The sequence below is a fragment of the Streptomyces sp. NPDC048434 genome (assembly GCF_043200375.1).
GTDB lineage: Bacteria > Actinomycetota > Actinomycetes > Streptomycetales > Streptomycetaceae > Streptomyces.
Window position 1 is genome coordinate 56,893 of the sequence record NZ_JBICXQ010000022.1, and the last position, 56,367, is coordinate 113,259.

General features: G+C 70.3%; 51 protein-coding genes (2 of these 51 cut by a window edge). 23 read left to right on the top strand and 28 right to left on the bottom strand.

Annotated elements, in window-relative coordinates:
• The 3 genes in view from ACGFWI_RS24985 to hutU are tightly spaced (at most 19 nt apart) and all read right to left on the bottom strand, a layout consistent with a single transcriptional unit that may run on beyond the window.
• Positions 1-1,121, bottom strand: partial view of a formimidoylglutamate deiminase gene (locus tag ACGFWI_RS24985; protein ID WP_393908241.1) — the 5' portion only. Its footprint begins 235 nt before the window's first position; 1,121 of the gene's 1,356 nt are visible here — the first part of the coding sequence; the start codon lies at positions 1,119-1,121; the stop codon falls past the left edge of the window.
• Positions 1,112-2,428, bottom strand: a complete 1,317-nt coding sequence (locus tag ACGFWI_RS24990; RefSeq protein WP_393908242.1) for an allantoate amidohydrolase — start codon at positions 2,426-2,428, stop codon at positions 1,112-1,114. Before ACGFWI_RS24990 ends, ACGFWI_RS24985 begins: the two co-directional genes overlap by 10 nt.
• Before the next feature lie 19 nt (positions 2,429-2,447).
• The gene (hutU, locus tag ACGFWI_RS24995) at positions 2,448-4,118 is read right to left on the bottom strand and encodes a urocanate hydratase (RefSeq protein ID WP_393908243.1); all 1,671 of its coding nucleotides are present in this window, start codon (positions 4,116-4,118) and stop codon (positions 2,448-2,450) included.
• A 219-nt stretch (positions 4,119-4,337) separates the two neighbouring features.
• Between hutU and ACGFWI_RS25000 the strand changes: the two genes are divergently transcribed.
• The 5 genes from ACGFWI_RS25000 to ACGFWI_RS25020 all read left to right on the top strand — a co-directional run bounded on the left by ACGFWI_RS25000 (position 4,338) and on the right by ACGFWI_RS25020 (position 8,908).
• Positions 4,338-4,844, top strand: a complete 507-nt coding sequence (locus ACGFWI_RS25000) for a hypothetical protein (protein ID WP_393908244.1) — start codon at positions 4,338-4,340, stop codon at positions 4,842-4,844.
• Positions 4,841-5,206: a transcriptional regulator gene (locus ACGFWI_RS25005; protein ID WP_393908245.1), complete on the top strand. Its 366-nt coding sequence runs from the start codon at positions 4,841-4,843 to the stop codon at positions 5,204-5,206. The genes ACGFWI_RS25000 and ACGFWI_RS25005 overlap by 4 nt, the downstream gene beginning before the upstream one ends.
• A gap of 101 nt (positions 5,207-5,307) precedes the next feature.
• Positions 5,308-6,192 (top strand): ABC transporter ATP-binding protein, encoded by an 885-nt coding sequence (locus tag ACGFWI_RS25010; RefSeq protein WP_393908336.1) that lies wholly within the window; start codon positions 5,308-5,310, stop codon positions 6,190-6,192.
• A gap of 17 nt (positions 6,193-6,209) precedes the next feature.
• Positions 6,210-7,202: an ABC transporter permease gene (locus ACGFWI_RS25015; RefSeq protein WP_393908246.1), complete on the top strand. Its 993-nt coding sequence runs from the start codon at positions 6,210-6,212 to the stop codon at positions 7,200-7,202.
• A 371-nt stretch (positions 7,203-7,573) separates the two neighbouring features.
• A complete protein-coding gene (locus ACGFWI_RS25020) occupies positions 7,574-8,908 on the top strand; it encodes a diaminopimelate decarboxylase (protein WP_393908247.1) in 1,335 nt (444 codons plus the stop codon).
• Between the two features lie 391 nt (positions 8,909-9,299).
• Here the strand turns inward: ACGFWI_RS25020 and ACGFWI_RS25025 are convergent, their stop codons facing one another.
• Positions 9,300-10,322: a MurR/RpiR family transcriptional regulator gene (locus ACGFWI_RS25025; RefSeq protein ID WP_393908248.1), complete on the bottom strand. Its 1,023-nt coding sequence runs from the start codon at positions 10,320-10,322 to the stop codon at positions 9,300-9,302.
• Between the two features lie 356 nt (positions 10,323-10,678).
• Positions 10,679-12,163, bottom strand: coding sequence for an aromatic amino acid ammonia-lyase (locus ACGFWI_RS25030; RefSeq protein ID WP_393908249.1), 1,485 nt, complete (start codon positions 12,161-12,163; stop codon positions 10,679-10,681).
• Between the two features lie 185 nt (positions 12,164-12,348).
• Here ACGFWI_RS25030 and ACGFWI_RS25035 point away from each other — a divergent pair, with 185 nt between their 5' ends.
• The 5 genes from ACGFWI_RS25035 (at position 12,349) to ACGFWI_RS25055 (ending at position 16,258) form a co-directional block, all read left to right on the top strand.
• On the top strand, positions 12,349-13,536 hold the full coding sequence (locus tag ACGFWI_RS25035; protein WP_393908250.1) for an ABC transporter ATP-binding protein: 1,188 nt from the start codon (positions 12,349-12,351) through the stop codon (positions 13,534-13,536).
• On the top strand, positions 13,533-14,207 hold the full coding sequence (locus ACGFWI_RS25040; RefSeq protein WP_393908251.1) for an ABC transporter permease: 675 nt from the start codon (positions 13,533-13,535) through the stop codon (positions 14,205-14,207). The genes ACGFWI_RS25035 and ACGFWI_RS25040 overlap by 4 nt, the downstream gene beginning before the upstream one ends.
• Positions 14,208-14,214: 7 nt before the next feature.
• Positions 14,215-14,886: an ABC transporter permease gene (locus ACGFWI_RS25045; protein ID WP_393908252.1), complete on the top strand. Its 672-nt coding sequence runs from the start codon at positions 14,215-14,217 to the stop codon at positions 14,884-14,886.
• A 47-nt stretch (positions 14,887-14,933) separates the two neighbouring features.
• Entirely contained in the window at positions 14,934-15,860 is a 927-nt protein-coding gene (locus ACGFWI_RS25050; protein ID WP_393908253.1) for an ABC transporter substrate-binding protein, read from the top strand.
• Between the two features lie 74 nt (positions 15,861-15,934).
• Positions 15,935-16,258, top strand: coding sequence for an STAS domain-containing protein (locus ACGFWI_RS25055; RefSeq protein ID WP_393908254.1), 324 nt, complete (start codon positions 15,935-15,937; stop codon positions 16,256-16,258).
• On the opposite strand, the gene ACGFWI_RS25060 is transcribed toward ACGFWI_RS25055, so the two are convergent.
• From ACGFWI_RS25060 to ACGFWI_RS25075, 4 genes are all read right to left on the bottom strand, one after another.
• Complete coding sequence (locus ACGFWI_RS25060; protein WP_393908255.1) at positions 16,188-17,288, bottom strand: sigma-70 family RNA polymerase sigma factor; 1,101 nt, start codon at positions 17,286-17,288, stop codon at positions 16,188-16,190. The two genes, ACGFWI_RS25055 and ACGFWI_RS25060, sit on opposite strands and share 71 nt — an antisense overlap.
• Before the next feature lie 177 nt (positions 17,289-17,465).
• Complete coding sequence (locus tag ACGFWI_RS25065; RefSeq protein ID WP_393908256.1) at positions 17,466-17,627, bottom strand: hypothetical protein; 162 nt, start codon at positions 17,625-17,627, stop codon at positions 17,466-17,468.
• 13 nt (positions 17,628-17,640) lie between these two features.
• The gene (locus tag ACGFWI_RS25070) at positions 17,641-18,138 is read right to left on the bottom strand and encodes a hypothetical protein (RefSeq protein WP_393908257.1); all 498 of its coding nucleotides are present in this window, start codon (positions 18,136-18,138) and stop codon (positions 17,641-17,643) included.
• A 234-nt stretch (positions 18,139-18,372) separates the two neighbouring features.
• Positions 18,373-19,410, bottom strand: a complete 1,038-nt coding sequence (locus ACGFWI_RS25075) for a LacI family DNA-binding transcriptional regulator (RefSeq protein ID WP_393908258.1) — start codon at positions 19,408-19,410, stop codon at positions 18,373-18,375.
• Between the two features lie 231 nt (positions 19,411-19,641).
• On the opposite strand from ACGFWI_RS25075, the gene ACGFWI_RS25080 reads away from it, so the two are divergent.
• From ACGFWI_RS25080 to ACGFWI_RS25095, 4 genes are all read left to right on the top strand, one after another.
• Positions 19,642-20,559 carry an amidohydrolase gene (locus ACGFWI_RS25080; RefSeq protein WP_393908259.1) on the top strand — a complete coding sequence of 306 codons (918 nt, stop codon included), beginning with the start codon at positions 19,642-19,644 and terminating at the stop codon, positions 20,557-20,559.
• Positions 20,556-21,113 (top strand): cysteine dioxygenase, encoded by a 558-nt coding sequence (locus ACGFWI_RS25085; RefSeq protein ID WP_393908260.1) that lies wholly within the window; start codon positions 20,556-20,558, stop codon positions 21,111-21,113. Before ACGFWI_RS25080 ends, ACGFWI_RS25085 begins: the two co-directional genes overlap by 4 nt.
• Positions 21,114-21,278: 165 nt before the next feature.
• Positions 21,279-22,691, top strand: a complete 1,413-nt coding sequence (locus tag ACGFWI_RS25090) for a purine-cytosine permease family protein (protein WP_393908261.1) — start codon at positions 21,279-21,281, stop codon at positions 22,689-22,691.
• Positions 22,692-22,732: 41 nt separating this feature from the next.
• Positions 22,733-23,146 carry a hypothetical protein gene (locus tag ACGFWI_RS25095; protein WP_393908262.1) on the top strand — a complete coding sequence of 138 codons (414 nt, stop codon included), beginning with the start codon at positions 22,733-22,735 and terminating at the stop codon, positions 23,144-23,146.
• Between the two features lie 352 nt (positions 23,147-23,498).
• Here the strand turns inward: ACGFWI_RS25095 and ACGFWI_RS25100 are convergent, their stop codons facing one another.
• A complete protein-coding gene (locus ACGFWI_RS25100) occupies positions 23,499-24,887 on the bottom strand; it encodes a cystathionine beta-synthase (protein ID WP_393908263.1) in 1,389 nt (462 codons plus the stop codon).
• Positions 24,888-25,084: 197 nt separating this feature from the next.
• Between ACGFWI_RS25100 and ACGFWI_RS25105 the strand changes: the two genes are divergently transcribed.
• From ACGFWI_RS25105 to ACGFWI_RS25115, 3 genes are all read left to right on the top strand, one after another.
• The gene (locus ACGFWI_RS25105) at positions 25,085-26,098 is read left to right on the top strand and encodes an SGNH/GDSL hydrolase family protein (protein ID WP_393908264.1); all 1,014 of its coding nucleotides are present in this window, start codon (positions 25,085-25,087) and stop codon (positions 26,096-26,098) included.
• Between the two features lie 204 nt (positions 26,099-26,302).
• Positions 26,303-27,523 carry an acetyl-CoA C-acetyltransferase gene (locus tag ACGFWI_RS25110; RefSeq protein WP_393908265.1) on the top strand — a complete coding sequence of 407 codons (1,221 nt, stop codon included), beginning with the start codon at positions 26,303-26,305 and terminating at the stop codon, positions 27,521-27,523.
• Between the two features lie 874 nt (positions 27,524-28,397).
• On the top strand, positions 28,398-29,354 hold the full coding sequence (locus tag ACGFWI_RS25115) for a hypothetical protein (RefSeq protein ID WP_393908266.1): 957 nt from the start codon (positions 28,398-28,400) through the stop codon (positions 29,352-29,354).
• Between the two features lie 19 nt (positions 29,355-29,373).
• Here the strand turns inward: ACGFWI_RS25115 and ACGFWI_RS25120 are convergent, their stop codons facing one another.
• Entirely contained in the window at positions 29,374-29,733 is a 360-nt protein-coding gene (locus tag ACGFWI_RS25120) for a hypothetical protein (RefSeq protein ID WP_393908267.1), read from the bottom strand.
• Positions 29,734-29,831: 98 nt separating this feature from the next.
• Between ACGFWI_RS25120 and ACGFWI_RS25125 the strand changes: the two genes are divergently transcribed.
• Positions 29,832-30,059, top strand: coding sequence for a DUF4287 domain-containing protein (locus ACGFWI_RS25125; protein ID WP_030088455.1), 228 nt, complete (start codon positions 29,832-29,834; stop codon positions 30,057-30,059).
• Positions 30,060-30,196: 137 nt separating this feature from the next.
• On the opposite strand, the gene ACGFWI_RS25130 is transcribed toward ACGFWI_RS25125, so the two are convergent.
• Positions 30,197-31,057, bottom strand: a complete 861-nt coding sequence (locus ACGFWI_RS25130; protein ID WP_393908268.1) for a Bax inhibitor-1/YccA family protein — start codon at positions 31,055-31,057, stop codon at positions 30,197-30,199.
• 659 nt (positions 31,058-31,716) lie between these two features.
• Between ACGFWI_RS25130 and ACGFWI_RS25135 the strand changes: the two genes are divergently transcribed.
• Entirely contained in the window at positions 31,717-34,563 is a 2,847-nt protein-coding gene (locus ACGFWI_RS25135; RefSeq protein WP_393908337.1) for a CDP-glycerol glycerophosphotransferase family protein, read from the top strand.
• Positions 34,563-35,732 carry a glycosyltransferase gene (locus tag ACGFWI_RS25140; RefSeq protein WP_393908269.1) on the top strand — a complete coding sequence of 390 codons (1,170 nt, stop codon included), beginning with the start codon at positions 34,563-34,565 and terminating at the stop codon, positions 35,730-35,732. Before ACGFWI_RS25135 ends, ACGFWI_RS25140 begins: the two co-directional genes overlap by 1 nt.
• Positions 35,733-35,985: 253 nt before the next feature.
• On the opposite strand, the gene ACGFWI_RS25145 is transcribed toward ACGFWI_RS25140, so the two are convergent.
• The 8 genes from ACGFWI_RS25145 to ACGFWI_RS25180 form a co-directional block, all read right to left on the bottom strand.
• Positions 35,986-37,200, bottom strand: coding sequence for a beta-ketoacyl-[acyl-carrier-protein] synthase family protein (locus ACGFWI_RS25145; RefSeq protein WP_393908270.1), 1,215 nt, complete (start codon positions 37,198-37,200; stop codon positions 35,986-35,988).
• A gap of 239 nt (positions 37,201-37,439) precedes the next feature.
• On the bottom strand, positions 37,440-37,610 hold the full coding sequence (locus ACGFWI_RS25150) for a hypothetical protein (RefSeq protein ID WP_393908271.1): 171 nt from the start codon (positions 37,608-37,610) through the stop codon (positions 37,440-37,442).
• A gap of 163 nt (positions 37,611-37,773) precedes the next feature.
• A complete protein-coding gene (locus ACGFWI_RS25155; RefSeq protein ID WP_393908272.1) occupies positions 37,774-40,044 on the bottom strand; it encodes an MMPL family transporter in 2,271 nt (756 codons plus the stop codon).
• A 118-nt stretch (positions 40,045-40,162) separates the two neighbouring features.
• Complete coding sequence (locus ACGFWI_RS25160) at positions 40,163-40,711, bottom strand: ester cyclase (RefSeq protein WP_393908273.1); 549 nt, start codon at positions 40,709-40,711, stop codon at positions 40,163-40,165.
• A gap of 5 nt (positions 40,712-40,716) precedes the next feature.
• Complete coding sequence (locus tag ACGFWI_RS25165; RefSeq protein ID WP_393908274.1) at positions 40,717-41,484, bottom strand: hypothetical protein; 768 nt, start codon at positions 41,482-41,484, stop codon at positions 40,717-40,719.
• A gap of 13 nt (positions 41,485-41,497) precedes the next feature.
• A complete protein-coding gene (locus ACGFWI_RS25170; RefSeq protein WP_393908275.1) occupies positions 41,498-42,715 on the bottom strand; it encodes a cytochrome P450 in 1,218 nt (405 codons plus the stop codon).
• 33 nt (positions 42,716-42,748) lie between these two features.
• A complete protein-coding gene (locus tag ACGFWI_RS25175) occupies positions 42,749-44,209 on the bottom strand; it encodes an FAD-dependent oxidoreductase (protein WP_393908276.1) in 1,461 nt (486 codons plus the stop codon).
• Positions 44,196-45,017, bottom strand: coding sequence for a UbiA family prenyltransferase (locus ACGFWI_RS25180; RefSeq protein ID WP_393908277.1), 822 nt, complete (start codon positions 45,015-45,017; stop codon positions 44,196-44,198). The genes ACGFWI_RS25175 and ACGFWI_RS25180 overlap by 14 nt, the downstream gene beginning before the upstream one ends.
• Positions 45,018-45,252: 235 nt before the next feature.
• On the opposite strand from ACGFWI_RS25180, the gene ACGFWI_RS25185 reads away from it, so the two are divergent.
• The gene (locus tag ACGFWI_RS25185) at positions 45,253-45,720 is read left to right on the top strand and encodes a hypothetical protein (RefSeq protein WP_393908278.1); all 468 of its coding nucleotides are present in this window, start codon (positions 45,253-45,255) and stop codon (positions 45,718-45,720) included.
• A 14-nt stretch (positions 45,721-45,734) separates the two neighbouring features.
• Here ACGFWI_RS25185 and ACGFWI_RS25190 read toward each other — a convergent pair whose 3' ends face one another.
• From ACGFWI_RS25190 to ACGFWI_RS25225, 8 genes are read right to left on the bottom strand one after another with little or no spacing between them, the layout of a single operon-like run.
• On the bottom strand, positions 45,735-47,240 hold the full coding sequence (locus ACGFWI_RS25190) for a PEP-utilizing enzyme (RefSeq protein WP_393908279.1): 1,506 nt from the start codon (positions 47,238-47,240) through the stop codon (positions 45,735-45,737).
• Positions 47,237-48,238, bottom strand: coding sequence for an NAD-dependent epimerase/dehydratase family protein (locus tag ACGFWI_RS25195; RefSeq protein WP_393908280.1), 1,002 nt, complete (start codon positions 48,236-48,238; stop codon positions 47,237-47,239). Before ACGFWI_RS25195 ends, ACGFWI_RS25190 begins: the two co-directional genes overlap by 4 nt.
• Entirely contained in the window at positions 48,235-49,293 is a 1,059-nt protein-coding gene (locus tag ACGFWI_RS25200) for an SDR family oxidoreductase (RefSeq protein WP_393908281.1), read from the bottom strand. The genes ACGFWI_RS25195 and ACGFWI_RS25200 overlap by 4 nt, the downstream gene beginning before the upstream one ends.
• Complete coding sequence (locus tag ACGFWI_RS25205) at positions 49,290-50,213, bottom strand: ACP S-malonyltransferase (RefSeq protein ID WP_393908282.1); 924 nt, start codon at positions 50,211-50,213, stop codon at positions 49,290-49,292. The genes ACGFWI_RS25200 and ACGFWI_RS25205 overlap by 4 nt, the downstream gene beginning before the upstream one ends.
• Positions 50,210-50,935 carry an SDR family NAD(P)-dependent oxidoreductase gene (locus ACGFWI_RS25210; RefSeq protein WP_393908283.1) on the bottom strand — a complete coding sequence of 242 codons (726 nt, stop codon included), beginning with the start codon at positions 50,933-50,935 and terminating at the stop codon, positions 50,210-50,212. The genes ACGFWI_RS25205 and ACGFWI_RS25210 overlap by 4 nt, the downstream gene beginning before the upstream one ends.
• Positions 50,932-51,663: a hypothetical protein gene (locus tag ACGFWI_RS25215; protein ID WP_393908284.1), complete on the bottom strand. Its 732-nt coding sequence runs from the start codon at positions 51,661-51,663 to the stop codon at positions 50,932-50,934. The genes ACGFWI_RS25210 and ACGFWI_RS25215 overlap by 4 nt, the downstream gene beginning before the upstream one ends.
• A gap of 8 nt (positions 51,664-51,671) precedes the next feature.
• Positions 51,672-52,832 (bottom strand): beta-ketoacyl-[acyl-carrier-protein] synthase family protein, encoded by a 1,161-nt coding sequence (locus ACGFWI_RS25220; protein WP_393908285.1) that lies wholly within the window; start codon positions 52,830-52,832, stop codon positions 51,672-51,674.
• On the bottom strand, positions 52,825-53,169 hold the full coding sequence (locus ACGFWI_RS25225; protein ID WP_393908286.1) for a phosphopantetheine-binding protein: 345 nt from the start codon (positions 53,167-53,169) through the stop codon (positions 52,825-52,827). Before ACGFWI_RS25225 ends, ACGFWI_RS25220 begins: the two co-directional genes overlap by 8 nt.
• 326 nt (positions 53,170-53,495) lie before the next feature.
• Between ACGFWI_RS25225 and ACGFWI_RS25230 the strand changes: the two genes are divergently transcribed.
• Together ACGFWI_RS25230 and ACGFWI_RS25235 are read left to right on the top strand one after the other, a co-directional pair.
• The gene (locus tag ACGFWI_RS25230) at positions 53,496-54,323 is read left to right on the top strand and encodes a MaoC/PaaZ C-terminal domain-containing protein (protein WP_393908287.1); all 828 of its coding nucleotides are present in this window, start codon (positions 53,496-53,498) and stop codon (positions 54,321-54,323) included.
• Positions 54,324-54,328: 5 nt separating this feature from the next.
• Positions 54,329-56,367, top strand: partial view of a pyruvate, phosphate dikinase gene (locus ACGFWI_RS25235; RefSeq protein ID WP_393908288.1) — the 5' portion only. The gene runs 211 nt beyond the window's last position; only the first 2,039 of its 2,250 coding nucleotides appear in the window; the start codon lies at positions 54,329-54,331; the stop codon falls past the right edge of the window.

Here is a 56,367-nt window from a genome sequence, read left to right on the forward strand (position 1 = left end):
GCGTCGTCCCAGCCCAGGGCGGCATGACCGTCGGCGGTCGCGGCGCGCAGCAGGGCGGCGGCCGTCCAGTGCCCGCGGGTGCGGGTGCGCAGCCGTTCGTCGAGCTCCATGGCGCGGGCCTCTTCGAGCAGGTCGATGACGGCGTGGCTGTCGCTGCCGAGGGACAGCGGGCTGCCGCGGCCCTGGACCCGGGCGGCCGGCCCGATGCCGTCGGCGAGGTCGCGTTCGGTGGTGGGACACATGCACACGCCGGTGTGGGAGTCGCCGAGCAGCTCGATGTCCTCGGTGGTGAGGTGGGTGGCGTGCACGGCCGTGGTGCGCGGGCCCAGCGCACCGCGGTCGGCCAGCAGCCGGGTGGGGGTGCAGCCGTGGGCCTCGCGGCAGGCGTCGTTCTCGGCGGTCTGCTCCGAGAGATGGACGTGCAGAGGGGCCTGCCGTTCGCGGGCCCAGTCCGCGACGGTTCCGAGCTGCGCGGCGGGGACGGCGCGTACGGAGTGGATGGCGGCGCCGATGCGGGCGTGTTCGCGGTCCTTGAGCGCGTCGGCGCGCTGGGCCCAGTGGTCGGCGGTGCCGTCGGAGAAGCGCAGCTGGTGATGGTTGGGCGGGGCACCGAAGCCGGCCGAGAGATAGGCGGTGTCGAGCAGGGTGATGCGGATACCGGCGTCGTCGGCGGCGGAGACCAGCGCCTCGCCCATGGCGTTGGGGTCGTCGTAGCGGGTGCCGCCGGGCGCATGGTGGAGGTAGTGGAATTCGCCGACGCAGGTGATGCCGGCCAGCGCCATCTCGGCGTAGACGGCGCGGGCGAGGGCGTAATAGGTCTCGGGGGTGAGCCGGTCGGCGACGCTGTACATGATCTCGCGCCAGGTCCAGAAGGTGCCGGTGCCGACCTGGACGGTGCCGCGCAGGGCGCGGTGGAAGGCGTGCGAGTGGGCGTTGGCCAGCCCCGGGAGGGTCAGGCCGCGCAGCGCGGTGGCGCCGGGCGGCGGAGTGGCCGCCCCGGTGCGGACCGCCGCGATCCGCCCGTCCGCGACGTCCACGGTCACGCCCGGCTCGGCGTAGGTGCCGAGCCAGGCGTGTTCGAGCCAGTACGTCGTCGGTGTTGCCTGTGTCGTCAGTGGCACGCCAGCCCTTCCAGTACGTCGGCGAGTGCGCTGACCCCGGCGGCGCAGTCGTCCTCGCCCGCCGCTTCGGCGGGCGAGTGTGAGACCCCGGTGGGGTTGCGTACGAACAGCATCGCGGTGGGGACGGTTCCGGACAAAATACCGGCATCGTGCCCGGCGCCGGTGCCCAGGACGGGAACGGTCCGATCCCCCGTCTTGGCGAGGATCGCACTCAGCTCGTCCCGCAGGGCGTGCTGGAACTCCACGACGGGGGTGAAGGATTCGCGGACGACGGTCAGGTCCACACCGTCGCGGGCGGCGCGCTCGGCGGCGGCCTGCTCGATCCCGGTGATCACGGTGTCCAGGGTGTCCTGGTCAGGGGCACGGGAGTCCAGCCAGCCGCGGACGAGCGAGGGGATGGCGTTGACACCGTTCGGCTCCACACTGATCTTCCCGAAGGTGGCCAGGGCCCCGGCCAGCCGGGCCTGCTCGCGGGCGGCGAGCACGGTCGCGGCATAGCTGAGCATCGGGTCGCGGCGGTCGTCGAGGCGGGTGGTGCCGGCGTGGTTGGCCTCGCCCTGGAAGTCGAACCGCCAGCGGCCGTGCGGCCAGATGGCGGAGGCGATGCCGACCGGGTCGCCGGACAGGTCCAGGGCCCGGCCCTGCTCGACGTGGAGTTCGACGAACGCGCCGATCCGGGCGAGCCGTTCGGGGTCCGGGCCGATGGCTTCCGGGTCGTATCCGGCGCGCTCCATGGCCTGCGGGAGGGTGGTGCCGTCGCCGTCGCGCAGCTGGTGGGCGGCCTCGGCGGTCAGCGCCCCGGCGGCGAGCCGGGAGCCGACACAGGCCAGTCCGAAGCGGGCGCCTTCCTCGTCACCGAAGTTGACGATCGCCAGCGGCTTGCTGAACTCCGCTCCTCTGCGGCGGAGTTCGTCCAGCGCGGCGAAGGAGGACACCACGCCCAGCGGGCCGTCGAAGGCGCCGCCGTCCGGTACGGAGTCCAGGTGCGAGCCGGTGACGACGGCGTCGCCGGGGGCCACGTCCTGGTAGCCAGTGGCGCCGAGCCACGCCCACTGGTTTCCGTTGCGGTCGAGTTCGTGGACGAGGCCGCGGGCGTCGGCCTGGGCCCGGAACCACGCGCGGCAGTCGGTGTCGGCGCCGGTCCAGGCGTAGCGGCGGTAGCCCCCGGAGGAGGGGTTGGGGGGGGGGGGGGGGGCCGCCCCCCCCCCCCCCCGGGGGCCGGGGGGGGGGGGGCGCCCCGCCCCCGGGGGGGGCGGCCCCCCCCGGGGGGGGGGGGGGGCCCCCCCCCCCCCCCCCACTCCTCCCACATCTCGTGGAACGAGGCGGTCACGCGCCCTCGCCTTCGCCCTCGCGCATCGGGATGCGGACGCCGCGCTCGGCGGCCACCTCGTCGGCGCGCTCGTAGCCCGCGTCGACATGCCGGATGACGCCCATGCCGGGGTCGTTGGTGAGCACCCGGCGGATCTTCTCGCCGGCCAGCGGCGTGCCGTCGGCGACGGTGACCTGGCCGGCGTGGATCGAGCGGCCCATGCCGACGCCGCCTCCGTGGTGCAGCGAGACCCAGGAGGCACCGGAGGCGACATTGACCATGGCGTTGAGCAGCGGCCAGTCGGCGATCGCGTCCGAGCCGTCCTTCATGGCCTCGGTCTCGCGGTAGGGCGAGGCGACGGAACCGCAGTCAAGGTGGTCACGGCCGATGGCCAGCGGGGCGCGCAGGGTGCCGTCGGCGACCATCTCGTTGAAGCGCTCACCGGCCTTGTCGCGTTCGCCGTAGCCGAGCCAGCAGATCCGGGCGGGCAGGCCCTGGAAGTGGACCCGCTCGCCGGCCAGCTTGATCCAGCGGGCCAGCGACTCGTTCTCCGGGAAGAGGTCCAGGATCGCCTTGTCGGTCGCGGCGATGTCCCGGGCGTCGCCGGACAGCGCGGCCCAGCGGAACGGCCCCTTGCCCTCGGCGAACAGTGGCCGGATATAGGCGGGGACGAAGCCGGGGAAGGCGAAGGCCCGCTCGTATCCGGCGAGCTGGGCCTCGCCGCGGATCGAGTTGCCGTAGTCGAAGACCTCGGCGCCGGCGTCCATGAAGCCGACCATGGCCTCGACGTGGCGGGCCATCGACTCGCGCGCCCGCTGGGTGAAGTCGGCGGGCTTTTCCGCCGCGTAGGCGGCCATGTCGTCGAAGTCGATGCCGATGGGCAGGTAGGCCAGCGGGTCGTGGGCGCTGGTCTGGTCGGTGACGATGTCGATCGGGGCGCCCTCGGCCAGCATCTGCGGCAGCAGCTCGGCGGCGTTGCCGAGCAGGCCGATGGAGAGTGGCTTGCGCTGGTCACGGGCCTCGACGGCGAGCTGGAGCGCGTGCTGGAGGCTGTCCGCCCGCACGTCCAGGTAGCGGTGCTCGATCCGGCGCTCGATGGCGCGCGGGTCGACGTCGATGCAGATCGCGACGCCGTCGTTCATGGTGACGGCGAGCGGCTGGGCGCCGCCCATGCCGCCGAGGCCGGCGGTGAGGGTGATGGTGCCGGCCAGCGTGCCGTGGAACTTCTTGGCGGCGACGGCGGCGAAGGTCTCGTAGGTGCCCTGGAGGATGCCCTGGGTGCCGATGTAGATCCACGAACCGGCGGTCATCTGCCCGTACATGGTCAGGCCGAGGGCCTCCAGACGGCGGAACTCCTCCCAGTTGGCCCAGTCGCCGACGAGGTTGGAGTTGGCGATGAGCACCCGCGGGGCCCATTCGTGCGTCTGCATCACGCCGACCGGCCGGCCGGACTGGACGAGCATCGTCTCGTCCTGCTTGAGCGTGGTGAGCGTGCGCACCATCGCGTCGAAGGAGCGCCAGTCACGTGCGGCCTTGCCCGTGCCGCCGTAGACGACGAGCTGGTCCGGGTGTTCGGCCACCTCCGGATCGAGGTTGTTCTGCAGCATGCGCAGCGCGGCTTCCTGCTGCCATCCCCGAGCACTCAGCTCCGTACCGCGCGGTGCCCGCACGGGTCGCGGTCCCGACATGGGCCGTGCCTCCCTGACGTCGAATGGATTGAGCTATTCACATATTGGGGTTGGTGAATAGCGCTAGTCAACAGGGCGCGGTGAGCCACCCGCCGCAAGCCGCACGATCCAGCCGACACTTTCCGGGGTTTTGACTTGCCGACCGGGAAAGTCTGCGCTAACTTTCCTACTAGGCAAGTAAACGGGGACAGTACGGACCGCCTTGGGGAGGCGATGGCCATGAGCACACCGGTGGATGCCGAACAGGCCTGGCAGGATCTGCAGCGCATCCGGGTACCGCAAGAGCGGGTGTACGACGAGATCGAGCGCTGCGCCCATGGCGATGCCGGGGCTACGTACACCACGGCCGGAATCATGTGGCTGTTCCTCGCCGTCTCGGGCCTCGATCTGCCGGGGTGGGCGTTCTGGCTGGTGCTCACCGCCTACGTCACCCTGCTCGGCTCGCTGGCTGTGATCTACAACCGCAGGACCCGGATGCGACTGCACCGCTCGCGCCACAGCTGGCGGTCGTTCGCCACCTTCTTCGCGGGCATGGCGGTGACCGCGGTGACCATCCTGGTCTCCGGCCGGCTGGTCGACTGGCTGGCGCTGCCGTTCGGCAGCCTGATTCAGGCCACCGTCTCCGCGGGCACCTTCGTCCTCTTCGTCGGCCCGGCGAACCGCTGGGCGGTCAGCTCACTGCGCGACCGTGGCACGAGAACCATCCGGAAGGAGGCTGCCCGATGAGCACCCCGAGCGGCTTCGACGAACTGATCCACCCCTCCACCCGGCTGTCCGTGGTGGCGCTGCTCGCCGCCACGGAATGGGCCGACTTCCCGTTCATCCGCGACAGCCTCTCGCTCAGCGACTCCGCGCTCTCCAAGCAGCTGCACACCCTGGAGGAGGCCGGATATCTGGAGATCCGCAAGGAGGGCGGCGGCCGCAAACGGCGCACCAAGGTACGGCTGACGAGCCGCGGCCGGACCGCCTTCGAGGGCCATGTGGCCGCACTCCGGGCCATCGTCGAGGGCGCGGGGCCGGCGGCGGTGTCCGCAGCGCCGGCACCGGGGACTGGGCAACAGCAACAGCGCGCGGAGGCGGGCCGATGACGACAACCGAGCAGCTGACCGTCCGCTCGGCCGCGGCCGCTGCGGCGGCCACGGATCCCGCCGGATCCGCCCAACCCGTCATCCGGGTACGCGACTTGAGGATGTCGTACGGCAGCACACCCGTCCTGCACGGCATCGATCTGGACATCCACCGCGGCGAGATCTTCGCGCTGCTCGGCCCCAACGGCGCGGGGAAGACCACCACCGTCGAGATCCTGGAGGGCTTCCGGCGGCGCTCCGCCGGGGAGGCCACCGTCCTGGGGACGGACCCGGCGCGCGGCGACGACGCCTGGCGCGGCCGGATCGGCCTGGTCCTGCAGTCCTGGCGCGACCACCGCCGCTGGCGGGTGGCCGAGCTGCTGAGGCACTTCGCCCTGTACTACCCGGCTCCCCGCGATCCCGCCGGGCTGCTGGCCCTGGTCGGCCTCACCGAGCAGGCCGGCCAGCAGGTCGACCGGCTGTCCGGCGGCCAGCGCCGACGCCTGGACGTGGCACTGGCGATCGCCGGCCGCCCCGAACTCCTCTTCCTGGACGAGCCGACCACGGGCTTCGACCCCGAGGCCCGGCGCGACTTCCACGATCTGGTCGAACGGCTCGCCCGCGACGAGGGCGTCACGATCCTGCTCACCACCCACGATCTGGCGGAGGCCGAGCGGCTGGCCGACCGGATAGCCGTGCTGGTCAACGGCCGGATCCGGGCCGGCGGCACCCCGGCGGAACTGGCCCGGCGGGCCGCCGCACAGGCCGAGGTCCGCTGGACGGCGGCCGACGGCACGGCCCGCCGGGAACGCACCGAGGACCCCTCCCGGCTGGTCTGGGAGCTCCACCGGGAAACCGGGGGACCCATCGCCGACCTGGAGGTCCGCCGCCCCACGCTGGAGGACACCTACCTGCACATGGTGCACCGGGACGACGGGGACGGAGCCGGGGCAGGGACGGGGAGTGCGGGCGAGACCGCGGCCTCGGACGGGGAGAAGCAAGCATGAGCATGAGGGGGAGCGAAGTGACGGCCGTGACAGACACGACAGCGGCGACGGACCGGGCCCCGGCGGCCGACAGGGCGGGGAGGACGGCCACGGGCGGTGCGGCCACGAGCGGTGCGGCCACGAGCGGTGCGACCACGGGCGAGGCCGCCTCGCACCCTCGTCGCCGCTACTGGCGCGCCGGGCTCCTGCGCGGCGGTATCGAACTCCGCCATCTCGTCCGCAACCCCAAGGAGATGAGCGGCCATCTGATCAATGTCGTCGTCGCGCTGCTGCTCGCCGGCTATATCAGCGACAAAGTGCCCGGCACCCATGTCCCGATGGCCCAGCTGACGCTCGCGGGCTTCGCCGCCTATCTGCTGTTCCAGATCGGGCTGGTCAATCTCCCGCAGATCCTGGTGACCGAGCGCGAGGAGGGCGCCCTGCTGCGGCTGCGCGCCACCCCCGGCGGCATACCTGCCTATCTCGTCGCCAAGTCGCTGCTGGTGGTGGCCATGGCGTTCGGGACCCTGGTCGTCCTGCTGGGAGCCGCCGCACTGCTGGTGGACGGGCCGCTGCCGCACGGGCCCGGCGGGTGGCTGACGCTGCTGTGGGTCAGCGCGCTCGGACTGCTCGCCGTCGTACCGCTGGGCGCGGCCATCGGCGCCGTGCTGCCGAACCCCCGGGAGGCGCTTGCGTTGATCATGCTGCCCTCGATGGCGCTGCTGGTCACCTCGGGAGCGATGTTCCCGCTCACCTCGCTGCCCGCGCTCGTCCAGAAGATCGCCTCCGTCTTCCCGCTCAAGTGGATGGCGCAGGGCCTGCGCTCGGCCCTCCTGCCGGACGCCGCGCGCGCCGCGGAACCGGCCGGCTCCTGGGAGCTGCCGACCGTGGCGCTGATACTCACCGCCTGGGCCGTCCTCGGCTTCCTGCTCGCCGTCCCGCTCCTGCGCCGCGCCGCCCGCCGCGAGTCCGGCTCCCGCCTCTCCGAACGCCACCGCAAGGCGGGCTGGGGCGCAGGCCGGACGGCCTGAACGGGGAAACGGGCGCTCGGGCGGTCCGGGCGGGGTGCGGGCGGTCCGGGGCGGACGGCCCGGACGGGGCAGACCCCTGGCGGGCCGGTGTACGGGCTGCCGAGGCGGGCGCGGGCGGCCTGAGCCCAGGGCCGTGGGGCCAGGCCGCGCGCCGGGGTCCGAGACTCACTGGCCGGGGCCTCTGGCCACTGGCCGGGGTCTGGGCCCGATAGCCAGACGTGAGCTCCCGGCCACCCGCGGGGTGGGAGCTCCCAGCCACCCCGGGTGAGAAGGCTCCCGACCCCTGGCGAAGGCTCTCGCCCCCGGCGAAAGCTCTCGGCCGCCCCGGTCCCGGTTGGCGTGTCACCCCCACCCAATGATGGAGTTGACCCATGAACTTCACGGAGCGAGACCGTGCCGTAGAGGCAGCCATCGCGCGGGGGTTGGTGGGCCCCGGCGAGCCCGTCGCCGGGCTGCTCGACATCGCCGGGATCCGCCGGTCGGCGGCCGAACTCCGTGCCGCTTTCGAGGAGTTCACCGCTCCGGGCACCCCGGTCCTGCACGCCTTCGCAGTGAAGGCCGCCTCGCTCGTCCCCGTCTTGCGGCTGCTCGCGCAGGAGGGGCTCGGCTGCGAGGTGGCCAGCCCCGGCGAGCTGGCGCTGGCCCGTGCCGCCGGGGTGCCGGTCGCGCGGACCGTCCTGGACTCGCCCGCCAAGACCCTCGCCGAACTGCGGGAGGCGCTGGCCCTCGGGATCGCCGTGAACGCCGACAACCCCGAGGAACTCGCTCGTATCGACGCGCTGATGGCCTCAGCGCCGAGCAGCGCGCCCATCGGTCTGCGGGTCAACCCCCAGATCGGCGGCGGCAGCATCGGGGCGATGAGCACTGCCACGGACACCTCGAAGTTCGGCGTCGGGCTGCGTGACGAGGGCGCCCGCGAGTGGGTCGTGCAGGCCTTCCTCACCCGCCCGTGGCTGACCCGGCTGCACGCCCATGTCGGCTCCCAGGGCATGCCCCTGGAGCTGATGGCAGCCGGCGTACGGGCCCTGTTCGACCTCGCCGAGGAGATCAACGAGAAGGCCGGCCGGCGCCAGATCGACACCCTCGACATCGGCGGCGGACTGCCGGTCAACTTCTCCTCGGACGCCACCACCCCGACCTACCGCGAGTACGCCGCGCTGCTGCACGCGGCCGTCCCCGGTCTGCTGTCCGGACGCTATGGGATCGTCACCGAGTTCGGCCGCTCGCTGCTGGCCAAGCACGGCACGGTCCTCGCCCGTGTCGAATACGCCAAGTCGGCCGGCGGCCGGCCGATCGCCGTCACCCACGCCGGCGCCCAGGTCGCCACCCGTACGGTCTTCGTTCCCGAGGCCTGGCCGATCCGGGTCGCGGCCTACGACGCCGAGGGTCGCCCCAAAACGGGAGCTCCGGTCGCCCAGGACATCGCGGGACCTTGCTGCTTCGCGGGTGACCTGGTCGCGGAGAACCGTCCGCTCCCTCGCCTGGAGTCCGGCGACCATGCCGCCCTGCTGGACACCGGCGCCTACTACTTCTCCACTCACTTCGCCTACAACTCCCTTCCGCGCCCCGGGATTTACGGCTATGCGGCGGACGCGGACGGCGCCGTCCGCTTCGCGACCGTCCGCACCCCGCAGACCCTGGAGGAACTCACCGCGGAAAGCGGCGGCGCGCACGCGGAGTCGCTGGGCGAGCTCGGGAAGCAGTAGGTGAGAGGCGGCAGTGGACGGCGCGCCTACCGGGCGCCCGCCCGCCACTCTCCGCCGGTCAGGGGCGGAACCACCACTGTGACAGCGGAGCAACCACCGTGACGGCGGAGCCACCACCGTGACGCCCAGTCCGTAACGCCCACGCCGTGACACCCAGACCGAGACACCCACGCCCTGACACCCAGACCGTGACACCCACGCCGTGATGTGCGGCCGCCACCCGGACGGATGACCTCCGGCCCGGCTCGGGTCGGCTCGGCCCGGCCCGGTCGGAACCGTGCGGGCCCGGTCGGGCCCGCTCCCGCCACGCCCCCTACGGGACTCCCCCACCGCAGCCTCGCTCCCCACCCCTGCCGTCCCCTGCCCTGCCCCGCCCTGCCCTGTTCTCACTTCACTCCACGAACAGCCCCCGCGCCGCCGCCCCCGCGTCGAACTCCTCCAGGCGGGCCTGGGCGTCCGGGAGGGCGTCGCACATCGCTTCCAGCAGGACGCGGCCCAGCAGCATGGGGGCACAGGCCGTGTCGAAGGCGAGGCCGGTGCCGACGGGGGCCGGAAGGAGGAGGTCGGTGTGGTGGGCGACGGGGGCGAAGGCGCTGTCGGCGACGGTGACCACGGTCAGGCCGGCCGTGCGGGCGTAGTCCAGGGCGTCGATGACCTCGCGGGGGTGGCGGGGCAGGGCGAAGCAGAGCAGCGCGCTCGCGCCGGCGCGTACGGCGGCGTCGATGCGGTCGGTGAGCATGGTGCCGCCCTCGTCCAGAAGACGGACGTCGGGGTGGACCTTGCGGGCGAAGTAGCTGAAGCCGGCGGCCTGGGCGGTGGCGGCGCGCAGCCCGAGGACGGGGAGCGGCCGGGAGGCGGCGAGGAGGCGGCCGGCCTCGATCAGCGGCGACGGGTCGGCGAAGGCGGCGGCGAGCTGGCGGAGGTTGTCGATCTCCGCCTGGACGGCCTGCTGGTACTCGTTGTAGGAGCCGGTGTCGCCGGGCTTGTCCGTGGGTGCGACCTCGCGCAGATGCCGACGCAGCGCCGGGTAGCCGTCGAAGCCGAGGGCGACGGCGAAGCGGGTGACGGACGGCTGGCTGACGCCGGCCAGTTCGGCGAGTTCGACGCTGGAGAGGAAGGGCGCATCGGCGGCCCGGCGCACCATGCAGTGAGCGATCCGGCGCTGGGTGGGGGTCAGCCGGTGACCCTCGAAGAGCTTCTGGAGACGGGCGGCGGTACCGGTGTCCGCGCCGACGACGGCGTCCGGGCCGGTCTGCGCGCCCCGCGCCCCGTCGCCCCCGGCCTTCGCGGCGCCGCCCTGCACGCCGTCGCCCTGCACGCCCTCGTCGTGAGTGCCCTCATCGTGCGCGCCGCCGATGTCCCTCGCCCCGTCGTCGGCCGGGCCGATGCCGCCGTTGTCCCCGTCCCCGCTCATCGCCTCTTCTTCCCGGCCCGGTCGGGGGCCTTGTCCTGTGTCGACCGACTGTACGGAATTCCTGGCACTCTCCGGTCCGGGATACGCGCCGCGATCCGGCCGAACGGCATCACCCGCCCCGGCCTCACGCGGCCTCCGCCGTAGTGGGCACACGCGGAACCACGCCTCCCGCAGTCTCCGCCGCAGCGGTCACACGCGGAACGCCACACCTCCCACGGCCACACGGAACCGCCACGCCTTCCGGGGCCACGCGGAAACATCACCCCACCCACGACCGCACGGAAACCCCACCCCACCGCGACCGCACGGGCCCGTCACCTCTCCCCCGGCCACACGCCCACACCAAACCCCACCCCTCACCACTCCGCCAGCCCGTCCAGCAGCCCCGACGCCACCGCCACGTCATCGGTCAGCGGTCGGTCCTCCATCCGCGGGTCGAGGGCGTCGGCGGCGCGGGCATAGGCGGAGGCGAGCGGAATGTCCGGGTCGGGTTCCAGGGAGCGCATCCGCAAGGCCCGTACGGCGGCGACCAGTTCGCAGGCGAGGATCTGTCGGTAGTACGTGCAGGCGCGCAGGGTCTGGCGGGCGCCGAGGGAGGCGAAGCTGGCCTGTTCCTCGACGCCGCGGGAGAGCACGGCGTGGCCGAGCGAGGCCGGGTGGGAGACCGCACGCATCTCGCCGAGCGCCGCGCCGGCCGCGTATTCGAGGATCATCACGCCCGAGCTGGCGGGCGCCGGGTCGCCCAGGAACGGCCGCAGCCGGGTGAAGTCGGGCTCGGAGAGCGCGGCGAGCCGGGCGGTGGACAGCCGGGCGGTCTGCAGCACGGCCAGCCGGAAGGCGTCCAGGGCGAGCGCGGCATGTGCGGCGTAGAAGTTGCCGTGGTGGTAGGCGGCTTGGTCCTCGATGCTGATCAGCGGGTTCTCGGCGGCGGCGTTCACCTCGACGGTCAGTACCTCGTCCAGGGTGTCGGCGGCGTCCAGCGCCGGGCCGTGGATCTGCGGGATGCAGCGGAAGCCGTACGGGTCCTGGATACGGCCGAGGGGCGGGGTCGGGCGGGGCGGGACGCCGGAGAGGGTGCGCAGCCGGGCGGCGGCGGCCGCGGAGCCGGGGTGCGGGCGGGCGAGCATGACCGGCTCGGCGAAGGGCTCGTAGGAACCGCCGACCGCGAGCAGGGAGAGCGCGGCGATGGGGAGGGAGGCGGCCAGCAGGCGGCGCAGCTCGTCGAGGGCGAGCGCGGACTGGCCGAGGGTGAGGGCGTTGCTGCTGATCAGGGCGAGGGCGTCGTTGTTGTCGAGGGCGATGGGGGCGGGGGCCCGGCCACCGCGCACGCAGCGCCAGGGGTGTTCGCCGGCCAGCGCGAGGCCGGTCTGGGCGAGCGCGGCCAGGTCGCCGGTGCCGACGGCGCCGTGTTCGTTGACGACGGGGTGTGCGCCGGCGTCCAGGGCGGACAGCAGGGACGTGATGACGGCGGGGTTCAGGCCCGCGCCGCCCGCCAGCAGCTGGTTGGCCCGTACCGCGAGCATGGCACGGACCTCGCGGGCGGGCAGCGGGTCGCCGATCGCGCCTGCGTGGCTGCGCAGCAGCCGCAGTCCGTGGTCGGCGTCCGCGGCCCCGACGTGCTCCGTGCGGTTGGCGCCGACGCCGGTGCTGCGCCCGTAGACCCGGCCGGTGGCGGCGAGGCGGCGCGCGGTCTCCCAGGATTCCTCGGCGCGGGCAAAGGCCTTGGGGTCGGGCGTCGCGGGGTGCGCGGTGCGGTCCGCGAGGGCGGCGATGTCGGCGGTGTGCAGACCGGTGCCGTCGAGTGTGATGCGCCGGCCCGTGCGGGGACGGTTGTCCAGCATGTGAGAAACCAAGGGGCTCAACTCCCTCTTATAACGCGCTTTGTGGACAGAAGTCCGACACCTCGTTCCGTACGGTGAGCCGAAGTAACAGGCGATGTAACAAGCGATTTACTTCTGCCTATTGACTTCTATTCACGCGCCTAAGACTCTGCATGACACTATGCAGGCCGGGCAAGGGGCAGCGGATGATCAAGTTCGACGCAGTCAGCAAGCGATACCCGAATGGCACCACCGCCGTGGACGAACTGTCCCTGGACCTCCCCGAGGGCGGTGTCACCGTCCTCGTCGGCTCGTCGGGTTGCGGCAAGACCACCACCCTGCGGATGGTCAACCGCATGGTCGAACCGACCTCCGGGACGATCAGCGTCGGCGGCCGCAACATTCTGGAGGCGGACGCCGCCGAGCTGCGCCGCGGCATCGGTTATGTGATCCAGCAATCCGGTCTCTTCCCTCACCGTACGATCCTGGACAACATCGCGACGGTTCCCCTGCTGCTGGGCTGGGGCAAGCGCAAGGCCCGCGCCCGCGCCGCCGAGCTGCTGGAGCTGGTCGGCCTGCCCACCGATGCCGGCAAGCGCTATCCGCACCAGCTCTCCGGCGGCCAGCAGCAGCGCGTCGGCGTCGCCCGCGCGCTCGCCGCCGACCCGCCCGTGCTGCTGATGGACGAGCCCTTCGGCGCCGTCGACCCGGTCGTCCGCACCCAGCTGCAGAACGAGCTGCTGCGGCTCCAGGAGGAGCTGCGCAAGACCGTCGTCTTCGTGACCCACGACATCGACGAGGCGGTCCGGCTGGGCGACCGGATCGCGGTCTTCCGTACCGGCGGCCGACTCGTCCAGTGCGCCGAGCCCGCCGAGCTGCTGGCCCGCCCCGCGGATGACTTCGTCGCCGACTTCCTGGGCGCCGAGCGCGGACTGAAGCTGCTCTCGCTCACCACCCTCGCGGATGTTCCGTACGCCCCCGGCCAGGCGATACGCGCGGACGAGCCGGTCGGCGGGATATCCCGCCACGACGGCCGCTGGCGCGTGGTGACCTCGCCGGGCGGGGAACCGCTGGGGTGGCTGGACACCGACGCGCTGCCCGCCGGCGGGACGGCCGGCGAGGCCCCGTTGGAGGCCGTACGGCCGCTGCGCGACACCGATTCGCTCCTCTCTGCGCTCAACGAGGCGGTCTCCTCCCCCGCCGCCGCGGTCGCCCGGGTCACCGAGGACGGGGTGCTGACCGGCCTCACCTCCCGTGACGCCATTCACGACCGGGCGGGCCGCAGCCACGCGGAGGCGGGACGGGCGAAGGCCGCCCCCGCCGACCCCGCGACGCCGGACTCCGAGGACGCCGCGCCCCTCAAGACCGTCTCCGCCACGGAGCGCCCCGCATGACCATCGAGTGGGGCTGGTTCCCCGACCACGCCGACGAGATGGCCCGCCTGACCGCGGACCACCTCGCCACCGCCGTGCCCGCCGTCCTGCTCGGCCTGCTGATCGCGCTGCCGCTGGCGGTCCTGGCGCACCGGGTACGGCCGCTGCGCGGCTTCGTCCTCGGCGCGTCCAACATCCTCTACACGATCCCGTCCCTCGCCTTCTTCGTCCTCCTCCTGCCGGTCACCGGTCTCACCCGCACCACCGCGATCGTCGGTCTGACCGCGTACACCCTGGTGGTGCTGGTACGGAACACCGTCGAGGGCCTGGACGCGGTCCCGGTCAAGGCCCGTGAGGCATCGAAGGCGATGGGGACCACGCCGCTGCGCACCCTGCTCACCGTCGAGCTGCCGCTCGCCCTCCCGGTGATCATGGCGGGCGTACGGGTCGCCACCGTCATGTCCATCTCCCTGGTCAGCGTGGCGAGTTACATCGGATACGGCGGCCTCGGCCAGCTCTTCACCGACGGCTTCCAGCGCAACTACCCCACCCCGGTGATCGCCGGTGTGGCCCTGACCCTGCTGCTCGCCCTGGTCGCCGACGCGCTGCTGGTGACCGTCCAGTGGCTGTGCACCCCCTGGCGGCGCGGCACCCCCCGGCAGCGCACCTTCAAGTGGCGGAAGGCAGCGTGACACGCCGATGCTCGAACTCCTGAAGAACCTCTTCTCCTGGCTGACCAGTCCGGCCCAGTGGGCGGGCCCCGAGGGCATCGCCAGCCGCATCCTGGAGCACCTGGAGTACTCGGTGCTCGCCACCCTCGCCGCGGCCCTGATCGCGCTGCCGGTCGGGCTGCTCATCGGGCACACCGGACGCGGCGCCTTCCTCGCCGTGAACCTCTCCTCCTTCGGCCGGGCGCTGCCCACCGTCGGCCTGGTCACCCTGGTGTTCCTCGCGGGCGGGCTGAGCGTGTGGCCGGTGTATGTGTCGCTGGTCGCGCTCGCCGTGCCCGTGATCATCACCAATACGTACGCGGGGATGGCCGCCGTCGACCCCGAGGTCAAGGACGCCGCCAAGGGCGTGGGGCTGCGCGGCCGCCAGATCCTCTGGCAGGTCGAACTCCCGCTCGCCCTGCCGCTGATCATGACCGGGGTGCGGCTGGCGACCGTGCAGGTCGTCGCCACCGCCACCATCGCCGCCTATGTCAGCTTCGGCGGGCTGGGCCGCTATGTCTTCGACGGGCTGGCGCAGCGCGACCTGGTGCAGGTCCTCGGCGGTGCGGCCCTGGTCGCCGTGCTCGCCGTCGTCGCCGACCTGGCCCTGGGCGGCCTGACGCGGCTGCTGTTCCGCGGCCGCCCGGCCACCGCCCGCTGAGCACCTTGCCGCCCCGCCCGCTACGTACGTCCCGAGGAGCCCTGTCCATGAACCGTCGTACCGTCCTGACCACTCTCCTCGCCGGCGCCTCGGCCCCGTTGCTGGCCTCCTGCTCCTCCGGCATCACCTCCCTCAAGGGGGACGGCGCCGGCGGCGACAGCGGCAGCAGCAGCGGCGGACTGGTCATCGGCACCGCCAACTTCACCGAGAACCAGATCCTCGGCTACCTCTACGCGGGCGTGCTGAACGCCGCCGGGGTCAAGACCACCGTCAAGCCCAACCTCGGCTCCCGCGAGATCGTGGTGCCCGCACTGCGTTCCGGCGATATCGATCTGCTCCCCGAATACCAGGGCAGCCTGCTGCTCTACCTCGACAAGAAGGCCACCGAGACCGAGGCGGGTGCGATGCAGAACGCGCTGGCCACCGTGCTCCCCGACGGCCTCGAAGTCCTCCCGTACGCGGCCGCCGAGGACCGCGACAGCTTCGCCGTGACCCGCGCGACCGCCGACCGCTACGGCCTCAAGACGCTCGCCGATCTGCGCAGGACCAACGGCAAGCTGGTGTTCGGCGCGGCCGCCGAGATGAAGAAGCGGGTCGTCGGGGTCGTCGGCCTCAAGGACCAGTACGGCGTGGAATTCAAGGAGTTCAAGGCGCTGGACTCGTCCGGGCCGCTGGTCAAGGGCGCGCTGAAGAAGGGCGACATCGACATCGCCAATGTGTTCACCACGGATGTCGACACCGCGGAGAACGGCTGGGTGCAGCTCGCAGACCCCAAGCACCTCATCCCCGCCCAGCACATCGTCCCGCTGATCGCCGCCCGCAAGGCCGACTCCAAGGTCCGCAAGGCCCTGGCCCGTCTGGGCAACACCCTCACCACCGCCCACCTCACCGAGCTCAACCGCCTCGTCGACAAGGAGAAGCAGGACCCGGACCGGGTGGCCGAAGCCTGGCTGAAGAAGCACAAGGTCGGCTGACGCGGGGCGGGGCGGGCGGCCGCCGTACCACCGTCGCCCGATGAGTTTCCCCGCCCCGCACGGTCTCTTCTCCTGTGCTGCCCACGCCGCCCCGGGCCGTCGTCTGGCGCCTCGGCCCGTCGATCGCCCGCGCCGAGATCCCCGCGCTGTGCGACCGCCTCCGCCTGCTGCTGTGCGACCGCCCTGGGACGACGCTCCGGTGCGACGTACGGGCCCTCGCCCCAGGCGCCACCGCCGTCGAGGCCCTGCTCCGCCTCCAGCTCACCGCCCGGCGGCAGGGGCACGCCATCCGGCTGTGTCACGTACCGGACGGGCTGAACCGGCTGCTCACGGTGACGGGGCTGACCGAGGTCCTGCCGGCCGACCCTCCATCTGGGACGCCACCGCACCCTCCGTAGCGGGCCCGCCGTAGCGCATCGGCAGTCCGAACAGCGGGAACAGCCGCTCGGTGTCCAGGAAGCACTGCAGCGCGGTGATCCGGCCGTCCGTCGTCTCGATGACCTGGATCGCCCAGGGCTCGCCGTCCGCGCGGTACTGCCCGAACGCCGGCCGGCCGTTCGCCGTGACCGGCACCAGATGCGACCCCTCACAGCCGCAGCCCGGCCCCAGCAGCCACTTCACGATGTCGTCGCGGCCGCGCAGCCACAGCTCGTACGGCGGCATGGACAGCGTGGAGTCCTCGTGCAGCAGGGCGGTGAGCGCGTCCATGTCGAACCGTTCGAAGGCGTCGACATAGCGCTGGAGCAGCGCCTGCTGTGCGTCGTCCAGCTGCTGCGGCGAGGCATCGGCGGCGGTGTCACCGGACGCGGCGAGGGTCGCACGGGCCCGCTGCAGCGCGCTGTTGACCGAGGCGACCGAGCTGCCCAGCAGCTCGGCGACCTCACTCGCCGACCAGCTGAGCACCTCCCGCAGGATCAGCACCGCCCGCTGCCGGGGCGCCAGCCGCTGCAGCGCGGAGATGAACGCGAGCCGGACCGACTCCCGGGCGACGGCGGTCTCCGCCGGGTCCCCCGCGGACGCCAGCACCCGCTGGTCCGGTACGGGCCCGATCCAGGTCGTCTCGGGCAGCCCCGTGCCGACCGGGGTGTCCACGCTCGACGCGGAGGCGAGATCCATCGGCCGGGCCCGGCGCTGACTGCCCTTGAGCAGGTCCAGGCACACATTGGTGGCGATCCGGTACAGCCAGGACCGCAGGGACGCCCGCCCCTCGAACCGGTCGTAGCTGCGCCAGGCCCGCACCATCGTCTCCTGCACGGCGTCCTCGGCCTCGAACGCCGAGCCCAGCATCCGGTAGCAGTAGCCGGTCAGCTCGGTGCGGTGCGCCTCCAGCCGGTCCGCCAACTCCCCCTGGGGCGCACGCGGTCCGCCGCCGTCCGCCGTTGCGCCTCCGGCTGCCGCCGTGGTTTCGCTCGTCGAGGACCGTTTCATCGAGGACACCCGCCCATCCGCCCGTCGGCCGACCACCGGCACGCGCGCCCGACGCTACCGGAGCATCGGGCACCAGTCTGCTCCTCGGCACGGGGCGCCGCAGCCGGAGGCCGGACGCGGGAGAACGGCGGAAGGACGGACCGCGCACCATGGCCCGGCCCGTCCCCGCACCTCAGGTCATCTGCGCGGCTGCACGCCGCGCAGCACCCCTCCGACGACCGCACCGGCCAGCACGCTCAGCAAAAGCCGGGCGGGTTCCGTCAAACCGGAGAACACGGTGTGCGTGAGCGCGAAGACGACCACGACCGCGAGAATTCCGGCGATCAGTGCCTTTCTCATTTCTTGCCCATCATCAGCAATCGGAAAGCGAAAGCACCGCGCCGGAGACCAGGCCCCCGAAAGCCCCCGCCGTGGCGCCCGCGGCACACCCGGTCTCGGCGCCTGCTATGCACCCGCCTATCCCGCCGGACACCACATAGTCCCTGATCTTGTCGTTGGCGCACCGGGAATAGCTCTCGGCCGCCATCCCCCGCGCGGAGAGGCCGAGCTGCCGGAAGCTGCGGGTCGCCCGCACGGTCACCGTGGCACCCTTGGCGCGATACCTGACGTGCGCCGTTTTGCCGTTCTTCAGTTTGATCGCGGTGCCCAGCCGGCCCACCGTACGGTGACCGGGCCCGACCAGCGCCAGCCTCTTGCCGGCGACGGTGAAGTGGTAGCCGGCAGGCATGGAAAGGGTGGCCGTCAGTGTTTTGCCGTCCGGCGACCTGAGCGACTTCAGCTTGAATCCTTTGGCAGCACTCACCGGTTTCGCGGAATGCAGTGCACTCTCCGCCGAGGCGGGACCGGCCACTCCCGCAAGAGCAAGGGCGGTGAGCGCGGTCGCAGCGGTCTTCCGGAACCTCATACATATCCCCGTTCCCCGTGTGGATCGATTCCGCGATCAGCCTATGAGCGAGGCCGCAAATGCAAGATCCATGGCGGGCAATTTCCGGGCAAACGCGGCCGGTTACGGGGCAGTTCGGCAGCCGGGCGGGCTGACGGGGCGCCACCGGCCTTGCACGGGACGCCCCTTCGGGCGTTGGGCCTAACTCCGCGGCGGCGCCGCCGACCCCCGCTCCGAGAGGCGCGGGGCGCACAGGATGCGCTTGCGGCGGACCCGGCGGCCCTCGATGGCGGCGACCGCGAGCCGGGCGGCTTCCTTGGCGATGTCGGTCAGGCCCCAGTCGACGGTGGTCAGGGGCGGTGTGAGGACCCGGGAGACGGGGTGGTCGTCGAAGCCGACGACGGAGAGGTCACGGCCGACGGTGAGAGAGGCCTCGGCGGCGGCCGCGTAGACGCCGTAGGCGATCGAGTCGGAGAAGCAGAAGACGGCGGTGGCCGGGGCGGGACCGGCCGGCCGGCGGCCGTCCGGGCCATGGGTCAGCACACGGCGGGCCATCGCGGTCGCCTCGCCCAACTCCTGCGGACAGGGCAGGACTTCGGCCTCGATGCCGAGCCGGTCGGCGGCCTCGCGCACATAGACGTCGGCGGGACGGTCGGGGGTGGAGGGGCCGGTGGGGGTCAGCACGGTGACCCGGCGGTGACCCAGGCCCCGGAGGTAGTCCAGAACGGCGTCGATGCCGGCCCGGTTGTCGAAGAGCACCTCGCCCGCCGTACGGGCCCGGCTCAGGGCGTCACCGATGGAGACCACCGGCACGGCGTCGGCGATCTTCGACCAGCCCTCGGCGGACGGATCGACGGGGGAGACCAGCAGGCCGTCCACCCGCTGGTCGCGCAGCTGCTTGGCGAGGGCCAGCTCCCGTTCGGGGTCGCCGCCCGCGTCCAGGATCAGCGCATAGCGGTCGCCGGCCAGCAGCTCACGCCCTATCGCCGCCATCAGCTGCTGCTGCCACAGGTCCTGCAGATCACCGGCGAGCACACCGACCGTGCTCGTACGGCCGCTGGCGAGGGCGCGGGCGATCGGGTCGGCCTCGTAGCCGAGCTCGGCGGCGGCCTTGCGCACCCGCTCCTCGGTTTCCTTGGAGACATGCTTGCCGCGCAACGCGTAGGAGACGGCCGCGGTGGAGAGGCCGGTGGCCTCGGCCACCTCGCGGAGGGTGGTGCGCTTATTGGGCCTGGCCATGTCCGGAAGCCTACCCAAGGAGGGCGCGGCACCCGGCCACGATGCGGCGTTCGCCGGGCGGCGTTCCCGAGGGGACAACGGCCCGGCGGATCCGGCACGGCCTTGACAGCACCGGTTGTTAACCGCTTCACTTAAACGTATCAGTTAAGCGATTAAGTGAAGCGGTTCAAGGGCGGCGGGCCACGGCTCGCCCGCGGCCCGCACAACCGCCCCGCACCCCGAGGGAGGCCCGTGCCCACCGACGTCCACCAGCACATCTGGCCGCCCGAGTTCCTCGCGCTGCTGCGGTCCCGCAGCGCGCCGCCGCGGCTGGAGGGCTGGACGCTGCACCTGCCGGGCGAGCCCCCGTACGCCGTCGACCCCGCCGACCACGACATCGCGGCCCGCGCCCGGCTCGCCCGCGCCGACGGCCTCGACCTGGCCCTGGTGTCGCTCTCCAGCCCGCTCGGCATCGAAGATCTGCCGCCCGCGGAGGCCGCGCCGCTGCTCGCCGCGTTCCACGACGGCGCACTGGACCTGCCCGCCCCCTTCGGCGTCTGGGCCTCGGCCTGTCTGTCCGCGCCCGAGCCGGACGCCGACGCGCTGCGGCGCGAGCTGGCCCGCGGCTGCGTGGGGCTGCAACTGCCCGCCACCGCACTGCTCGACGCCGCCGGGTGGGCCCGCTGCGCACCGCTGCTGGACGCCGCCGCCGAGCAGGACGCCCCGCTGTTCATCCACCCCGGCCCGGCCCCGTCCGCCGGCCAGGACACGCCCGCCTGGTGGCCCGCCCTGGTCCCGTACCTCCAGCAGCTGCACGCCTCCTGGTTCGCCTTCCGCGCCTTCGGCCGGCCGCGCCACCCGGATCTGCGGGTCTGCTTCGCGGCCCTGGCAGGCCTGGCACCGCTGCACGGCGAGCGGCTGGTCGCCCGCGGCGGCGGCCGGGACCGCGGCCGGGTGGACTGCAAGGCGTTCTACGAGACGTCCTCGTACGGGACCCGGGCGGTCGATGCACTCGTCCGGGCCGCCGGTATCGACGTCGTCGTCAGCGGCAGCGACCGCCCCTATGCCGACCCCGTCCTCCCCGACCTCGGCGCGGATGCCGCCGTCCACGCCCTGCGTACCGCCAACCCGGCCCGCCTGCTGGGCCCGACGAAAGGAGCCCGCCCATGACGTACCGCACCTCCCTGGCCGACACCGCCCGCGAGGTCCCCGACGGCGAGGAGCCGTTCACCGCACTGCCCGAGCGCAACCTCGACAAGCGTGAGCTGCAGAACCTGGTCGGCGCGCTCGCCACCCGCCCGGACCTGTGGCACGAGCAGGTCGCGTTCTCGGACACCGAGCGCCACTACGCCTCCCTGTACCGCGATGAGTTCGTCGATGTCTGGCTGCTGTGCTGGACCCGGCAGAACGACACCGGCTGGCACGACCACGACCTCTCCTCCGGGGCGGTCCATGTCGTCCAGGGCGTACTGACCGAGTCCAACCCCCGGATCGGCGGCGAGCATCTGGCCACCGCGGTCGGCAGGGGCTCCTCCTTCTGCTTCGGCCCGGATCACATCCACCGGCTCACCGGCGCGACCGACGATGCGGTGTCGGTGCACGCCTACTCGCCGCCGCTGTGGCGGCTGGGCCAGTACGACATCACCGACGACGGGCTGATGCGACGGGTCTCGGTCTCGTACGCCGACGAGCTGCGGCCGACGGACGGGACGACCGCGGCCTGAACGGCCGGGCGGCCCGCAGGCTCGGCCCGGATCCTCGGCGGCCGGCCTGCGCCGGCCCCGGCCGGGTCACGCCCGTTACCACGAATTAACCCCTGCCTATTGACCTTCCATTCATCGCCATCGATCCTGCATGAATCCATACAGGCGGCGACGCAAGGCGGACTCATGGCAGGTGTGGTCGAACAGCGCTCCATCGACGTCGTCCCCGACGACGAACGGCACGGCAGCGCGGTCAGCCAGTTCACGCTCTGGCTGAGCGCCAACCTCCAGATCACCGCCGTCATCACCGGCGCACTGGCCGTCGTCTTCGGGGCGAACGCCTTCTGGTCGCTGATCGGGCTGCTGCTCGGCAACCTCCTGGGCGGTGCGGTGATGGCGCTGCACTCCGCCCAGGGGCCGCGGCTCGGGCTGCCCCAGATGATCACCTCGCGGGCCCAGTTCGGGGTGCGGGGCGCGGTGGTCCCGCTGGCGCTGGTCATCGTGATGTACATCGGGTTCTTCGCCAGCGGCAGCGTGCTGGCCGGGCAGGCGGTCGGCGAGCTGACCCATCTCGGCGAGACACCCGGGATCGTCCTCTTCGCCGCGGTCACCGCCGTCGCCGCGGCCGTCGGCTACCGCCTGATCCACACCCTCGGCAAGATCGCCGGACTGGTCTGCGCGCTGACCTTCGTCTACCTCGGCATCCGGCTGCTGCAGCGCACCGACCTCGGCACCCTTCTCGCCGACCACCGCTTCGCGCTGCCGGTCTTCCTGCTCGCCGTCTCGCTCTCGGCCTCCTGGCAGCTGGCGTTCGGCCCGTACGTCGCCGACTACTCGCGCTATCTGCCGCGGCACACCTCGGCACGGGCCACGTTCTGGTGGACGCTGTCCGGCTCGGTGCTCGGATCGCAGTGGTCGATGACGTTCGGCGCGCTGGCGGCCGCCGCGGCGCCCGCGGCGTTCGTGGGGCACGAGGTCAGCTATGTCGTGGGCCTGGGCGGCGCCGGACTGATCGCCTCGTTCCTCTACTTCGTCATCGCCCTCGGCAAACTCACCATCAACATCCTCAATACCTACGGCGGGTTCATGTCGCTGGTCACCAGCGTCAGCGGCTTCCGGGGGCAGCGCACCCTCACCCCGCGGGGCCGCTCCGCCTACATCGCCGGGATCATGGTGGCCGGCACCGCCGTCGCCCTCCTGGGCAAGGACTCCTTCCTGACGTCCTTCAAGGACTTCCTGCTCTTCCTGCTGACCTTCTTCACGCCCTGGTCGGCGATCAACCTCGTCGACTACTACCTGATCTCCAAGGAGCGCTACGACATCCCGGCGCTCAGCGACCCGGCCGGCCGCTACGGCGCCTGGAACGTGCGGGCGCTGACGGTCTACGTCCTCGGGGTGGTCGCCCAGCTCCCGTTCCTGGCCACGCACTTCTACACCGGCCCGCTGGTGGAACCGCTCGGCGGCGCCGACATCTCCTGGCTCGTCGGGCTCGCCGTGCCGGCCGTCCTGTACTGGCTCACCGCCCGCCACGACACCGCGCGCACGGTGGAACCGGCCGCGCGCCAGGGAGACCAGGCCCCCGCCGAATTGGGGGGCTAGCCCTACCGCGCCGCCCGCCCGGCGCCCGTAGTCTCGGCGTCATGGCGACACACGACCCCGACCTGCGCAAGGAACTCGACGCGACCCTCCAGACGCGCAAAGAGCTGGGGCCGGAGTACGAGTCGGAGCTGCTGGAGTCCTTCCTGGAGAAGCTGGACCGCAGCGTCGACCAGCGGGTGCGGCGGCAACTTGCCGAGCAGCAGGTCCAGGTGGCGCGCGGTGCCCGGCCGGCGCGCCCCGGGGGCGGCGGCAAGGACTTCTGGGAACGGTTCGGGCTCGCCGCGCTCTCGCTGGTGCTGGCCGTGCCGCTGTCCGCGATCGCCGCGACCCAGGCCGGGCAACCGGGACTGCTGATGTGCTGGGCCGGGATCGTCGGCGTCAACGCCGTCTACCACAGGGGTCCGCAGAAGCTGCTGCGCTCGCGTACGGACCGCCGCGACGGCGCCGGGGACTGAGGCCCTCGGACAGGCCCCGGGCGGAAGCCGGATGTTGCGGGGACCGCCACACCCCGGCGAGCCGGGGGCGGGACGACGGCGGTCCCCGCAAGGGACGCGTACCGGGTCAGAGCCGGGTGTCGCATCCGGTGGCGATGGTGGAGGTCCGGGAGCCGCTCCGGAGTTCCTTATCGCCGTGACATCAATGTGCCCGACGAGTGTTAAGCCCGTGCTGCGAGCACATGACGCATACGTACACCTTGCGCCGACGGCCCGTTTCCTGACGGCCACTTGACGCCGTGACGGGTGCGGGAAGAGGCGGCGGCCGAGGCGCGGGGCGAGGGCCCTGCGCGACGGCCGCCGGGCCTCACCCCTACTTGCCGGCCTCGCGCGCCAGATAGGCCAGCAGGTCCTGCCGGCTCACCACGCCCTTCGGCTTGCCCTCGACGAGGACGATCGCCGCGTCCGCGTTCTCCAGGACCGCCATCAGATCGGCGACCGGCTCGCCCGAGCCGACCTGCGGCAGCGGCGGACACATGTGCTTCTCCAGCGGGTCGGTGAGCGAGGCGCGCTGGGTGAACAGCGCATCGAGCAGCTCGCGCTCGACGACCGAGCCGACGACCTCGGCGGCCATCACATCCGGGTGCCCGGCGCCCGGCTTGACGATCGGCATCTGCGAGACGCCGTACTCGCGCAGGACGTCGATCGCCTCTCCGACGGTCTCCTCCGGGTGCATGTGCACCAGCGAGGGCAGCGCGCCCTCCTTGTGCTGCAGCACCTCGCCGACCCGGGCCGCGGGGCCGCCCTCCTCCAGGAAGCCGTAGTCGGCCATCCACTCATCGTTGAAGATCTTGGAGAGATAGCCACGGCCGCTGTCCGGCAGCAGCACGACGACCACGTCGTCCGGGCCGAGCTTCGAGGCCACCTCCAGCGCACCCACCACGGCCATCCCGCAGGAGCCGCCGACCAGCAGACCCTCCTCCTTGGCGAGCCGCCGGGTCATCTGGAAGGCGTCCTTGTCCGAGACCGCCACGATCTCGTCCGCGACGGTGCGGTCGTAGGCCGTCGGCCAGAAGTCCTCGCCGACGCCCTCGATCAGATACGGGCGCCCGGAGCCGCCGCTGTAGACCGAGCCCTCCGGGTCGGCGCCGATCACCTTGACCCGGCCGTCACTGGCGTCCTTCAGATAGCGGCCGGTGCCGCTGATCGTGCCGCCGGTGCCGACACCCGTCACGAAGTGGGTGATCCGCCCCTCGGTCTGCGCCCACAGCTCGGGACCGGTGGTCTCGTAGTGGGAGCGCGGATTGTTCGGGTTGCTGTACTGGTCCGGCTTCCAGGCGCCGGGCGTCTCGCGCACCAGCCGGTCCGAGACGTTGTAGTACGAGTCCGGGTGCTCGGGGTCCACGGCGGTCGGGCAGACCACCACCTCCGCACCGTAGGCCCGCAACACATTGATCTTGTCCGTGGACACCTTGTCCGGGCAGACGAAGATGCACTTGTATCCCTTTTGCTGGGCGACGATCGCCAGGCCCACACCGGTGTTGCCGGATGTCGGCTCGACGATGGTCCCGCCCGGCTGCAGCTCACCCGACTGCTCGGCGGCCTCAATCATCCGCACGGCGATCCGGTCCTTGACCGATCCGCCGGGGTTGAAGTACTCGACCTTCGCCAGGACGGTGGCCTGGATCCCTCGAGTGACGTTGTTGAGCCGCACGAGCGGGGTGTTGCCGACTAGCTCAATCATCGAATCGTAAAACTGCACGGTGGTCTCCGCGGTCGGGGGCACGCTCTCCTGCGCCCGTGCGGCCAGCCTATTGCCCGGGTCCGTTAGAGGACGGATGCGTTGCGTTCCGTGCAGGAACGGGCAACACCCTGTTGTAGGAGTTCTTGCCGATTCATGAGCGCGTCCGGCCCCACGGGCCAGGGCGCGCCCGCACTGCGCGGGGAGGTGCCCGGCCCATGCCGATGACGATGTCCAGGGCCAGAGTGGCGCGGCGGATCGCGACTGCCGCCGCTTTCGGCGGCGGCGGGATCGGGCTGCTCGGCGTGGCCACCGTCGGCGTGCTGCTGACCGAGGTCCGGCTGGCGCGCCGTACGGTCGGCGGCTCCAGCGACATTCCGCCGTGCGCCGACGGCCGCTACGGCGCCGCCTTCGACCACCGCACCGACCGTCCGCCCCTGCGACTCGGCTTTCTCGGCGACTCCACCGCCGCCGGCCAGGGCGTCCACCGCGCCCGCCAGACTCCCGGCGCCCTGCTCGCCTCCGGCCTGGCCGCGCTCTCCGAGTTGCCCGTCGACTTCCGCAATGTGTCGCTGCCCGGCGCACAGTCGGACGACCTGGAGCGCCAGGTGGAGCTGCTGCTGGCGGACGGCACCGAGATCCCGGACGTCTGCGTCATCATGATCGGCGCGAACGACGTCACCCACCGGATGCCGCTCGCCCAGTCCGTACGTCACCTCTCCGAGGCGGTGCGCGCACTGAGCGCGGCAGGCTGCAAGGTGGTCGTCGGCACCTGCCCCGACCTGGGCACCATCGAGCCGGTCTACCAGCCGCTGCGCTGGGTGGCCCGGCGGCTCTCCCGGCAGCTCGCCGCCGCCCAGACCATCGGGGTGGTCGAGAGCGGCGGCCGTACGGTCTCGCTCGGCGATCTGCTCGGCCCCGAATTCGAGGCGCATCCACGGGAGCTGTTCGGGCCGGACAACTACCACCCGTCGGCCGAGGGCTATGCCACCGCCGCGATGGCCATCCTGCCGACGCTGTGCGCCTCGCTCGGCCTGTGGCCGGAGAAGGAGCAGCCGGAGCCCTCGCGCGGCGAGGGTCTGCTGCCGGTCGAGCAGGCGGCCGCCGAGGCAGCCGCCGAGAGCGGCACGGAGGTCACCGCCTCCCGCGCGCCCTGGGCGCTGCTCAAGCACCGCAGGCGCCGCCAGCTGCCGACGCCGGAGCCGACGGACCCGTCCTCGGTCACACCGTGACGGGGCGGCCGCCCGGCATGCCCCGGGCGGCGCGCAGCGGCCGGGGAGAGGCCGTGGGGGAATACCCTGCGGCCTCTTTCCGTTCCTATAAGCGCCCGCTTAGAAAAGAGGCCCGCATCACAGCGCGGACCCCGTGACCTCAGCACTACGTGCAGGTAACTTCCCTCACAGTCCGCCCTTTTCCCGCGCACTTGGAGCCGTGTGATGCCCGAAGCCGTGATCGTCTCAGCCGCCCGCTCCCCCATCGGCCGCGCCTTCAAGGGCTCGCTCAAGGATCTGCGGCCGGACGACCTGACCGCGAAGATCATCGAGACCGCGCTCGCCAAGGTCCCCGAGCTGGACCCCAAGGACATCGACGACCTGATGCTCGGCTGCGGTCTCCCCGGTGGCGAGCAGGGCCACAACCTCGGCCGCATCGTGGCCGTCCAGATGGGGATGGACCACCTCCCGGGCTGCACCGTCACCCGTTACTGTTCCTCCTCGCTCCAGACGACCCGCATGGCGCTGCACGCCATCAAGGCCGGCGAGGGCGATGTCTTCATCTCGGCCGGCGTCGAAACCGTCTCGCGCAGCATCAAGGGCAGCTCCGACGGCCTGCCGGACACCCACAACCCGCTCTTCGCCGACGCCGAGGCCCGCACCGTGGCGCGCGCCGAGCAGGAGGGCGCCGACTGGCACGACCCGCGCGAGGACGGTCTGATCCCGGACGCGTACATCTCCATGGGCCAGACCGCGGAGAACCTCGCCCGCCTCAAGGGCGTCACCCGCCAGGACATGGACGAGTTCGGCGTCCGGTCCCAGAACCTCGCCGAGAAGGCGATCAACGACGGTTTCTGGGAGCGGGAGATCACCCCGGTCACGCTGCCCGACGGCACGGTCGTCTCCAAGGACGACGGCCCGCGCGCCGGCGTCACCGTCGAGGGCGTCTCCGGACTCAAGCCGGTCTTCCGCCCCGACGGCCTGGTGACCGCCGGCAACTGCTGTCCGCTGAACGACGGCGCCGCGGCGCTGGTCATCATGTCCGACACCAAGGCGCGCGAGCTGGGCCTGACGCCGCTGGCCCGGATCGTCTCCACCGGCGTCTCCGGCCTGTCCCCCGAGATCATGGGCTACGGCCCGGTCGAGGCCAGCAAGCAGGCCCTGCAGCGGGCCGGCCTCTCGGTCTCCGACATCGACCTGGTCGAGATCAACGAGGCGTTCGCCGCCCAGGTGATCCCGTCCTACCGCGACTTGGGCATCGACCTGGACCGCCTGAACGTCAACGGCGGCGCGATCGCCGTCGGCCACCCCTTCGGCATGACCGGCGCCCGGATCACCACCACCCTCATCAACTCCCTCCAGTGGCACGACAAGCAGTTCGGCCTGGAGACGATGTGCGTGGGCGGCGGCCAGGGCATGGCAATGGTCATCGAGCGGCTGAGCTGAGCCGTAGCGGAGGGTAGGGGTCGGGTGCGAGGAACGAGTGCCCGGCACCTGCCCGCAGCGGAGGCGAAGCTCAGCGCGACCACAAGCACGCGCGGCTGAGCTGAGCTGCAGCGGAGGGTAGGGGTCGGGCGCGAGGAACGAGTGCCCGGCACCTGCCCGCAGCGGAGGCGAAGCTCAGCGCGACCACAAGCACGCGCGGCTGAGCTGAGCTGCAGCGAAGAGGAGAGGCCGGGGCGCGGGAACGAGCGCCCCGGCCTCTCGCCGCAGCGGAGGCACGTTCAGCGCGAGCACCCCCCGGCCCGGCGCGACCACGGACACGGACGCCCGGCTCGCGCCGCTCGAAGGGGAGCGCGACAAAACGGACCAACTCCCGCCCGGCGCACACCCTTCGCCATCGTTCGGATACGGGCGGCGACACGGCGTGACCTGTGCCACTCGTTAACGAGATCGCGACCCAATCTCCCCCAGGATTGTGACCAACGCCCTGGGGGAGAGGCGTTCTTGCAGGTCAGCGCGGGGTCACCCGGACGTACGGAGGCCTGAGCCCCCTCCTTTCCGGGACATAGCGCACCGGGAGCGGTCGCCGACCACCGGCAGGCTGATGTAGGAAGTCGGAGAACATTCTGCTAACGGGAGTACGCCGGTGAGCAAGGCGCTACCAGGAGTGACCCCGTGAGCGAGCGCATCAAAGGGGTCACCGCGGCCGAAGGCCGGGGGAAGTCCGAACACCGATGCGTGGCCCGTACGAAGAGGGCCGCCGAGCGAAGTGGGGAGGACGCATGAGCGAGCGCCGCATGGGGATCGTCCCGGCCGAAGGCCGGGAGCGCATCACCGCGTCTCGCGCATGCGAGACCGAACAAAGAGAGGTTTCGGCATGAGCGTCACCACCCTCGTCCTGCTGCTGGCCGCGGCGGCCGCCGTGGCGCTGGGCGCCGCCGCCCTGCACACGGCCCGCGCCCTGCGCCGCCAGATCGCCGAGCTGCACGCCGAGCTCAGCGCGGCCCGTCAGGACGCCGTCGCGGGCGCCGAGGCGGTGCACCCGGCCGTGGCGAGCATCCCGGCCGCCCGCACCACCCCGTCCGTCGAGACCCCGCTCGCCGACATACGCGCCGCCGTCGCCGATGCCCTGGCCGAGGAGCGCGAGCGCGAACTGGCCGAGGCCCGCGCCTTCTGGGCCGCCCAGGAGGCCAGGGACGCCGCCGACGCCCCGTCGCTGCTGGGCGGCCTCGTCGGCCTCGGTGACGAGGGCTTCCTCGACGCCCGCGCCGACCAGCGCGAACTGCCCGAGCGCCAGGAGACCGACCGGCTCGACACCCAGCCGTTCCTGCCGCGCCAGGCGGACCTGGCCGGCCTCGAACCGCTGCTGGGCCGGGACGCCCTGGAGGCGATGGACGCGATGGAGTCCATGGACGCCTTGGACGCGCCGGAGTTGGAGCCCGTCGAGGAGACCGAGTCCGCCGAGCTGGCCGCCGCGCGCCGGCGCCACCCCTCGCACCCCGACTTCGCCCCGTCCCCGGTGATCAGTGATCACGAGCGCACCGTCGCGCGCCTGGAGGAGCTGGCGCAGCAGGCGACCCCGCTCGCGGACGTACGCCCCGGCCCGCTGGGCACCCTGGACGTCTATGTCTTCACCGACGGCACCACGCTCTGTCTGACCCCCGGGCAGCGCGAGACCGCGGAGCGCGTGGCCGGCGCACTGCACGCGGGGCTCACTCCCGTGCTGCTGGGCGGCTCCGGTATTTCCGGTGCGTATGCACTGACCTTCTCCTGGGGCGAGAGCCGCGAGGACAGCGTCTACATCCTCGCCGACCGCGTCATCGCCTCGCTCTGACCTGGCGCGGCGGCGCGCGTCAGCAGCGTTCCGCCGCCGCCCGGACGTATCGCACGGCCTCCGCCAGCTCTTCGGCGGGGGCCACTTTCGCGTCAGAGTCCCCCGTTCCGTCGGCCATCCGTACCGCCGCGGCCCGCAGCGCCTCGACAAGATCGTGTCCGGCCACCGCCAGCTGGTCCCCGGCCGCGAACATCCCGGCGTCCGGCAGCTCGTACGGGGTCTCCCCCGGCCGCTCGATCAGCTGCGCCCGGGTCGCCAACTGCCGCGCCAGCGCGAGCCCTTCGGCCGCGGCACCGCGATGCATCCTGCTTTGCGGCAGCGATCTGAGGCGGTCGGCGAGGGCGTCGACGGCGGTCTGCAGGGGGGTCACGTCAAGCACGCCGCGAGCCTATGCGCCACCCCGGGGTGGTTGCCAACGCCCCAACGCTCAGGCACGGTGGGCTGAAGAACCAGCATCGACCGCGTCCGGAGGCGCCGATGTCTCAGCTCTTCTCCGAAGAGACCCACCGGAACATGCTCTCCCGTATCCCGCATTGCACCGGCCGGGAAATCTCCGACTGGCTCCGCACCGTTGAGGAAGGCCCCGCTCTCTTCCGCTTCGACGAAAAGGTCAGCTGGCTTCGTGGCGAGCACAATCTCGCCTACGGCCACGCCAAGGCAATCGTCCATGAACACGACCTCAGGCGCGCCGCGCGCAAGTTCTGATCCGCGGTGACGGGGCTCGGTCCCGGTCCGGCTCGGAACACTCCTCACTCACCACGCCGAAGGGCCCGCGGGCACATTGCCCACGGGCCCTTCGTACGGCGCGTACGGCGCATCCCGCGCCGCGGCGTCGTACGGGGTCAGTCGCCCCGGAGGATCGAGATCAGCCGCAGCATCTCCATGTAGATCCACACCAGCGTCAGCGTCAGACCGAACGCCGCCAGCCAGGACTCCTCGCGCGGAGCGCCGTAGGCGATGCCGTCCTCGACCTGCTTGAAGTCCAGGGCCAGGAACAGCGCGCCGAGGACCACGCCCACGATGCCGAAGACGATGCCCAGGCCGCCGCTGCGGAAGCCGAGGCCGTCACCGCCGCCGAACACCATGAACAGCAGGTTGACCATCGACAGCAGGACGAAGCCCAGCGCGGCGATCATCACGAAGCGGGTGAAGCGGGCGGTGACCCGCACGATCCGCGTCTTGTAGGCGACCAGCATGGCGACGAACACCGCCATCGTGCCCAGCACCGCCTGCATGGGGGCGCCGTTCATGTTCGGCAGGCCGTTGATGAAGCCGCTCAGCGCGCCGAGGAACACGCCCTCCAGCGCGGCGTACGCCAGGATCAGCGCGGGCGACGGCTTGCGCTTGAAGGACTGCACGAACGCCAGCACCATCGCGACCAGACCGGCGCCGATCGCGAAGCCGAGGCTCTGGGTCAGGAAGAGCCAGCCGACGGTGGCGCCCGCGATGACCGTGCCGAGCGTCATGCCCGTGCGCGCGACGACATCGTCCATCGTCATCGGGCGGGTCTGCGGCGTGTACTGCGGCGGTGCCTGGGTGGCCTGCTGCTGGTCCTGGGCGGACGGGTTGCCGCCCTGCGCGTAGGGGTTCGTTCCGGCGTACGGGTTCGCGGCGCCCCCGGCCTGCGGCGGCGCGTTGAAGCCCGCGTAGCCGGTGTCGCGGCTGAACCCCCGACGCGAGAAGACCGGGTTGCTGCTCCTCATCTCACTCCTCCATGGCCGCCCTGCGCGGCCTTGACGGCAAGCGTAATGGCTTGGCAAAAGGGCGTCGCTAGTTCTTGAGCAGGATCTTTCCCTGAACCCGCCCGGACGCCTCCTCCATGAGGAGGACGTTTGAGAGGGCGGAGAGGTGCCCGGAGCGGGGCCCGGACGCCCGGCACCCGACCGGCCGGCGGTCCTGCCGTTACACCGTAACGTCGTCCCGTCACCGGCATTCCGGGTATTCGATCTCTTGCTGTGCTCTTGCCGTTGCCTCGCCGAGCTCTTGCCGTCCTCTTGTCGTCGTCTGTTGTCGTCGTGTGATGCCGCCGTGCCCGAACTGCCATTTCCCTCGGCTTCCCCGGGGACGCCTTCCCGCTGCCGCTTCGCGCGGAATCCGATAAATGTCTGATCGCAACGGACGTCACATGACGGGGCAGGCAACCGATTCGCGGGGGGTCCCGTCTTCCCTGCTGGCCGGAGCCTGCCCCGGCGGGTGGATCTGCGGGGCTGACGCATGGTCAAGATCCGAACGCCGGAGTGCCCCTTCTCGATGCTCCCGTGGCTCACCATCCGTAGCACCATGGACGCGATCGGTTGTTATCCGGAGGGACAGATAGGGCTATTCTGGCGGGAAACAGTAGCGAAAGAGGGTTGAGGTGCCTGTGCCTGACGTCTCAGTAGTCGTCATCGTCTACAACGACGCCGACCGGTTGCCGATCGCGGTCCAGTCCGTGCTGGATCAAACGCTCCGGGACGTCGAGGTGGTGATCGTCGACGACTGCAGCACCGACCGTTCTTTCGAAGTGGCGCAGCAACTCGCGGCCGATCATCCGGGGCGGGTCAGAGCCTGCCGGCTGCCGGAGAACAGTGGTGCGGGAGGCGAGCCGCGGAACGTCGGCATCCAGCACACCGAGGGCCGGTACGTCATGTTCCTGGACAGCGATGACGTCCTGGAACTCAATGCGTGCAGAAATATGCTGGAGGCGGCGGAGGAAACCGGGTCGGACATTGTTTCCGGACTGACCGTCCGGCTGCACATGGACACCCGGAACCAGAAGCGCGACGAGTGGTACGCCTGGCTGTATTCCACCACCCGCACGCTGGAATCCGTCACGGAATTGCCGGACCTGTTCGTCTGGGACACCCTGTGCACCAATAAATGCTATCGCCGGGAATTCCTCGTCGAGAACAATCTCCTGTTCCCCAAGGGAATGTTCTACGAGGACCTGGTATTTATCGCCGAAGCCTATCTTGCGGCACAGCGCATCACCCTGATTCCCAATCAGGTCTACTTCTGGCACGTCCATGAGCAGGCCGCCGTGAAGTCGGTGACGAACCGGCGGCACGAAATGAGTAACTACTCCCACCGGCTGGAAATTCACAGACGCATCGACGCCATGCTGGCGAAGCGCGGGCTGGCCGAGATGAAGCTCGCCAAGGACGTCAAATTCCTCAAGCACGACCTGGTGCTGCATCTGCGGGATCTGCCGTTCCGCGACGATTCCTACCGCCAGGAGTTCGCCGAGCTCTCCCGGGAATACCTCGAAAGCATCGCCCCCGAGGCGTACGAGCGTGTGCAGCCGATACAGGCCATCTGTGCGTATCTGCTCCAGCAGGGTGACTGGGACAACCTGATCCCGGCGGTCGACACGCTCATCAACCGCGACAAGGTCTCCTCGCCGCTCGCCGAGCACGACGGCCGGATCTTCTGGTGCGACGGCTACACCGACGATGCGTTCGGGCGCGCCGTACTGGACGTGACCGACATCGGCTACCACGAGAAGCCGGTCAACCAGCTGTTCCTGCGCAATCAGCTCACCGGCTTCAGCGAGTCCGGCAGGTCCGTCTCACTGACCGGCCGGATCAACAATCCGCTCGGCATCATCCCGCCCGGGGCGCAGCTCAAGGGCGAGCTGGAGTTCAGCGCCCGGCGGCGCAGCCTGCAGTCCTTCCACTTCCCGGTGCGGGAGCTGCGCCACGAAGGTGACGCCATCCACTGGGAGACCACCGCCGACCTCACCGCGAAGCTGCGCCCGCTGGGCATCGTCGACACCATCTGGGACGTACGGCTGCGCCTGGACGTGGACGGGGTGCGCACCACGAGCCGGCTCACCGTCGCCGACACCGAGCTGTCCGGTGGGCTGCCGGTGCGGCCGCGGCTGTCGCGGATGGTCGCCGATCGCCTCGAACCGCATGTCTCGGCCAAGGGGCATCTGGCGTTCCGCCTGGTCAGCGAGAGCCGTAACGCCGAGCGCGTACAGGAACTGATCGCCCGCGGGGTGCGCGGCAAGCCCGGGACGCTGGCCAAGACCGGCTACCGCAAGGCGAAGGAGCTGCGCAAGAAGGTCACCTCCGGCGACAACAAACTCCGCGCCTATCACGAGGTGTTCAGCCGGCTGCCGATCAAGAAGCGCACGGTGGTCTTCGAAAGCCACCTCGGCAAGCAGTACAGCGACAGCCCGCGCGCGATCTACGAGGAGATGCGCCGCCAGGGCCTGGAGTTCGAGGCGATCTGGTCGTACACCGGGTCCCCGAAGGAGTTCCCGAAGGGCGTCACGCTCGTACGGCGCTGGTCGCTGCCCTATCTCAAGGCGCTGGCGCAGGCCGAGTTCTGGGTGGACAACCAGAGCTACCCGCTCAAGCTCACCAAGCGCCCGGAGACCACCTACCTCCAGACCTGGCACGGCTCGGCGCTGAAGAACATGGGCTTCGACCAGCCGTCGCTGAAGGCGCAGACCCGGCAGCAGCAGGCGGAGCAGCAGCGTTCGCTGGACCGCTTCGACCGGTTCCTGATCCGCTCCGAGCACGATGTGCACACCCTGGCCAAGGCCTTCCGGCTCAAGGAGAAGACCCTGCTGCGGGTGGGCTACCCCCGCAATGACGCACTGGTCCGCGCCCGGCAGCGGGAAGCGGCGCTGGGAGCGCGTGAACGCGGGGCGCTGGCCGCGGAGTTGGGCATTCCCGACGACAAGACCGTGCTGCTTTACGCGCCGACGTTCCGTAAGGCGGGCGGGCGGCACGGGCGCTTCGAATTGCCCTTCGACGTGGAGCGTTTCGCCGACCAGTTCGGCGACCGCTATGTCCTCCTGGTGCGCTCGCATTACCTCAATCATGTGGTGCTGCCACCGACCGTGGAGGGCCGGGTCATCGACGTATCGGCGCGCCACGATGTAACACCCCTGCTGGAGCTGGCCGACGGGCTGATCACGGACTATTCCTCGGTGATGTTCGACTATGCGCTGCTCGACCGGCCGCTGGTGTTCTTCACCTACGACTACGACGAGTATGTGCACGAGGGCCGTGGCACCTACTTCGATCTGCTGGAGCATGCACCGGGCCCGGTGATCCACACCGAGGACGATTTCCACGAGGCGATCAAGTCGTTCGAGTCGCAGTCTTTGGAATACGCGAAGAGCCGCAAGGAATTCGTCGCCAAGTTCGGAGAATACGACCGGGGCAACGCCGCCCAGAGCATCGTCGATCAGTTTTTCGCGCAGTGGAGCCGTTGATGACCAAGTCGTACGCAGCCGAGCCGCGGGACATCTTCTTCGTCTCCAACAGCGTCAACGAGATGGGCGGCATCACCAGTTGGTCGCACCAGATGGCGCGCCTGTTCAGCGAGCAGGGCCACCGGGTGCACATCGTCGGCGTGGTGCCGCCTCCCGAGGGGCGGGGCCACGAGCTGGCGGCCGACCTGCCGTTCCGGACCACCACGCTCTACGCCGAGCATCCGCCGGCCGTCCGCCCCGTGCGGGGCCTCAAGGACAAGCTCAACCTCGCCGAGCAGCGCCGCCGGACCGCCCGCGAGGCCGGTATGCAGGAGCAGGCGGCCAAGATGAGCGCGCTCTTCCGGGCGGCGAAGCCGGACGGCGTGGTGATCGTCACGCAGGTGTGGGCGATGGAGTGGGTCGCCCTGGCCGACACCGCGGGTCTGACGGTGATCGGGATGAGCCATGAATCGTTCGACACCTGCCGTAAGTCGTCCCGTTTCGGCCGGGTCAAGCGGTTCTACCAGGGCGTCGACCGGATGCTGACGCTCACCCGGGAGGATGCCGACCGCTGGATCCGGCAGCGGATGGACAACGTCGGCTTCATGCCGAACCCGCTGCCGTTCTTCCCCGAGGTCCCCTCGGACCGCTCCCGCAAGTGTGTGGTCAGCATCGGCCGGCTCCACGAGGAGAAGGGCGTGGACCTGCTGCTGGAGGCCTGGGCGAAGGTCGCGCCGCAGCACCCCGACTGGATGCTGCGGATCTACGGCTCCGGCGAGGAGGAGGCGGCGCTGCGCAAGCAGGCCGCGGAGCTCGGGATCGCCGCCACGGTCGCCTGGATGGGCCGGACGGCAGATGTGCCGGGCGCGCTGCGCGAGAGCGCGGTCTTCGCGCTCAGCTCGCGCGGCGAGGGCTTCCCGCTGGCGCCCATGGAGGCGATGGCGACGGCCGTGCCGTGTGTGGCGTTCGATGTGGCGCCGGGCGTCCACGAGATCATCTCGGACGGCGTGGACGGGCTCCTCGCGCCCCCGGGCAATATCGCCGAATTCGCCCGGCACCTCGACACCCTGATGTCCGACAAGGACCTCCGGGACTCGATGGGCACCACGGCCCGGGAGAACATCCAGCGCTTCTCCACGGACGAGATCCTCGGCCGCTGGGAGAGCCTGTTCGCCCTCGTGGAGCGGTGACGCTCATGGGGCGCTGAGCCGACAACTCCGCGTACGGAGGGGCCGCCACGTGCTTTCGTGGCGGCCCCTCCGGCACGTCGGTCTCCCTGTGGGTGAGCCGCTCGATGCGCGCCTGCGGGGCCGGGGAATCCGGCCGTCTGGCACCCCTCGATGAGGCGACGGGCCGCGGTGGGGTGATGCATGGCCCGGCCGGCCGCCACCACTTCGACGGCCCACGTCTTCTGCCCCCGCAGGACCGGCCGAGCGGCCGTGGTCACTTGGTGAAGACCAGGCTCACGTTGTGTCCGCCGAAGCCGAAGGAGTTGGCCAGCGAGGCGTTCCACCGGCCGGTGCGGTTCTCGCCCTGCACCACGTCCAGGTCGATCCTCGGGTCCAGTGCGTCAAGGTTGCGGACGGCGGGCGCCACGCCGTCCTTGAGTGCGAGCAGCGCCGCCAGCGCGCCCACCGCGCCGGAGGCCCCCAGCATGTGGCCGGTCATGGACTTCGTGGCCGTGACCGAGGCATGGGTGCCCACGGCGCGGCCGATCGCCTCGGCCTCCGCCAGGTCGCCGGACTCGGTGGAGGTGGCGTGGGCGTGCACATGGCCGATGTCCTGCGGGGTCAGTTCCGCATCCCGCAGGGCCAGTTCGATGGCGTGGACCTGACCTGCTGCGTCGGAGGCCGTGATGTGGTTCGCGCTGGAGCTCACGGCGCTGCCGGCCAGCGTGCCGTACGTCTTGGCGCCGCGGGCCCGGGCGAACTCGGCGCGCTCCAGCACCATGATTCCCGCACCCTCGCCCATGACGAAGCCGCTGCGGGCCACATCGAACGGGCGGGACACCGACTCCGGGTCCTCGGACTGCGTCGAGAGCGCCTTCATCTGGGCGAAGGCGGCGAGGGTGAACGGGTGCAGACAGGCCTCGACGCCGCCGGCGACCACCACGTCGACCCGCCCGGCGCGGAGCAGATCGAGGCCCATCGCGAGCGCCTCGGCACCGGACGCACAGGCGCTGACCGGCGTCCTGGCCCCGCCCTTGGCGCCCAGGTCCATGCTCACCCAGGCGGCCGGTCCGTTGGGCATCAGCATGGGGACCGCCAACGGCGAGAGCCGGCGCGCCCCGGACTTCTCGAAGAGGTCGTCCTGGCCGAGGGTGGTGAGCACACCGCCGGTGCCGGTGCCGATGACCACGGCCAGCCGTTCGGGCTCGACGCCGGGAGCGCCGGCGTCCTGCCAGGCCTCCCGGGAGGTGAGCATCGCGAGCTGCTCGCCGCGGTCCAGCTTCCGGGCCTCCACACGGGGCAGCGCGGCGGCCGGGTCCTCGGGGAGTCCGGCCGCAATGCTCACCGGGAGGTCAGTGGCCCACGCCTCCTCCAGCGCGCGCACACCGGACTTTCCCGCCAGCAGCCCCGACCAGGACGATGACGCATCGGCGCCGACCGGAGTCATCGCTCCGATACCCGTCACCAGCACCTGACCGTTCTCGGCCATCTTCGTCTCCTCTGATCTCATAGACACTGCACAAAACCCATGAGGGTCTTGTAGAGATCATCTCAGCAATTCACTTGCTGAACAGGCGAGAAGGGGACCGATGCGCCGTCGGCAAGTTGTGATATCTCCACAACCGACCGCACCTTCTCCGCGCCCGGCGGAACCATGATCCGCCCGTCCATTCCGGGCCGGTCCTGTCCGGGCCCGGACGGCGCACAGGACCGAGCGCGCGCCCCCACTCACTCCCCCGGCGCGAAGGGGAAGCAGCAGTTCCCGTCGATCAGATCATCCGTACCGAAGCAGCCGGTGTCCTGAATGGCCTTGCGTACGGGGGCGAGATCGAGGTCTTCCCCGTCGTCTGCCGTGCCTACCAGGCAATCAGCAGACAGCGCGGGGGAGGTCAGGCGCATCCGGGGTGAGACCCCCTGGCGTCATGCCAAGGCCCTTGCAAGGTCTCTTGCCTCACCGATCCCCAGAACTCTGGTTCTCGTACCGGACCCGCGCTGTTCAACCGGCAACGGGACGCACTCCCACAAGGCTTGTGGGAGTGCGTCCCGTTCGAAGGCCAGGGGGTCAGTTGACCTTGGCGGTGCGCTTCGGGTGGGTCGGCGGATATTCCTCTGCGGGCTCTTCGGGATCGGCTACTTCGGACAGATTCACCTTGCTGTGCAGCCGCCTCAGGAATCCTGGTGCCCACCAGTTCGCCTTGCCCATCATGCCCATCAGTGCGGGCACCAGCAGCGAGCGGATCACGATGGCGTCCATCAAGATCGCCAGCACGATGCCCAGGCCCGCCATCTTGATGATGGACACCTTCGAGGCGATCAGCCCTGCGAACACCACGGCGAGCAGCAACGCCGCCGAGGTGAAGACCGCGCCGGTCTTCTTGATTCCCTCGACCACCGCGGCGTTGTTGTCCTTGCTGATCAGGTATTCCTCGCGGATCCGGGACACCAGGAACAATTCATAGTCCATGGAGAGGCCGAACGCGGCGCAGAACATGAGAACCGGCATGGCGTTGTCGAGGTAGCCGGACGAGGTGAAGCCGAGCAGTTTCTGCAGATGCCCGTCCTGGAAACCCCAGACCATTGCACCGAATGTCGCGGTGAGGCTCAGCAGGTTGAGGAACAGCGCCTTCAAGGGCACGACGACGCTGCCGGTCAGCAGGAACGTCAGCAGGAAGCTGAAGACGGCGATCAGGCCGATGGCCCAGGGCAGCCGGTCGCCGATGGACTGTTTGTCATCGACCAACCGGGCCGATTCGCCGGTGAGTTGCGGATGTCGGCCCTTATAGCTCATCGCCCTGATGTCGTGCACGGTCTGCTCCGCCTGTGGGGAGTACACGTCCACATCCGGCTTGAGCAGCGCCGAGACGAACGAGTTGTCCGCGTTGGCCATGACCGATCCGGAGCCGGGCAGTGGGTGAGCCAGCCGGCCGTTCTCCCAGACCCCTTCCGCGGAACGGACCAGGCTGACATGGGGCATGGTGCTGATCTGCTGGAGGATGCGTTCCTGGGCAGGTTTGTCGTTCTTCCCGCCGCTGAGGCCGGGGAGGTAGACATTGACGGGGAATGCCGTATTGCCGGGGAAGTTGTCCCGGATCCGCTGCTGCACCGCCCGGACCTGTGCCTCCGCCGGCAGCACCTTCTCATCGTCCTTGCCGATTTTTACGTGCAGGAACGGCACGGCCAGCACCGCGAGGGCGACCACCAGCAGTGCCGTCACGGGGAACCGACGGCGGATCGCCCAGCGGGCCAGCCGACCCCAACTCTTCTCGCTCGGATTGAGTCCGGGGAGCTTGGGCAGTGGCCACTTCTCGATGTTGCGGCCCAGCAGCCGCAGCATCGCGGGCAACACCACCAGCGCACCGAACACCGCGCCGAACACCGAGGGAACCGCCGCATAGGCGAACGACCGCAGGAACGGCAGGGGGAACAGCAGGAGGGTGGCGAGAGAGAGGCCGACAATCATGCCGCTGAACAACACGGTCCGGCCGGCCGTGCGCAGGGTGCGCAGCACCGCGTCCGGCACTTCCCGGCCGGCCGCCAGTTCCTCCCGGAATCGGGTCACCATCAGCAAGCCGTAGTCAATACCGAGCCCCAGAGCCAGTGCACTGGTCAGGTTCAGCGAGAAAATGGATACCTCGGTGAACATCGACAACAGCCGTAGCACAAAGAAAGTGATACCGGCGGAGAGCGCGCCCATCGCCACTGGAAGCAGCGCGGACATCACGCTCCGGAACACGAACAGCAGCAAAATCATGCTCAGCGGTACGGCGATCGCTTCTGAGGTGACCAGGTCGACAACGATCTGGTCCTGAATCGCCCGGAACACCTCGGCGTTCCCGCCGATTTCAATTCCCAGCGTTCCTTGTCCAGCGTCATACCGGTCGTGCGCAGCGTTCAGCCAGTCGCTTTTATCGTTTTGACTGCCGCTTAGCTGAACCAACAACAGAGCCTGTTTATGGTCTTTGCCGCTCAGGCCGCCGAGGGCCGGTGTCTCCCAATAGGAAATGACGGATTCGACGCCAGGTTTGGCGCGGACTTTCTTGCCAAGTCGGAGACCTTCCGCCTTGACCTCCCCGCTGTCCACCGTGCCCTTACGGGCGGTGATCAGGAAGGCGGCGTCCGCGTCGCCGACCTTGAACTCGTGGTGCAGGGACTGTGCGGTGACATCCGATTCGGTGCCGGTAGCGTCGAAGCCCCCGCCGGAAAGCGACGGGATGACACCTATTCCGAAGCCGAGGGTGATCAACAGGATGATCGCTGCGACACCGAGTACCTTCTTAGGGTTGCGCTCGAGGGCACGGACCCGACGGTCTCGCACCTGTTTGTTTTCGGCCAACTCAAAACCACCCCCAGCAGTTATCGATCAACCGTATCAGCCGTAATTGCGCGTGCTATGGATTCTGGCGATCCGCTTGATGAGAACTTTGCTCGCGAGAATAAATCCGCACTTACGGTCAGGGGCGTGCCCCGCGCGCTCCACGGAGCGCGACATTCAGGTTGAACGCGCCACGCAACACCTTCTCCATCGGACCGCCGTCGGGGGGCAGGAGCCCGAGTTGCCGGGCGAGATCCATGTTGTCCATATAGACGTCCAGGCGGCTGATCAGTCCGTCTTCGACGACGAAGAACTCCGACATCCGGGCACTCCACCGGCGGCCGTTGGCACGCAGACCGTTGAACCGGGTGCCGGTGAAGGTGCCGGTCAGCAGCACCTGGGCGGCTACCCTGCCCTCCGTGTCGGCGACCAAGCTCATGACCTCCGTGTGGGCGTCGGGAAATGACCCGTAGAACGCATTGAGGTGGCCGCGGAGTTGGTCGGGCGCGGTCATGTCGCCGACCAGTGGCAGATGCTCGATACCGCCAGGGTGCCAGCAGGCCAGCAGGCCGTCCATGTCCCGCGCGTTGTACGCGTCGTACAACCGGCGCACCAAAGCGACGGCCGCTTCCTCGGTGGTCGGGGTGTCGGTTCCGGTGGACGGCGAGGTGTTCGGCTCGGTGCTCATCCTTCTCACGCCCCTTCGCCGGTCGTGCCGGCCATGGCCGGCGCCTCGTCATCGGAGGCGCTCGTCGGCGATTCGGCCGGTGCGGCTTCCTTGGCCGCCCGGAGCTGGTAGATGCCGGTGGCCGCCAGCCAGCCGAAGCCCATGACGGAGAACACCAGGAACATCAGCGTGGTCACCAGGAACGAGGAGCCGAGCGCATAGATGAGCGTGCCGGTGATCAGGCCACAGGCGCCGGAGAACAGGCCGAGGAGCGCGAGCCAGCGCGGGTAGAGGGTGCTGCGCAGCATCACGAACGCGTAGAGGGGCATGGCGATGCCGAAGAACACCAGGTACCAGAGTCCGAGTCCGGCCAGCAGCAGGAGCAGGAATGCGTACGCGACCGGGTACGCGGCCTGCTGCGTCACGCCGGTGCTGTTCTGGTAGTAGTCGGCGAGGTGCTTGGTGGTGAATCCGTCCTGTCCCATCAGCACCAGCATCACCGCTGCGGCGAGCACCGCGGCGCCGTCGGCGTAGCGAACCAGGTCGGACCGGAGGGTATTGCGCAGGGTACGGCCGATGGCCAGCATCGCCATCATGTCCAGGATCTGCGCGAAGACGATGCCGACGTGCAGCGGGATCCAGAAGTCGGTGTGATGTACCTCGTGCATGAAGGGATCGGTCGGGATGTCCTGGTGCGGGTGCATCGCATTGACTACGAGGGACAGGACCGTGCCGGCGATGGCCAGCCAGCCGCCGAAGCGCAGCGCGGCCCGGCTGTGCACATTCTGCGTCATATGAAGGGACACCTCAGCCTTCCAGTTCGAGGGGGAGCCGGTCGAGCGAGCGCAGGATGGCGGTGTCCCGCCACTCGTGCTTCCCGCTCAGCCGCAGACGGGGGAAGCGCCGGGCCAGCGTGCCGAACACGATCTCGCCCTCGGTCTTGGCCAGCGCGGCGCCGAGGCAGTAGTGCGGGCCGTGCACAAACGTCATGTGCTTGCCGGCGTTGGCCCGGGTCAGGTCGAGCCGGTCCGGGTCGGGGAACTCACGGGGGTCCCGGTTGGCTCCGCCGAGCAGCACCACCACCTGCTCGCCTGCCTTGATGGTGGTGCCGGCGACGTCGATGTCCTCGATGGCGACACGGGAGGTGACCTGCACCGGGGCCTCGTGGCGCAGCAGTTCGTCGATGGCTTGCGAGGTGATGGCCGGCTCGGTGCGCAGCCGCTCGTACTGGTCCAGGTTGGACAACAGCGAATACACGCCGTTGCCCAGGTGGTTCATGGTGGTCTCATAGCCGACCGTGACCAGTAGCACGCACATGAAGATGATCTCGAAGCTGTCCGATGCCCGGCCTTCCGCCTGAGCCTGGATCAGCGCGCTGATCAGGTCCTTGCGCGGCTCTTGCTGTCGCGCGTCCAGGACATCGACGAATCGATTGCTGATCGCCATCATCGATTCGCCGCCGGCCAGTACCCGTTCCACCGGGGCGTCCCATTCCAACAGTCCGGCCAGGGCAAGACCCAGATCGGCGAAGAATGTGTGGTCCTCCTCCTCGCTCACGCCGAGGATCTCGGTGATCACCCTGATGGTCATCGGGTAGGAGATCTCGCTCATGAACTCGACGGTGCCGTTCTTGGCCAGCGTCTGATCCAGCAACTCGTCCAGGATCTGCTGGATACGCTCACGGAAGTTCAGCACGATGCGCGGGGTGAAGGTGGTGGACACGATGCTGCGCAGCCGTCGGTGTTCGGGCTCGTCCAGGAAGTAGTAGAAGCCCTGCATCAGCTGGTTGACGGTTTCGTTGGCGGCCAGCTGGCGTTCGAGGAAGTTGGAGCCGGGCCGGACCTTCCATTTGCTGCTCTTGAGTACGTCCATGACGTCCGAGTAGCCGGGCACCACATAGGCGGCGTAGCCGTCGTGCCAGAAGATCCGGTGTTTTTCCTGTAGTTCCCGGTACCTGTCGTACGGGTTTGCGCGGAAGTCACGCGCGTCCAGCGCGAAATCGACCGATGCGATGTCTGTCCTCACATCTGCTCCCTGTCGTGGTGCGGTCCTAGTGCGTCATGTCCGCTTCGCCTGCATGGCAACGGTGCTGTCGTCATCGGCGATATCGCCGCTCCAGGCATCCCCGGAGCGCAGCTTGGCCGCCGATGACGCGCCGGACGGTCTCGGCAGCGGTTGGTAGCGCGGCCGGCGCAACAGCATCTGGTGGCGCAGTTCGGCGGCGATGCGTTCGCCCAGCACCCTCCCCACGTCGCGGCGGCGCAGCCCCGTCCCGCGCAGATGCCGCGCGGCTCGCAGCACCAGCCGCGGGCCGATCACCTCATAGGGCGATACCCGGTGGGAGAGCACACCGTCCACGAACTTCTGCCGGATGTCCGGGTCCGCCCCGATGCAGGCCATCAAGGACCGCTCCAGCGGGCCGAGTTCACCCGCCTTGGAGAAGTCCCAGGCCAGCCAGTACATGGGCGCTGCGTCCCGGTCCCGCCAGCGGCTCCAGCGGCGCAGCCGCCGGTCCAGCTGCCCGGTGTCCGCGACGTGGACCTGGCGCAGATACCGGGCAAGCATCTCGGCCTGCCGCAAGGCGTCGGAGATGCCCTGTCCGAGGGTGGGGTCCTTGAAGTGGCCGGCGTCCCCGATCAGCGCCCACCCCGGTCCTGCCGATTCGCGGAAATAGCCGGGCGCATACGCGGTGCCGATCGGCCGGCCCGACCGGCGGGCCGTGGCCAGTAGCGGCCGCAGCGGTGCGCAGGCGGCCACCGCCGCGTCGTAGCTGGCCTCCAGGTCCCGTTTGAATGCGGCGAATTCTTCGAGCCCGGGGCAGATCATGACCACAAAGCGGCCGCCGTCGGACTGGAATGCCACGGTCAGGTTGGCGCCGTCCCGGTGGTGGTGCACGCAGGCCGGTCCGGTCTCGGTGACGCCTTCGAACTCGGCCCAGTACACGAACCGTTGGTTTTCGGTGACGTTGTAGGTGCGCGAACCCACGAGTTCACTCACTTTGGAGTTCCGGCCGTCAGCGCCGACCAACAGCGAGGTATGGATGGTCCGTTCGCCCTCCGGGGTGCGCAGCAGCACGCCGTTGATCCGGCCGGTGGCGTCCCGACGCACCTCCCGCAGGGAAGTCTTGGTGCGGATGTCGGCACCGGCCGCACGGGCGGCGTTCACCAGGATCTCGTCCAACAGGTTGCGGTTGATGCTGATCCCGCCCGGAGGCCAGTCGTCCTCGGCCTTTACCGGGGCGCTCAGGTCCACCCCGTCGTAGACCACATGGGCCGCGGTGAGGAACGGCGCATCGGTCCCCCGGAGCTGCTCCAGCACGCCGAGCCGCTGCATCGAGCGCACCCCACTGACCTGGATCAGGTGGGTGGACAGCGTGTCGCTGGGGAAGGTGGCCCGGTCCACGGCCAGCACCTTCATGCCCTGCCCGGCCAGATGCGCGGACAGCGCCGCACCGGCTATCCGGGTGCCGACGATGACCACGTCGTACGTGTCTGCGCCAGTGTGCTCAGTCGAGGGCATTGACGATCACCAGCCCCAGTACGGCCAGGCGCAGCGCCAGGAATCCGTAGTTGCGTCGATTCCGCCATTGGCCGCGTATTCCGTTGCGCAGCACATATACCTGCAGGGTCCAGGCCGGCAGCAGGGCCGGCAGGGTCCATGGGCTCAGTGCGCCCCACACCGTGCCGGCCAGCGCGAGCACCCAGGTCGAGGCGAACACCGTGGCCACGAACACCCGGTTGGCGCGCTCCGAGGTGCGCGCGGCGACCGTGCGCCGTCCCACCTGCCGGTCGTCGTCGGCGTCCGAGCTGTTCGAGCAGATCAGCACCTGTACCAGCCAGGTCCCGAACAGCACCGACTGGATCAGCGCGGCGGCGGTGAACCGCCCGGTCGCGGCCGCGTACGGGAGCAGCACACTGGCCGCCAGGGTGACCCCGGTGACGGCTTCCCCGCCGCCGATGAACCGGTAGCTGAAGTTGATTCCGGCCGAATACTGAACACCGAGCACCACAACGGCGAGACCGCCGACAAATATCCACCACGGCCGGAAGTCGGCAACAACGCAGAAGAGCACCACGCAGGCCACCGCGGTCGCCGCGGTGGCGAACGCGAATATCTGCGCCGTGCGTACCGTCAGCTGGCCGTGGACCAGGGGTTTGACCTGGCTGCGTTTTCTTTCCGGTGCGTAATTGCGCAGATCGCTGCCGTCCCGGTATCCGGTGATGTCATCGAATGCGTGGGAGGACCACATGCCGAAGGCGATCACCGCGAAGAACAGCAGGCACAGTACGGTGGACCTCAGATGCAGTCCTTGTACGCCAATGGTCAACGACCAGGAAATGATCGGGCCGAGCCAAATCTCGAAAAGTTTTACCTTTCCCAGTCGGCCGAGCGAACCGATGAGCTCCCCCGTTGTACTTGCCGCACCGACACGATTCGTGGGTGCGCTTTCCGTCACCATTTCCTCAACCCCTTGCAGAGTCGCACTCCGGCGGTCAATAATTTGCCGCGCCCCGATTTCATTCGATGCCGCAGTTCACCAACACAGGGGGAAAATCGTGCCGTTGCTCAGCAGAATTCCGGGCCGCGCCGTCATCGCCGGTATCGCCGGGACCGCCGCATACACCGTGGCCAGCACCCAGCTGAAACGCCGGGGCATAGGAGGTGGCATCACCACCCAGCCGGGCGAGGTAGCCACGGCGCTGACCGGACAGCGTGACCCGGCCGGTACGACGGGCCCGGCGCACCCTTCGGCGGAGCTGGTGAACGCGCTGCTGCACTGGGGATACGGCGCCCTCGGTGGCCTGAGCAGAGCGGCACTGGTCCGCCGTCGTGTGTCCGGCTGGCAACTGGAGCTGGCGCACCTGGGCGCCGTCTGGCTGCCGTGGCTGGCCCTGCTCGCCCTGTCCGGCAAGGGGCAGCGGGTGAACGGCCAAGTGCTGCTCGTGGACGGTGGCAAACACCTGGTGTACGTGCTCGTCGCGGGCCGTACCTTCCATCTGCTGTCGCCGTCCGCAGCCGCCGAGGACTGAACACCGGGCCACGGTCAGGCCACCACCCTGCCTGCCGGGCTGCCGGCGTCCACGGACACCGTGCCGGTCCAGCCGTCCACCACGGCACGCTTGCCCAGGTCGGCCGGGTCGGTGGCCACCCCGGCGATGAACGGGATGCCCAACTCGCGGCAGACGATGGCGACATGCGAGAGCACGCTGCCGTACTTGCTGACCACTCCGTCCGGGAGTACGGCGAGAACGTAGTTGCCGTCCACCCGGTCGCCGACCACGATCCGGCCTTCCTCGCCGTCGCTCTCCTGGACCAGCACGCCTTCGGCCCAGCCGGGAGCAAGCGCCTGGCCGGCGTTCGCGGCCTTGCCCCGTCGCGCGCGACGGGCGGCGGTCAGCTGCCCGTTGGTCTGCTGCACATCCACCGGGAAGTCGAGCTTGGCGGCCTCGTCGAGTTCCTCCGCCCGCTTGTCCACCAGTCGCATGCGAGCCCGGGCATCGAGCTGCCGCAGCTCCTGTACGCCCAGCAGCGCGGCCTCGGCCGGGTCGGCGCCGAACGCGCCACGGTCCAGCAGCACGCGGGTGCAGTGCAGCGCGCGCAGGCCGATCTCCTTGGAACGCTCCCGCTCGCCGAGCGCGAGGCCGAGCATCCTGACCGTCCGGTCGAAGACCGGGCCGAGCGCGGTGCCCAGCGGGACACCGACCTCGTCGAGTCCGGTGTCCGCCCGCTCCGCCACCCCCTTGCCCCGGAGCACGGACGCCGCCGAGGACAGCACGGGCGAGGAGAACCGGGCGAACGGCCCGCCGCCGTCGGTGACCTCGTAGTTGTTCAGCCGGTGCAGGTCCTCGGTGAGGATGCCGCCGCGGGCGCTGGCGCTGGCGCCGTCCTTGCGGTGCGCGCCGGCCCGCAGCAGTTCCAGCGCGGTGTCGCTGTCGTACTGCAGGCGCAGGATCTGCTTGGTCACCGATGCGGCGACCAGGGCGACGCTGGTGGTCCTGATGTGCAGGGCCCATGCGGTCCGCCCTGCCTTGATGGCCGCGTCGCAGGCCGAACCGGTCTGCCAGCTGCCGCCGGTGTTGATGGCGTCCAGCACGGCCGCTTCAGCCGCGGCGAGTTCGGCCTGGGCCTGGCCGAAGGCGTGCGCGTTGTTGCCGAGGAAGGACAGCGCACCGCGCAGCCGGCGCGCCCGGTGCAGCTTGCCGGGGCGCTTCTCCCGCTGGCTCTCCGGCCCGGCGCCGCCGAGCAGCAGCTCCCAGATGTCCTCGGGGTCGACGACGGGCAGTTCGTCGGCGAGTCGCTCGACGGTGGTCATGTTGAAGAACGGACGGAAGCCGAAGTAGCTGACGAAGTTCGGCCGCGGGCCGCTCGGCTGCTGCCGGCCGAACTTGACGGCGGCGTCCCGGAATCCGCGTTCCATGCCGGGCCCGATAATCGACCAGCTCAGCGGCGAGAGCAGTTCGGGGGACACCTCGCGGAAGTTGTGACCGCTGTGGACCGATACCCGTTCGGTCGCCGGGGTGTCCAGGGAAAAGGCGGGCAGAGACGTCACGGCAGTTGCTCCCTCAGTCGCGCGAACTCGTAGTCAAGGGACCGCACGAGATAGTCCCGGCCCAGCGGCGGGGTCACCCGGCCGGTGGCCACCAGCTGGTCGAGGCATCGCAGGTCCAGGTCCCACTGCGCGTTGCAGTAGTCCAGGACCTCGCGGTTCATGGACAGGTCCAGCCACTTCGGCCGCACCACCGCGGCCAGCGCACGGGCGAGGCCGGCGCTGCGCACCCGCTTGACCCGCAGCCCGTAACGGGCATTGATCAGATCGAAGATCTCCGCGTAGGTCGGCGAGTTCGGGTCGACCGCCCAGACCGCCGAGCCGCCGGTGCCGTGCTGCGCACGGTCGAGGAGGATCCCCGCGGCGAAGCCGGCGGGGCAGGACCAGTAACGGTTGCTGCCCACGACGGCGAGGGGCCAGCCCGCGGTCATCAGCCGGAACAGTTCGAAGAGCGCCTGCGGCTCGCTCGTCCGGTCCCCGTTGTCCTCGCTGACGACCACATGTCCGGCGCGCACGATGTCCACCGGGACGCCGGAGGCACGGGCGATGCGCTCGCCATGCAGCTTGGCCCACTCGTAGAAGTTGCGGTGCCGCATGGTTTCGGGGATCAGATCACTGCGTAGCCGCTGGCGGGTGTCGCCGAGCGCGAGCAGGCTGGAGACCAGCACCACGGTGCGCAGGTTGGGGCAGCGGCCGGCGAACTTGAGCACCCCGCGCAGCGGCGCGATGTGCTCGGCCTGCGCGTCGGCCAGCGAGATGGACAGGTCGAAGCTGCCCACGGAGACCACGATCGAGGTGACGTCGGCGGCCAACGCCTCGGCTTCCTCCGGTGCAAGGCCCAGGTCGGTACGCCGGGCGTCACCGAGGTGCACCTTGGCGAACCGCTCCACATGGGGGGCCGGTTTACGGGCCAGGCCGACCAGCGGAACGTCCTGTTGCGCGGCCTGTGCGGCCAAGGACGAGCCGACGTGTCCGCTGATCCCGACGACGAGCATGGTCATGACGGCCACCCCGAGTAGTAGCTGTTCAGCCGGACCGGCTCATCGGTCAACGGCATGCCCAATGTGCGCACCAGGCTGCGTACGGATACGTCCCGGCCCAGTCCCTCGCCGGTGTAGACGGTCCGGGAGGCGAAGTACCGCAGCCCGATGGCGGCGGCATTGGTCGGGCTCTCGTCCAGCCGGTCGGCCTGCCGGGACACCGCCTTGAGCCAGTTCGCGGGCAGCCGCACGGGCCGCGGGAAGGTGCTCGGCTCTCGTTCGCTGGCCACCGCGGCTTCCCGGATGAAGGCCTCGACGATCGGTGCGGCGGCCCCCTGGCCGATGTTGCGGACCTCAGGAATGTCCACGGGTTCGGTGTCGAAGAGTTCGACCATTTTGGCCGCGACCAGGTCCCGTGGGCAGACGTCCAGCCGGGCGCCGGAGCTGTAGGGCAGCAGCGGCCAACGGCCGCTGGTGATCAGCCGGGACAGCGGCACCTTGCGCGAGCCGTTGTCGCCGGACACCGGGTCCAGATCGCCGGACAGGGCCGGGATCCGGGCGATGAACGCGGGCAGGTCGTAGCGGCGGGCAAGCCGGGCGATGGCCCATTCGCCGCGCAGTTTGGCCCGCTCGTACTTGGTGAGGTGGTCCCGCTCCTCGAGCAGGAACTCCCCGACCTCGGCGCCGTAGTCGTAGCCGACATACAGCGAGCCGGCATGGATGAGCTTGGCGCCCAAGGCGTGGGCGAGTTCGGCCGCGTGCGAGGCGCCATCGATATTGGTCTCGGCCAGCCGCGCCCACGGCGCGGACCAGCCGACGTCGCCCGCCACGCTCAGTACGATCCGCACCCGGCCCTTGAGCGCGTCGACCTGCGCTGCGGTCAGGCCCCAGTGGGGAGCGCGGATGTCACCCTGTACGGACTCGACCTGTGCACCGCTGCGTTTGGCCAGCGAGCGGGCCCGGCCTTCGTGATCACGGCCGCGGATCACCGCGACCACGGGTTGGTTCGCTTCACTGATCTTGCGGAGCAGCGCCATTCCCAGGAATCCGGTCGCGCCGGACATCAATACGGTCACGTCAGGGCCTCCACGGCCGCCTCGGCTCGATCGGCTTTCGCGGGCGCGGGAAGCGGCGCGAAGCGCACCACACCTTCTCTGCGCCCCAGTTTTGTCAGGCCGTTGCCCGGTCCGGCGTCATAAAGCTGGTGGATGCCGGCCGCGCGGACCGTGTGCACCGCATCGATCCAGCGCACCGGCAGCAGCAGCGCCCGAATGAGCAGCTCCCTGATCTCCTCGGGGTCCTCGTGGACCTCCGCGTCCGCGGTGGACACATACACCGAACGGGACCGGGCGAAGGGAACCGCTTCCACTTCGGTCCGCCAGTGCGGCAGCGCGTCGGCCAGCAGCGGGCTGTGGAACGAGCCGCCGATCGGCAGCACTTCGGCCAGCAGCTCCATCGTTCCGGCCAGCACCTTGGCGGCGTCCGCCGTGGGCCGGTCACCGGTCAGCACCGTCTGCCGGCTGCCGTTGAATCCGGCCACCTCCAGCACTCCGCCAGTCCGGGCGATGGCATTGCGCCGCAGCCACTCGATGGCCGGGCCACGGGCACCCATGATGGCGACCATCACACCGGGGCGGCCGTGCTCGCGGCTGACCTCACCCCGCCGGACGGCCAGTCGGAATCCGTCCCATACGTCGATCACCCCTGCGCAGGCCGCCGCGGTCAGCTCGCCGAGGCTGTGCCCGATGACCAGGGGTACCGCGGGCCGTTCGCCGTACGTGGCCTGAACGGCCGCGATTCCGGCCGCGTAGGTAGCCGGCTGGGCGATGGTGGTGTCGTTGAGGTCCAGCGCCTCGGGATCGTCGCCGAACCGGTCGAGGAACGCGGCGACCAGCGGGTGCGCCCGATGGGTGCGCAATGCGTCTATCACGGCCGGGCGTTTGTTGCCCTGCCCGGGAAAGGCGACTCCGAACGAGCCGGCGTCGTCGGTTGTCATGAGATGGACAGCCCCCCGTCGATGGACAGCACCTGTCCGGTCATCGCATCCGAATCCACCAGCAGCTCCATGCCCTTGGCCACCTCGTCCGGAGTGACGAACCTGCGGATCGGGGTGCGGTCGGCGAAGTGCTTGCGCGCCTCATCGGGCACATCGTGGGTGAGCTCGGTGGCCATGAATCCCGGTGACAGCGCATTGACGGTGACGTGTCGGCGGCCGCACTCCAGGGCGAGCGACCGGGTCATCGCGATCACGCCGCCCTTGGACGCGGAGTACGCGGTCTGTCCCTTGCTGCCGACCAGCCCGGCCGGCGAGACCACGTTGATGATGCGGCCCCATCGGGCACGCAGCATGGCCGGCAGCACGGCACGGCTGGTGTGGAAGCTACCGATCAGATTGACCTGGATGGTGGCCACCCAGTCCTCGATGGACTGGGTGGCCATCAGCCCGTCCCGGCGAATCGCGCCGGAGTTGACCAGTACGGACACCGCACCGAGTTCGTCGGTCACCTGCTCGACCATCCCGGTCACCGCGGCCCAGTCCCCGATATCGGCGCGCACCACGATGGCGGGATGGGTCAGCTCGGCGGCTACCTTGCGCGCGCCCTCCTCGTTGCTGGTGCAGTGCAGGGCCAGCCGGTAGCCCTTGGCGTCGAGCGCCTTTGCGCAGGCCGCCCCGAGGGCGCCGGATGCTCCGGTGACCAGTGCGACCGGCAGGGTCATCGAAGCTCCCCGGCCGGCTCGACGGTACGGGTCCTGCTGTGCGCGATGAAGGCGTCCAGCGCCGCCACCGCCGTGGTACCGGGCGCCGCGGCCGCCGTGAAGCCGGCGAGATCGGCGGCGGCGGGCTCCTCGCCGGTGCCCGCCTGGCGGGCACCGAGCAGCACTGCGGAGGCCGCGGAGTCGCCTTCCTCGGCGAGCAGGTGCTCTTCGCCCGCGGCCAGGTCGAAGGCCACGATCATGGCTGCGCTGGCGGAGCCGTTGGCCAGGGTGGACAGGGCCACCGTGGTCAGCAGCGAGAGCGAGTCGGCGCCGCCCGTGTAGTGCATCGTCGGGCCGCGGAACCCGGTGGTGATGGCGATGTTGCACAGCGGGTTGTTGGGCATCCGCCGCAGCCAGTCCGTCGGGTTGGCCGGGTGCAGATAGAAGTGGCTCAGCCGCTCCACGATGTCGGGGTCGTCCTCCGCCGCGAAGTCCGGTATCGGGATGGACGGATCCCAGTTGCTCACCGTGAACAGCGCGAACCGCTCGAGATCGAGGGAGCTGTCGATGGTCTTGGCCCGGTCCGCCAGCTCGATCGCGGCCACGAACGGCGCGTAGAAGGCGCGCTCCAGCAGCCGGCTCACTTTGCGCGGCACGCCGGCCTTCGACCGCTGCTTGAGGTCCCCGGGAAGTTCGGCGGAACCGATCGCGGACAGCAGCGCGAAGTCGTGGGTGGATTTGGTGGTCATCTTCTCCCTCACAGACTTCCGATAACCAGGGAGGCGTTGTGGCCGCCGAACCCGAAGCTGTTGTTGACGACCTTGCGCAGACCGCGCTCACGGGCGGTGTTCGGCACATAGTCCAGATCGCACCGGGGATCCGCGCTGCCGAGATTGACGGTCGGCGGGATCACGCGGTCGCGTATCGCCTTGACGGCCAGGACGGTCTCCACGGCGCCGGCTGAGGCCATGCTGTGGCCGAGCGAGCCCTTGACCGAGCTGATCGGGATGGACTTGGCGGCATCGCCGAACGCATTCCGGATGGCGAGGGTTTCGCACCAGTCGTTGTCCCTGGTGCTGGTGCCGTGGGCGTTGATGTAGTCCACGTCGGCCGGGTTGATCCCCGCGTCGTCCAGCGCCCTGCTCATCGCATACGTCGGGCCGAGCGCGTCCGGCGGGGAGGCGACCATGTGGTAGGCGTTCTGCGAGAAGCCGAAGCCGTCGATGGTCGCCAGCGGCTCGGCGTTGCGTGCCTCGGCGTGCCGTTCGGACTCGAGGACGACGAATCCGGCGCCCTCGGACAGCAGGAAGCCGTCCCGGCGGGCGTCGAACGGGCAGGACGCCTCGGCCGGATCGCAGTCCCGCGCCGTCATCGCGTACAGGCTGCAGAACGAGAAAAAGTCGATCTCGCGCAGCAGGCAGTCGGCTCCGCCGGCCAGGACGACATCGGCCTGGCCGGACTCGATGAGTTTCATCGCGGAGCCGACGGCCAGCCCGCCGCCGGCGCACGCGCCGTACAGGCCGGTGCTCCGGCGGGCGCCCGCGGCGAGCTGGATGGCCGCCACGATGTCCTCGGCCGGACCGATCTGAGCCACCCGGCCCTGGCCGGGGAGCTGCCGCTCGCCGTGCGTCGCGATCACGGCGATGTCCATCGCCTGCTCCGCGCCCTCGAACCCGGCCATCGCCAGCGCCTCCTGGGCCGCGTGGGTGCCGAACTCGATGGCGTGCGAGGCGGTTTCCGAATTGGCCGCCCGGCCCGGCACCGGGGCGCCCACCCGGGTGCCGGCGTCGAACAGCGGGAACCGTTCCAGATACTGCCCGAACCGCTTGCCGTCCACGACGCTGGCCCAGGTTTCCTCGGCCGACCAGCCGCCCGGCGTCACCGCACCCAGCCCGGTGACGACTACCCGCTCAGACACCGGCACCGACCCGGTCCGCGATGAACTCCACCACGTTCCCGACCGACAGCCGGCGGGACACCTCGGCCAGATCCTGATCCGACAGCTGCCCGTCGCTGCCCACACCATCGGGCAGGAAGCGGGCCAGCTCCGTCAGCAATTGCTTGACCTCGCCATCATTCACCGCAATACCAAACTCGCCCTTGAGCGCGAGAATCAGCTCGAGCAGATCGAGCGAATCGGCGTCCAGGTCATCAACGAGACGAGAATCCAATTCGATCTCGTCCACGCCAATCTCCAAGTTCTTCGCCATCTGCACCCGCAGACGCTCAAAGATCTCACCACGATCGACAGACACCACAGACCTCCCGTAGAGACCGAACACCCACGCCCGAAAGTGCGGGAACTCGAAATGAACCCGATGAACTCGACAAGCAAGCGCAGTCCAGCACGGGCCACTTCCACCGGCCAAACCCAGAACCGCACTTGCCAGGAAAGGAAACTAAAACCGCACATGCCGCACGGCGCGGGAAGCGTGTCATGGCAGGAGACAGATACATCCGCACTTGCGCCTTTGTCGCGCTCATCCGCAGCGCCTATCGTCCACGGGAACTACCGCACTGGCGCAAAGCAATCAGGCGGCTACGTAATCAGCTGGCTACGAATTTCCGGACGGGAGGATGAATGCCAGACCGCAGAGCTCTGATCGGCCGACGGTACGAGTCAGCGGGGCTGTTGGTCGACGCGGAGGAAAGCAACGCCTATCACGAGGCGATCGGCGACGAAGGCGGCCCGCACCTCGACCGGGGCACCGCATCGCCGTTCTACGCGGTGCGGCTGGTCGCTCCGCTGTGGCGGTCGATCTACCAGGCACCCGAACTGGACACCGAGGACCAGCGGGTGCTGCACGCGGAACAACGCCTGATGGCGCACCGCGACTTGCGGGTGGGCGAGAAGGTCACCGCGCAGGCATGGGTCGCGGATGTGGTGGGCTTCGGATTCAACGACGCGGCGATCATCCGCAGCGGTCTGCTGGACGCCGAAGGCCGGCCGGTGGTGTCCATGGAGAGCACGCTTGCCATGCAGGGCAGCAGCGGCCTCCCCCCGTCCGGCCGCCGCACGGTCCAGCCCGCCAAGGGCGAATCGGCCACCACACTGCGGTGCACATTCGACGCGGACGCCCCGCGCCGTTACGCGGACGCGGCCGACGACCACAATCCACTGCACCTCGACGATGCAGCCGCCCGCGAGGCCGGACATCCCGGCCGGATCCTGCACGGCATGTGCACCTTGGCCACCGGGATCAGCGCGCTGGTCAACGCGCTGCGCAACGAGCGGCACAGCCGGCTCCGCTACCTACAGGCCCGGTTCAGCCGGCCGGTGTTCCCGGGCAGCACCGTTGACTTCGCGGCGCACACCTCCGTCGCGGCCCATGCCTATGTGGTCGGCGCGAGTCTGGACCGCCGACCAGTCCTGAAGAACTGCTGGCTGCGGCTGGCGGAGAACGGGTGACGAAGATGGCATCGGAACACCAGCGCAGCGACGAAACAGTCTCCAATGCAGCGGTCTCTCATGCACCGGTCTCTTATTCCTCCTATTTGGACATCGACGGACTGCTGAGCCGGCAGCGCCCGCTCACCGATGTACCGGATGAGTACCTTTTCATCGTCACCCACCAAGCGCTGGAACTGTGGTTCTCCGAAGCGCTGCACGAGATCGACCAGCTCGTACGCGACCTCAACGCGGACCGCCTGGCCGCGGCCGGCCGGAAAGCCGGCCGGCTGCGGAAGATCATCGATCTGTGCTCGGCACACATGGATGTGCTGGACACCATGCCGATGCAGGAATTCTTCGCTTTCCGCGACGCGCTCGGGCGCGCCAGCGGATTGCAGTCCGCGCAGTTCCGCGCGCTGGAGCTGGCATCGGGCCTGTCCGCGGAGGACACGCTACGCATCGCCCGCGCGGTCGGCTCGGCGGATGCGCGGCTGCGGAAGGCACAGTTGATGCCCAGCATCCGACAGGCCTTCGGGCACTTCCTGGCCAGGGCCGGCATCACAGTGCATCAGCTCTACTCCGTCCATGATGAATCCGTCACGGAGATCCGCGCATTCGCCGAGGAACTCATCGAGTACGACATCGCTTTCAACCGCTGGCGATACCGGCACTACCTGCTCGTGGTCCATGCGATCGGAGCCAATCCGGGCACCTCAGGCAGTACCGGTGCGCGCTATCTGCGCGACACCACAAAGAAATGGTTCTTCCCCGAGATCTGGAGCGCACGGAGCATGGGCGACACGACACTGCCCGCCGCCGTCCCCTTGACGGCACCGCTGGACGGCTCGGTCTCCGCGGACCGCAGCCTGCTCGGCGGGAAAGGCTGGGGCCTGCAACAGATGCACCAGCTCGGCATCCCGGTGCCGCCCGCCTTCACCATCACCACCACGGCCTGCAACCAGTACTTCGAGCAGGGCAGCGAGCTGTCCGAGGAACTGTGGGACCACGTACTCGGCGAGATCGAGCTGTTGGAACGGCGGACCGGATCCCGGTTCGGGGGCACCCCGCCGCTGCTGGTATCCGTCCGCTCCGGCGCTCCGGTGAGCATGCCGGGCATGATGGACACGCTGCTGAACGTCGGGCTCACCCCTGCCGCGCTCGCCTGGCTGGGCGACGAGCGGCAGGCGACCGGGCTGCGCGACTCGCTGGCCGAGTACGCCGCCCAGGAGCGCGCCACCACGCTGTCCGCGGCCGGTTCTCTCCCGTCGCGGGAGCATGTGCTGCGGGAACTGCGCTCGTCGATCACCCGGGTCTTCGACTCCTGGCACAGCGACCGGGCGCGTACCTACCGAGCGGCCAACCACATCCCGGATGATCTGGGCACCGCCGTGACCGTGCAGGCGATGGTGTTCGGGAACCTCGACGAGCGTTCCGGCACCGGTGTGTATGTGACCCGCAATCCGATCACCGGGGAGCAGGTCCCGTTCGGGGAGTGGCTACCGCAGGCGCAGGGCGAGGAGCTGGTCGGCGGCCGAAGCACACCGAAGCCGCTGGACGAGCTGCGCACGGCGATGCCCGAGATTTACGAGCAGCTCATCGGCTTCGGGCAGCGGCTGGAGCGCACCCAACGCAATGTGCTGGAGATCGAGTTCACCGTCGAGTCCGGCATGCTGTACCTGCTCCAGGTGCGCAATTCCTCGAGCACGCCGGCCGCCGCGGCGCGCTGGGCCGTCGACCTGGTGCACTCCGGGGTCATCGAGATCCCCGAGGCGCTGGCCAGGGTGCCCGTCGACGCGGTACCGGAAGCGCGACGCAGCGAGTCCCGGGACGAAACGGCCGCGCTCCTGGCGAGCGGCATCGGCGTATCGCCAGGGGTGTCCACCGGTCTGGTGGTCGCCGGCGCGGACCAGGCCGAGGAGATGGCCGAACGCGGGCAGAAGGTGTTGCTCGCCAGCTCGACCACCAGCACCCACGACATCCATGGGTTCCTGATCGCCGACGGGGTGATCACCGAACGCGGCGGCACCACCTCGCACGCCGCGGTGGTGGCCAGGCAGCTCGG

Coding starts and splice junctions, on each gene's coding strand:
- hutU (WP_393908243.1), bottom strand. CDS start 4,118: ATGTCGGGACCGCGACCCGTGCGGGCACCGCGCGGTACGGAGCTGAGT.
- ACGFWI_RS25000 (WP_393908244.1), top strand. CDS start 4,338: ATGAGCACACCGGTGGATGCCGAACAGGCCTGGCAGGATCTGCAGCGC.
- ACGFWI_RS25005 (WP_393908245.1), top strand. CDS start 4,841: ATGAGCACCCCGAGCGGCTTCGACGAACTGATCCACCCCTCCACCCGG.
- ACGFWI_RS25010 (WP_393908336.1), top strand. CDS start 5,308: ATGTCGTACGGCAGCACACCCGTCCTGCACGGCATCGATCTGGACATC.
- ACGFWI_RS25020 (WP_393908247.1), top strand. CDS start 7,574: ATGAACTTCACGGAGCGAGACCGTGCCGTAGAGGCAGCCATCGCGCGG.
- ACGFWI_RS25025 (WP_393908248.1), bottom strand. CDS start 10,322: ATGAGCGGGGACGGGGACAACGGCGGCATCGGCCCGGCCGACGACGGG.
- ACGFWI_RS25030 (WP_393908249.1), bottom strand. CDS start 12,163: ATGCTGGACAACCGTCCCCGCACGGGCCGGCGCATCACACTCGACGGC.
- ACGFWI_RS25035 (WP_393908250.1), top strand. CDS start 12,349: ATGATCAAGTTCGACGCAGTCAGCAAGCGATACCCGAATGGCACCACC.
- ACGFWI_RS25040 (WP_393908251.1), top strand. CDS start 13,533: ATGACCATCGAGTGGGGCTGGTTCCCCGACCACGCCGACGAGATGGCC.
- ACGFWI_RS25045 (WP_393908252.1), top strand. CDS start 14,215: ATGCTCGAACTCCTGAAGAACCTCTTCTCCTGGCTGACCAGTCCGGCC.
- ACGFWI_RS25050 (WP_393908253.1), top strand. CDS start 14,934: ATGAACCGTCGTACCGTCCTGACCACTCTCCTCGCCGGCGCCTCGGCC.
- ACGFWI_RS25060 (WP_393908255.1), bottom strand. CDS start 17,288: ATGAAACGGTCCTCGACGAGCGAAACCACGGCGGCAGCCGGAGGCGCA.
- ACGFWI_RS25065 (WP_393908256.1), bottom strand. CDS start 17,627: ATGAGAAAGGCACTGATCGCCGGAATTCTCGCGGTCGTGGTCGTCTTC.
- ACGFWI_RS25075 (WP_393908258.1), bottom strand. CDS start 19,410: ATGGCCAGGCCCAATAAGCGCACCACCCTCCGCGAGGTGGCCGAGGCC.
- ACGFWI_RS25085 (WP_393908260.1), top strand. CDS start 20,556: ATGACGTACCGCACCTCCCTGGCCGACACCGCCCGCGAGGTCCCCGAC.
- ACGFWI_RS25090 (WP_393908261.1), top strand. CDS start 21,279: ATGGCAGGTGTGGTCGAACAGCGCTCCATCGACGTCGTCCCCGACGAC.
- ACGFWI_RS25095 (WP_393908262.1), top strand. CDS start 22,733: ATGGCGACACACGACCCCGACCTGCGCAAGGAACTCGACGCGACCCTC.
- ACGFWI_RS25105 (WP_393908264.1), top strand. CDS start 25,085: ATGCCGATGACGATGTCCAGGGCCAGAGTGGCGCGGCGGATCGCGACT.
- ACGFWI_RS25110 (WP_393908265.1), top strand. CDS start 26,303: ATGCCCGAAGCCGTGATCGTCTCAGCCGCCCGCTCCCCCATCGGCCGC.
- ACGFWI_RS25115 (WP_393908266.1), top strand. CDS start 28,398: ATGAGCGTCACCACCCTCGTCCTGCTGCTGGCCGCGGCGGCCGCCGTG.
- ACGFWI_RS25125 (WP_030088455.1), top strand. CDS start 29,832: ATGTCTCAGCTCTTCTCCGAAGAGACCCACCGGAACATGCTCTCCCGT.
- ACGFWI_RS25130 (WP_393908268.1), bottom strand. CDS start 31,057: ATGAGGAGCAGCAACCCGGTCTTCTCGCGTCGGGGGTTCAGCCGCGAC.
- ACGFWI_RS25140 (WP_393908269.1), top strand. CDS start 34,563: ATGACCAAGTCGTACGCAGCCGAGCCGCGGGACATCTTCTTCGTCTCC.
- ACGFWI_RS25145 (WP_393908270.1), bottom strand. CDS start 37,200: ATGGCCGAGAACGGTCAGGTGCTGGTGACGGGTATCGGAGCGATGACT.
- ACGFWI_RS25150 (WP_393908271.1), bottom strand. CDS start 37,610: ATGCGCCTGACCTCCCCCGCGCTGTCTGCTGATTGCCTGGTAGGCACG.
- ACGFWI_RS25160 (WP_393908273.1), bottom strand. CDS start 40,711: ATGAGCACCGAGCCGAACACCTCGCCGTCCACCGGAACCGACACCCCG.
- ACGFWI_RS25165 (WP_393908274.1), bottom strand. CDS start 41,484: ATGACGCAGAATGTGCACAGCCGGGCCGCGCTGCGCTTCGGCGGCTGG.
- ACGFWI_RS25175 (WP_393908276.1), bottom strand. CDS start 44,209: ATGCCCTCGACTGAGCACACTGGCGCAGACACGTACGACGTGGTCATC.
- ACGFWI_RS25195 (WP_393908280.1), bottom strand. CDS start 48,238: ATGACCATGCTCGTCGTCGGGATCAGCGGACACGTCGGCTCGTCCTTG.
- ACGFWI_RS25205 (WP_393908282.1), bottom strand. CDS start 50,213: ATGACAACCGACGACGCCGGCTCGTTCGGAGTCGCCTTTCCCGGGCAG.
- ACGFWI_RS25210 (WP_393908283.1), bottom strand. CDS start 50,935: ATGACCCTGCCGGTCGCACTGGTCACCGGAGCATCCGGCGCCCTCGGG.
- ACGFWI_RS25215 (WP_393908284.1), bottom strand. CDS start 51,663: ATGACCACCAAATCCACCCACGACTTCGCGCTGCTGTCCGCGATCGGT.
- ACGFWI_RS25230 (WP_393908287.1), top strand. CDS start 53,496: ATGCCAGACCGCAGAGCTCTGATCGGCCGACGGTACGAGTCAGCGGGG.